At 71.3% G+C, this 56,606-nt stretch carries 51 protein-coding genes (2 of these 51 cut by a window edge); 28 read left to right on the plus strand and 23 right to left on the minus strand.

Going from position 1 to position 56,606, the window contains the following annotated elements; all coding sequences use genetic code 11:
- Both ACIREO_RS25795 and ACIREO_RS25800 read right to left on the minus strand, forming a co-directional pair.
- Window positions 1–112 carry the start of a bifunctional polysaccharide deacetylase/glycosyltransferase family 2 protein gene (locus ACIREO_RS25795; protein WP_404114258.1) on the minus strand. The gene continues 2,132 nt to the left of window position 1, outside the view, so only the first 112 of its 2,244 coding nucleotides appear in the window; the start codon lies at window positions 110–112; its stop codon lies beyond the left edge, outside the window.
- On the minus strand, window positions 112–540 hold the full coding sequence (locus ACIREO_RS25800) for a hypothetical protein (protein WP_404114260.1): 429 nt from the start codon (window positions 538–540) through the stop codon (window positions 112–114). The genes ACIREO_RS25795 and ACIREO_RS25800 overlap by 1 nt, the downstream gene beginning before the upstream one ends.
- Before the next feature lie 291 nt (window positions 541–831).
- Here ACIREO_RS25800 and ACIREO_RS25805 point away from each other — a divergent pair, with 291 nt between their 5' ends.
- Complete coding sequence (locus ACIREO_RS25805) at window positions 832–1,836, plus strand: chitinase (protein ID WP_404114262.1); 1,005 nt, start codon at window positions 832–834, stop codon at window positions 1,834–1,836.
- Between the two features lie 17 nt (window positions 1,837–1,853).
- Here ACIREO_RS25805 and ACIREO_RS25810 read toward each other — a convergent pair whose 3' ends face one another.
- Complete coding sequence (locus tag ACIREO_RS25810) at window positions 1,854–2,750, minus strand: LysR family transcriptional regulator (protein ID WP_404114264.1); 897 nt, start codon at window positions 2,748–2,750, stop codon at window positions 1,854–1,856.
- Window positions 2,751–2,874: 124 nt separating this feature from the next.
- Between ACIREO_RS25810 and ACIREO_RS25815 the strand changes: the two genes are divergently transcribed.
- The 7 genes from ACIREO_RS25815 (at window position 2,875) to ACIREO_RS25845 (ending at window position 11,475) form a co-directional block, all read left to right on the plus strand.
- On the plus strand, window positions 2,875–3,876 hold the full coding sequence (locus ACIREO_RS25815) for an aldo/keto reductase (protein WP_404114266.1): 1,002 nt from the start codon (window positions 2,875–2,877) through the stop codon (window positions 3,874–3,876).
- Between the two features lie 179 nt (window positions 3,877–4,055).
- Window positions 4,056–4,889 (plus strand): M55 family metallopeptidase, encoded by an 834-nt coding sequence (locus ACIREO_RS25820; RefSeq protein ID WP_404114268.1) that lies wholly within the window; start codon window positions 4,056–4,058, stop codon window positions 4,887–4,889.
- Entirely contained in the window at window positions 4,882–6,225 is a 1,344-nt protein-coding gene (locus ACIREO_RS25825) for a M20/M25/M40 family metallo-hydrolase (protein ID WP_404114269.1), read from the plus strand. The genes ACIREO_RS25820 and ACIREO_RS25825 overlap by 8 nt, the downstream gene beginning before the upstream one ends.
- A 38-nt stretch (window positions 6,226–6,263) precedes the next feature.
- A complete protein-coding gene (locus tag ACIREO_RS25830; protein WP_404114270.1) occupies window positions 6,264–8,264 on the plus strand; it encodes a prolyl oligopeptidase family serine peptidase in 2,001 nt (666 codons plus the stop codon).
- A complete protein-coding gene (locus ACIREO_RS25835; RefSeq protein ID WP_404114272.1) occupies window positions 8,261–9,205 on the plus strand; it encodes an LD-carboxypeptidase in 945 nt (314 codons plus the stop codon). Before ACIREO_RS25830 ends, ACIREO_RS25835 begins: the two co-directional genes overlap by 4 nt.
- 130 nt (window positions 9,206–9,335) lie before the next feature.
- Window positions 9,336–11,129 carry a CocE/NonD family hydrolase gene (locus tag ACIREO_RS25840; RefSeq protein ID WP_404114273.1) on the plus strand — a complete coding sequence of 598 codons (1,794 nt, stop codon included), beginning with the start codon at window positions 9,336–9,338 and terminating at the stop codon, window positions 11,127–11,129.
- A gap of 112 nt (window positions 11,130–11,241) precedes the next feature.
- On the plus strand, window positions 11,242–11,475 hold the full coding sequence (locus ACIREO_RS25845; RefSeq protein WP_404114275.1) for a DUF1049 domain-containing protein: 234 nt from the start codon (window positions 11,242–11,244) through the stop codon (window positions 11,473–11,475).
- A gap of 128 nt (window positions 11,476–11,603) precedes the next feature.
- Here ACIREO_RS25845 and ACIREO_RS25850 read toward each other — a convergent pair whose 3' ends face one another.
- From ACIREO_RS25850 to ACIREO_RS25860, 3 genes are all read right to left on the minus strand, one after another.
- A complete protein-coding gene (locus ACIREO_RS25850) occupies window positions 11,604–11,957 on the minus strand; it encodes a VOC family protein (RefSeq protein ID WP_404114277.1) in 354 nt (117 codons plus the stop codon).
- Between the two features lie 68 nt (window positions 11,958–12,025).
- A complete protein-coding gene (locus ACIREO_RS25855; protein WP_404114279.1) occupies window positions 12,026–12,835 on the minus strand; it encodes a methyltransferase domain-containing protein in 810 nt (269 codons plus the stop codon).
- 97 nt (window positions 12,836–12,932) lie between these two features.
- The gene (locus tag ACIREO_RS25860) at window positions 12,933–14,429 is read right to left on the minus strand and encodes a bifunctional phosphatase PAP2/diacylglycerol kinase family protein (protein WP_404114281.1); all 1,497 of its coding nucleotides are present in this window, start codon (window positions 14,427–14,429) and stop codon (window positions 12,933–12,935) included.
- A 215-nt stretch (window positions 14,430–14,644) separates the two neighbouring features.
- On the opposite strand from ACIREO_RS25860, the gene ACIREO_RS25865 reads away from it, so the two are divergent.
- The 4 genes from ACIREO_RS25865 to ACIREO_RS25880 all read left to right on the plus strand — a co-directional run bounded on the left by ACIREO_RS25865 (window position 14,645) and on the right by ACIREO_RS25880 (window position 18,689).
- Window positions 14,645–15,418, plus strand: a complete 774-nt coding sequence (locus ACIREO_RS25865) for an IclR family transcriptional regulator (RefSeq protein ID WP_404114283.1) — start codon at window positions 14,645–14,647, stop codon at window positions 15,416–15,418.
- Window positions 15,415–16,263, plus strand: coding sequence for an SMP-30/gluconolactonase/LRE family protein (locus tag ACIREO_RS25870; protein WP_404114285.1), 849 nt, complete (start codon window positions 15,415–15,417; stop codon window positions 16,261–16,263). The genes ACIREO_RS25865 and ACIREO_RS25870 overlap by 4 nt, the downstream gene beginning before the upstream one ends.
- A gap of 151 nt (window positions 16,264–16,414) precedes the next feature.
- A complete protein-coding gene (locus ACIREO_RS25875) occupies window positions 16,415–17,653 on the plus strand; it encodes an aminotransferase class I/II-fold pyridoxal phosphate-dependent enzyme (protein WP_404114287.1) in 1,239 nt (412 codons plus the stop codon).
- 13 nt (window positions 17,654–17,666) lie between these two features.
- On the plus strand, window positions 17,667–18,689 hold the full coding sequence (locus tag ACIREO_RS25880) for an MBL fold metallo-hydrolase (RefSeq protein ID WP_404114289.1): 1,023 nt from the start codon (window positions 17,667–17,669) through the stop codon (window positions 18,687–18,689).
- Window positions 18,690–18,715: 26 nt separating this feature from the next.
- Here the strand turns inward: ACIREO_RS25880 and ACIREO_RS25885 are convergent, their stop codons facing one another.
- On the minus strand, window positions 18,716–19,342 hold the full coding sequence (locus tag ACIREO_RS25885) for a DedA family protein (RefSeq protein ID WP_404114290.1): 627 nt from the start codon (window positions 19,340–19,342) through the stop codon (window positions 18,716–18,718).
- A complete protein-coding gene (locus ACIREO_RS25890) occupies window positions 19,339–20,115 on the minus strand; it encodes an MBL fold metallo-hydrolase (protein WP_404114292.1) in 777 nt (258 codons plus the stop codon). The genes ACIREO_RS25885 and ACIREO_RS25890 overlap by 4 nt, the downstream gene beginning before the upstream one ends.
- Window positions 20,116–20,420: 305 nt before the next feature.
- Here ACIREO_RS25890 and ACIREO_RS25895 point away from each other — a divergent pair, with 305 nt between their 5' ends.
- The gene (locus ACIREO_RS25895; protein ID WP_404114294.1) at window positions 20,421–22,652 is read left to right on the plus strand and encodes a phage holin family protein; all 2,232 of its coding nucleotides are present in this window, start codon (window positions 20,421–20,423) and stop codon (window positions 22,650–22,652) included.
- 13 nt (window positions 22,653–22,665) lie between these two features.
- On the opposite strand, the gene ACIREO_RS25900 is transcribed toward ACIREO_RS25895, so the two are convergent.
- Window positions 22,666–23,721, minus strand: a complete 1,056-nt coding sequence (locus tag ACIREO_RS25900) for a LacI family DNA-binding transcriptional regulator (RefSeq protein ID WP_404114296.1) — start codon at window positions 23,719–23,721, stop codon at window positions 22,666–22,668.
- A gap of 295 nt (window positions 23,722–24,016) precedes the next feature.
- Between ACIREO_RS25900 and ligA the strand changes: the two genes are divergently transcribed.
- From ligA to ACIREO_RS25920, 4 genes are all read left to right on the plus strand, one after another.
- Window positions 24,017–26,113 (plus strand): NAD-dependent DNA ligase LigA, encoded by a 2,097-nt coding sequence (gene ligA, locus ACIREO_RS25905; protein ID WP_404114298.1) that lies wholly within the window; start codon window positions 24,017–24,019, stop codon window positions 26,111–26,113.
- Between the two features lie 145 nt (window positions 26,114–26,258).
- Window positions 26,259–27,104 carry a rod shape-determining protein gene (locus ACIREO_RS25910; RefSeq protein WP_404114300.1) on the plus strand — a complete coding sequence of 282 codons (846 nt, stop codon included), beginning with the start codon at window positions 26,259–26,261 and terminating at the stop codon, window positions 27,102–27,104.
- A gap of 686 nt (window positions 27,105–27,790) precedes the next feature.
- Window positions 27,791–30,094, plus strand: a complete 2,304-nt coding sequence (gene secD, locus ACIREO_RS25915) for a protein translocase subunit SecD (protein ID WP_404114302.1) — start codon at window positions 27,791–27,793, stop codon at window positions 30,092–30,094.
- A gap of 164 nt (window positions 30,095–30,258) precedes the next feature.
- Window positions 30,259–30,564: a 4a-hydroxytetrahydrobiopterin dehydratase gene (locus ACIREO_RS25920; RefSeq protein ID WP_404114563.1), complete on the plus strand. Its 306-nt coding sequence runs from the start codon at window positions 30,259–30,261 to the stop codon at window positions 30,562–30,564.
- Window positions 30,565–30,593: 29 nt separating this feature from the next.
- Here the strand turns inward: ACIREO_RS25920 and ACIREO_RS25925 are convergent, their stop codons facing one another.
- Both ACIREO_RS25925 and ACIREO_RS25930 read right to left on the minus strand, forming a co-directional pair.
- Entirely contained in the window at window positions 30,594–31,556 is a 963-nt protein-coding gene (locus ACIREO_RS25925; protein ID WP_404114304.1) for a LysR substrate-binding domain-containing protein, read from the minus strand.
- 96 nt (window positions 31,557–31,652) lie between these two features.
- A complete protein-coding gene (locus ACIREO_RS25930; RefSeq protein ID WP_404114306.1) occupies window positions 31,653–32,270 on the minus strand; it encodes a TetR/AcrR family transcriptional regulator in 618 nt (205 codons plus the stop codon).
- Window positions 32,271–32,353: 83 nt separating this feature from the next.
- On the opposite strand from ACIREO_RS25930, the gene ACIREO_RS25935 reads away from it, so the two are divergent.
- Entirely contained in the window at window positions 32,354–33,295 is a 942-nt protein-coding gene (locus tag ACIREO_RS25935; RefSeq protein WP_404114308.1) for an aldo/keto reductase, read from the plus strand.
- Window positions 33,296–33,357: 62 nt separating this feature from the next.
- Here the strand turns inward: ACIREO_RS25935 and ACIREO_RS25940 are convergent, their stop codons facing one another.
- Window positions 33,358–34,404 (minus strand): LacI family DNA-binding transcriptional regulator, encoded by a 1,047-nt coding sequence (locus ACIREO_RS25940; protein ID WP_404114565.1) that lies wholly within the window; start codon window positions 34,402–34,404, stop codon window positions 33,358–33,360.
- 414 nt (window positions 34,405–34,818) lie between these two features.
- On the opposite strand from ACIREO_RS25940, the gene ACIREO_RS25945 reads away from it, so the two are divergent.
- The 6 genes from ACIREO_RS25945 to ACIREO_RS25970 are packed head-to-tail and all read left to right on the plus strand — an operon-like array spanning window position 34,819 to window position 42,803.
- A complete protein-coding gene (locus ACIREO_RS25945) occupies window positions 34,819–36,105 on the plus strand; it encodes an ABC transporter substrate-binding protein (RefSeq protein WP_404114310.1) in 1,287 nt (428 codons plus the stop codon).
- Window positions 36,106–36,111: 6 nt separating this feature from the next.
- On the plus strand, window positions 36,112–37,104 hold the full coding sequence (locus ACIREO_RS25950; RefSeq protein WP_404114312.1) for a carbohydrate ABC transporter permease: 993 nt from the start codon (window positions 36,112–36,114) through the stop codon (window positions 37,102–37,104).
- Complete coding sequence (locus tag ACIREO_RS25955) at window positions 37,101–37,961, plus strand: carbohydrate ABC transporter permease (protein WP_404114314.1); 861 nt, start codon at window positions 37,101–37,103, stop codon at window positions 37,959–37,961. The genes ACIREO_RS25950 and ACIREO_RS25955 overlap by 4 nt, the downstream gene beginning before the upstream one ends.
- Before the next feature lie 41 nt (window positions 37,962–38,002).
- The gene (locus tag ACIREO_RS25960; RefSeq protein ID WP_404114316.1) at window positions 38,003–39,256 is read left to right on the plus strand and encodes a glycosyl hydrolase; all 1,254 of its coding nucleotides are present in this window, start codon (window positions 38,003–38,005) and stop codon (window positions 39,254–39,256) included.
- Between the two features lie 59 nt (window positions 39,257–39,315).
- On the plus strand, window positions 39,316–39,732 hold the full coding sequence (locus ACIREO_RS25965; RefSeq protein ID WP_404114318.1) for a hypothetical protein: 417 nt from the start codon (window positions 39,316–39,318) through the stop codon (window positions 39,730–39,732).
- Between the two features lie 41 nt (window positions 39,733–39,773).
- Entirely contained in the window at window positions 39,774–42,803 is a 3,030-nt protein-coding gene (locus ACIREO_RS25970) for an alpha-mannosidase (protein WP_404114320.1), read from the plus strand.
- 75 nt (window positions 42,804–42,878) lie between these two features.
- Here the strand turns inward: ACIREO_RS25970 and ACIREO_RS25975 are convergent, their stop codons facing one another.
- From ACIREO_RS25975 to ACIREO_RS25990, 4 genes are all read right to left on the minus strand, one after another.
- Window positions 42,879–43,238 (minus strand): DUF6204 family protein, encoded by a 360-nt coding sequence (locus ACIREO_RS25975; RefSeq protein WP_404114322.1) that lies wholly within the window; start codon window positions 43,236–43,238, stop codon window positions 42,879–42,881.
- 176 nt (window positions 43,239–43,414) lie between these two features.
- Complete coding sequence (locus ACIREO_RS25980; protein ID WP_404114323.1) at window positions 43,415–44,251, minus strand: aldo/keto reductase; 837 nt, start codon at window positions 44,249–44,251, stop codon at window positions 43,415–43,417.
- Between the two features lie 135 nt (window positions 44,252–44,386).
- On the minus strand, window positions 44,387–46,186 hold the full coding sequence (locus tag ACIREO_RS25985) for an AMP-dependent synthetase/ligase (protein ID WP_404114325.1): 1,800 nt from the start codon (window positions 46,184–46,186) through the stop codon (window positions 44,387–44,389).
- Window positions 46,187–46,412: 226 nt separating this feature from the next.
- Complete coding sequence (locus tag ACIREO_RS25990) at window positions 46,413–47,306, minus strand: LysR substrate-binding domain-containing protein (RefSeq protein WP_404114327.1); 894 nt, start codon at window positions 47,304–47,306, stop codon at window positions 46,413–46,415.
- A 115-nt stretch (window positions 47,307–47,421) separates the two neighbouring features.
- On the opposite strand from ACIREO_RS25990, the gene ACIREO_RS25995 reads away from it, so the two are divergent.
- On the plus strand, window positions 47,422–48,453 hold the full coding sequence (locus ACIREO_RS25995) for a bile acid:sodium symporter family protein (protein WP_404114329.1): 1,032 nt from the start codon (window positions 47,422–47,424) through the stop codon (window positions 48,451–48,453).
- 18 nt (window positions 48,454–48,471) lie between these two features.
- Here ACIREO_RS25995 and ACIREO_RS26000 read toward each other — a convergent pair whose 3' ends face one another.
- From ACIREO_RS26000 to ACIREO_RS26010, 3 genes are all read right to left on the minus strand, one after another.
- A complete protein-coding gene (locus ACIREO_RS26000) occupies window positions 48,472–49,779 on the minus strand; it encodes an MFS transporter (RefSeq protein WP_404114331.1) in 1,308 nt (435 codons plus the stop codon).
- Window positions 49,780–49,876: 97 nt separating this feature from the next.
- Window positions 49,877–50,083, minus strand: coding sequence for a hypothetical protein (locus tag ACIREO_RS26005; RefSeq protein ID WP_404114567.1), 207 nt, complete (start codon window positions 50,081–50,083; stop codon window positions 49,877–49,879).
- A 61-nt stretch (window positions 50,084–50,144) separates the two neighbouring features.
- Window positions 50,145–50,414: a hypothetical protein gene (locus ACIREO_RS26010; RefSeq protein WP_404114333.1), complete on the minus strand. Its 270-nt coding sequence runs from the start codon at window positions 50,412–50,414 to the stop codon at window positions 50,145–50,147.
- Between the two features lie 174 nt (window positions 50,415–50,588).
- On the opposite strand from ACIREO_RS26010, the gene ACIREO_RS26015 reads away from it, so the two are divergent.
- From ACIREO_RS26015 to ACIREO_RS26025, 3 genes are read left to right on the plus strand one after another with little or no spacing between them, the layout of a single operon-like run.
- Window positions 50,589–51,431: a helix-turn-helix domain-containing protein gene (locus ACIREO_RS26015; protein WP_404114335.1), complete on the plus strand. Its 843-nt coding sequence runs from the start codon at window positions 50,589–50,591 to the stop codon at window positions 51,429–51,431.
- A complete protein-coding gene (locus ACIREO_RS26020) occupies window positions 51,413–51,634 on the plus strand; it encodes a DUF397 domain-containing protein (RefSeq protein ID WP_404114337.1) in 222 nt (73 codons plus the stop codon). The genes ACIREO_RS26015 and ACIREO_RS26020 overlap by 19 nt, the downstream gene beginning before the upstream one ends.
- Window positions 51,631–52,134, plus strand: a complete 504-nt coding sequence (locus ACIREO_RS26025) for an NUDIX hydrolase (RefSeq protein WP_404114339.1) — start codon at window positions 51,631–51,633, stop codon at window positions 52,132–52,134. The genes ACIREO_RS26020 and ACIREO_RS26025 overlap by 4 nt, the downstream gene beginning before the upstream one ends.
- Before the next feature lie 77 nt (window positions 52,135–52,211).
- On the opposite strand, the gene fdhD is transcribed toward ACIREO_RS26025, so the two are convergent.
- The 4 genes in view from fdhD to ACIREO_RS26045 are tightly spaced (at most 5 nt apart) and all read right to left on the minus strand, a layout consistent with a single transcriptional unit that may run on beyond the window.
- Window positions 52,212–53,060, minus strand: a complete 849-nt coding sequence (fdhD, locus tag ACIREO_RS26030) for a formate dehydrogenase accessory sulfurtransferase FdhD (RefSeq protein ID WP_404114341.1) — start codon at window positions 53,058–53,060, stop codon at window positions 52,212–52,214.
- A 5-nt stretch (window positions 53,061–53,065) separates the two neighbouring features.
- Window positions 53,066–53,926, minus strand: a complete 861-nt coding sequence (locus tag ACIREO_RS26035) for a 2Fe-2S iron-sulfur cluster-binding protein (RefSeq protein WP_404114342.1) — start codon at window positions 53,924–53,926, stop codon at window positions 53,066–53,068.
- Complete coding sequence (locus tag ACIREO_RS26040; RefSeq protein ID WP_404114344.1) at window positions 53,923–55,887, minus strand: NAD(P)H-dependent oxidoreductase subunit E; 1,965 nt, start codon at window positions 55,885–55,887, stop codon at window positions 53,923–53,925. The genes ACIREO_RS26035 and ACIREO_RS26040 overlap by 4 nt, the downstream gene beginning before the upstream one ends.
- Window positions 55,878–56,606, minus strand: the end of a protein-coding gene (locus ACIREO_RS26045; protein WP_404114346.1) for a molybdopterin oxidoreductase family protein. Its footprint extends 1,227 nt past the window's final position; 729 of the gene's 1,956 nt are visible here — the last part of the coding sequence; the start codon falls outside the window, past its right edge — the gene reads right to left on this strand; the stop codon is at window positions 55,878–55,880. Before ACIREO_RS26045 ends, ACIREO_RS26040 begins: the two co-directional genes overlap by 10 nt.

Consider the following 56,606-nt stretch of genomic DNA (forward strand, 5'->3'; position numbering starts at 1 on the left):
TCGTGCAGACGAGCCCCAGCAACAGCAGCAGGGCCATGATCACACGGGGCCGGGGGACGGCCTGGCGCCGTATGCGGCTGATCCTGCCGGGCCGGCGTCGCGAAGCGGCCATCAGTTCTCCCCGGCCGATGCGGACGCGGAAGCCGTCGCCTGGCCGGACGGTGTCGCCTGGCCGGGTGCCGGCGGCACGCCGCTCGGGCGGGCGGCGCCGCCCGGCGGCATGCCGTATCCGGGTTGCGTCCCGCCCCCCGGTCCGGCGGCCGGGCCGCCGTTGAAGGGGAGCAGCTCGGAGGGGGTCATGGAGATTCCGCCCATGAAGGCGAGCCCCAGCACGGCGGCGTAACCGATGCAGACTGTGCCCAGGAGCATGCCGGCGCGGCGCAGCAGCGTGGACCGGCGCCCGGAGCTGTCCACGAAGACGGGCCCCTCCTGGGGTTTTGCCACCGCGCGGCGGCGCTCGGCCGAACGGGCCGGACCGGCGTGTGCCCGGCGTCGGCCGCGAGGCGCCGGGTCTTTCTCGATGACGAGATCGGATTGCATGTGCGCATGGTGACAAGACTCTTTGTGTGAAGTCTGGAGCTTTCCTTTCCGCACCCTGTGAAAGGGGCCTGAACCTGTCGGACCGCTGAGAGTGCGCCGACTGAGAGCCATCTGCTCCGTACCGCTCCAACCGGCCCCAGCAGGTAGTTGACCGCTTTTGACGGCCACTTCCGGTCCTTTCCCATGAGTTGACTGTGTCTTCGCGCCGCTCCTGGTGTGAGAGGTTCATGGTGTCCCGGCAGCACCGGCTGCCTTCCCCGGGCGACTTTCCGAGAGCAGGTGCACATACTCATGCAAAGGCGCACACGGGTTTCCTCAGTCGCTGCGGGGCTGATCGCGCTCGGTCTCGCCTGCACGGCTTGCTCGACGGGTGGCGTGGCGGATCAGGCGAAGGGGTCCGCGCCGCCTCCACCGGCGGCCACGCAGGCCGCCTACACCCCGTACGTGAGCGCCACGACCGCCGCCGACACCGACAGTGCGGGGTCCCCCGACACGTACAACCTCGCCTTCGTCACCTCCGACGCCTCAAGCTGCACCCCCTTCTGGGGCGGCAGCGCCGCAGTCGGCAGCGACGTGGTCGCGGCGCGCGCCGAGGCGCTCACGGAGACCGGGGCGGACATCCGGGTCTCCTTCGGCGGCGCGGCGGGTACCGAGGCGGCACTGGCCTGCGACAGCGCGGAGGAACTCGCCGACGCCTACGCGGAGGTGCTCGACGCGGTCGGCGCCACGAAGGCCGACTTCGACATCGAGGGCGACGCTCTCACCGACACGGCCTCCGTCACCCGCCGGAACGAGGCACTCGCCCTGCTTCAGGAGAAGCGCGACCTCGACGTCACCTACACACTGCCCGTCATGCCCGAAGGGCTCGAGGACACCGGGCTCGCGGTCCTCCAGGACGCGGTGGACCAGGACGTCGACGTCTCGGGGGTCGACATCATGGCGATGAACTACAGCACGTCCCACAGCGGCGACATGGGCGACTACGCGGAGCAGGCCGCCGCCGCGGCCCACGACCAGCTCGTGGACGCGCTCGGACTGTCGCAGGACGAGGCGTGGAAGGCGCTGCACATCACCGTGATGATCGGGGTCAACGACGTCGAGGGGGAGACGTTCACCCTCGACGACGCCGAGTCCCTGCGTGCCTTCGCCACCCGACAGGGGGTCGGCGCGCTCTCGCTGTGGGCGGCCTTCCGGGACCAGGAGTGCGCCTCGGACGAGGACACGACGGGGGCCTCGGACACCTGCAGCGGAGTCGACCAGGAAGCGGGCGCGTTCGCCGAAGCGCTGAGCGGCTGAGAGCCGGGCGGCCAGGGTCAGCGCAGCGGGGCCTCACGGACCAGCTTCATCAGCGCCTTCGCCCCCGGGGTCATCGCCCGGGCCGGCGGGAGGACCACGACGCTCTCGTAGAACGGCCGGTGCGCTCCGTCGAGCTCCACCGCGACCAGGCCACGGGCCTCCGGCTTACGGGAGAAGTGGTGCGGTACGACCGCGATCCCCAGGCCCTCGTGCACCAGCTCCAGCAGGCTGTGCACATCGTTGACCTCCAGCGCCACCGTGCGGCGGGCCCCCGCCGCCGCGAACGCCTCGTCCGCCGCGCGCCTGGGCCCCCAGTCCGGGTGGAAGTCGATGAACCACTCGCCGTGCAGCTCACTCCACGCCACCCGCCCACCCTCCTCCTGGGCGAGCCGGTGGCCGGGGGCGCACAGGACCACCATGGGCTCCCGAGCCAGCGGCACGAGCTCGCCCCGCCACTCCGGCGGGGACACGGTCGCGGCGAACGCGAGGTCCAGCCGCCCGCCGGCCACACCGTCCAGCAGGCTGGACGTACCCTCCTGCCGGAGCCTGATCTCCATGTGCGGATGCTCCCGGTGGAAGGCCGCGAGCAGCCGCGCCGTGCTGACCCCGGCCACGCACTGCTCCACCCCGAGCGTCAGAGTGCCCCGCAGCAGCCCTCGTACGGCGTCGACGGCGTCCCGCGCCGCCCTGGCGCCCGCCAGCGTGCGCTCCGCCTCCACCAGCAGGGCAGCCCCTGCCTCGGTGAGCCGGACCATGCGAGTCGTACGGCTGAACAGCGGCGTCCGCAACTCGTGCTCCAGCGCACGGACGGACGCGGACAGCCCGGACTGGGACACGGCCAGCCGCTCCGCCGCCCGGGTGAAGTGCTGCTCCTCGGCGACCGCGACGAAGTGCTCCAGCTGACGCAGTTCCATGATTGAGCAATCTAACCGATGAATCCCAGCGGAATCTCCTGTTGGACCGCTGGATCGATCTCCGCCAGTCTTGGGAACGCGCACCGGACCTGGGGCGCTACGCCATGCCCTGTGGAGTGCTCGTATGTATCTTCCGTCCGCCGACCGCTACACCGCCATGCCCTACAGGCGCACCGGACGCAGCGGCCTGCTGCTCCCCGCGCTGTCGCTAGGGCTCTGGCACAACTTCGGAGGCGACCGGACCCCCGAGCGCCAGGGCGAGATCCTGCGCCGGGCCTTCGACCTGGGCATCACCCACTTCGACCTCGCCAACAACTACGGCCCGCCGCCCGGCTCCGCCGAGACCGCCATGGGCCGCGCGCTGAAGACGGACTTCGCCGGGCTCCGGGACGAGATCGTCATCTCCACCAAGGCGGGCTACCACATGTGGGAGGGGCCGTACGGCGAGTGGGGGTCCCGCAAGAGCCTGCGCTCCTCGCTCGACCAGAGCCTGACCCGGCTCGGCCTCGACTACGTCGACATCTTCTACTCGCACCGCTTCGACCCCGACACCCCGCTCGAGGAGACGATGGGCGCCCTCGACACGGCGGTGCGCCAGGGCAAGGCGCTCTACGCCGGCGTCTCCAACTACTCCGCCGAGCAGACCCGCGAGGCCGCCCGCATCCTGAACGAGCTGGGGACCCCCCTCCTCATCCACCAGCCGCGCTACTCCATGCTCGACCGCTGGGTCGAGGACGGGCTGCTGGACGCCCTGGACGAGCTCGGCACCGGCTCCATCGCGTACTCCCCGCTGGAGCAGGGCATCCTCTCCGACCGCTATCTCCACGGCATCCCGGAGGGGTCACGCGCGGCGGGCAGCAGCCCCTTCCTGTCGGCCGAGGCCGTCACCCCGGACCTGGTGAGCAGGCTGGGCGCACTGAACGAACTGGCCCGGGAGCGCGGACAGTCCCTCGCCCAGATGGCGCTCGCCTGGGTGCTGCGCGGCGGCCGGGTCACCTCCGCCGTCGTCGGCGCGAGCAGTGTCGCCCAGCTGGAGAACAGCGTGGCGACGGTCGGCAACCTGGAGTTCGCCGAGGGGGAGCTCGCCCGGATCGGTGAGCTGGTCAAGGGCACCGGCCGCGTCTGATCCCCGAGCCGTCCGCCGTCCGGCACCCCGGCCGGCGGACGGTTTCACCGGACTGGACCAGTGACAGATCACGGAGGCTCTGGCCCGGTGCTGTCCCGGCGCGTACCGTGATGCGGCACGAAGATCCTCTTCCCGTGAACGGGCGGAGGAGCGACCGACGAGCGACAGGACCGCGCACCGTGAAGATCCTCGTCAGCGCCGACATGGAGGGCGCCACCGGAGTGACCTGGCCGGCGGATGTGCTGCCCGGCACCCCGCAGTGGGAGCGGTGCCGTTCGCTCTTCACCTCCGACGTGAACGCCGCGGCGCTCGGCTTCTACGACGGGGGCGCCGACGAGGTCCTCGTCAACGAGGCCCACTGGAGCATGCGCAACCTGCTCCTGGAGCACCTCGACGAGCGCGTCCAGATGCTCACCGGCAAGCACAAGTCCCTCTCCATGGTCGAGGGCATCCAGCACGGCGACGTCGACGCCGTTGCGTTCGTCGGCTACCACACGGGCGCCGGCACCGAGGGCGTGCTCGCCCACACCTATCTCGCCAACTCCGTCACCGGGGTCTGGCTGAACGGCGTCCGGGCCAGTGAGGGCCTGCTCAACGCCCATGTCGCGGCGGAGTACGGCGTCCCCGTGGTCCTGGTCACCGGCGACGACCTGACCTGCGAGGACGCCCGCGGCTACGCCCCCGGGGCGCGTACGGTCGCGGTGAAGGACTACGTCTCGCGCTACGCCGCCGTATGCCGTACCCCCACGCGTACCGCCGCCGACATCAGGGCGGCAGCCGCCGGCGCGACCGCGCTCGCCGGGCGCCACACACCCGTGACGAGCGGCTCCTACACCGTGGAGCTGGAGTTCGACGCCGAGCATCTGGCGGGTGCGGCGACCGTGGTTCCCGGCGTGGCGCCGAGCGGCGAGCGGCGCGTGGCCTATACCAGCGGGACGATGTACGAAGGTATTCGCACATTCAAGGCGGTGACGACGATCGTGTCGGCCGCTGTGGAGGAACAGTATGGCTGAGGCGGGCAATCCCACCGGACCGGTCGACGAGCGGGCGCTTGAGGAATCGGTGACGTTCACCTCCGAACTGATCCGCATCGACACCACCAACAACGGCGACGGCACCTGCCGGGAACGCCCGGCCGCCGAGTACGTCGCCGAGCGGCTGGCCGGCGCGGGGCTGGAGCCGGCCCTGCTGGAGCGCACGCCCGGACGGACGAACGTCGTCGCCCGGATCGAGGGCACCGACAGGTCGGCCGACGCCCTCCTCGTGCACGGTCACCTCGACGTGGTGCCCGCGATGGCGGAGGACTGGACCGTGCACCCCTTCTCCGGGGAGGTACGCGACGGCGTCGTGTGGGGGCGCGGGGCCATCGACATGAAGAACATGGACGCGATGGTCCTCGCGGTCGTCCGGGCCTGGGCACGTGCGGGTGTGCGCCCGCGCCGCGACATCGTCATCGCCTACACGGCCGACGAGGAGGCCAGCGCGCACGACGGGGCCGGCTTCCTCGCCGACCGGCACGCCGAGCTCTTCGAGGGCTGTACGGAGGGCATCAGCGAGTCCGGTGCCTTCACCTTCCACGCGGGGCCCGGCATGTCGCTCTACCCCGTCGCGGCGGGTGAACGCGGCACGGGATGGCTGAAGCTGACCGCCGAGGGCCGGACGGGCCACGGCTCCAAGGTCAACAGGGCCAACGCCGTCAGCAGGCTCGCCGCAGCCGTCGCCCGGATCGGCGCCCACGAGTGGCCGGTACGGCTGACCCCGACGGTACGGGCCGCGCTCACCGAGATCGCCGCACTCCACCACATCCCCTTCGACCCCGACGCCCCCGGGTTCGACGTGGACGAGCTCCTCGGAAAGCTCGGCCCGGCCGCCGCGCTGATCGAGCCGACCGTGCGCAACAGCACCAACCCGACGATGCTGGAAGCCGGTTACAAGGTCAACGTGATCCCGGGCCATGCCACCGCCCAGATCGACGGGCGCATGGTGCCCGGCGGCGAGGACGAGTTCCGCGAGACCATGGACCGGCTCATCGGGCCCGGCGTCGAGTGGGAGTTCCAGCACAGCGAGGTCGCCCTCGAAGCCCCGGTCGACTCACCGACGTACGCGAAGATGCGCTCGGCCATCGAGCTGTTCGACCCGGACGCGCATGTCGTCCCGTACTGCATGTCGGGCGGCACGGACGCCAAGCAGTTCTCGCGACTCGGCATCACCGGCTACGGCTACTCCCCGCTGAAGCTGCCCGTCGGCTTCGACTACCAGGCGCTGTTCCACGGCGTCGACGAGCGGGTCCCCGTCGACGCCCTGCACTTCGGTGTCCGGGTGCTGGACCACTTCCTGCGTACCGCCTGACGACCCGCACCGCCCGACCGAAGAGGGGGAAACCGACCATGGCGTCCACTGCGGCGTACGGCACATGGCCGTCGCCGATCGACGCGGCGCTGGCCGCCTCGCACGACGGGCGGCCGGAGTTCGTCGGCACCGTCGGCGACGAGGTGTGGTGGACGGAACCGCGCCCTGCCGAGGGCGGCCGCCGCGCCCTCGTACGCCGCAGGGCCGACGGCGGTACCCGGTCCGTGCTCCCCGAACCGTGGAACCCCCGCAGCCGCGTCATCGAGTACGGGGGAATGCCGTGGGCCGGTGCGCCGCGCGAGGAGGGCGGGCCGCTGCTCGTCTTCGTCCACTTCCCCGACCAGCGGCTGTACGCCTACGCGCCGGACGGCCCTGACGAACCATGGCCCCTCACCCCCGTGTCGGGACTCGGCGGCGGACTGCGCTGGGTGGACCCGCAGGTACACCTCGACCGTGGTGAGGTGTGGTGTGTGCTGGAGGAGTTCACCGGCGAGTCACCCACCGATGTGCGACGGGTCGTCGCCGCCGTGGCGCTGGACGGATCGGCCGCCGGGGACCGCGGCGCCGTACGCGAACTCACCGACGACCGGAACCGGTTCGTCACGGGTGCCAGGCTGTCGCACGACGGCCGCCGGGCCGCCTGGATCGCGTGGGACCACCCGCGGATGCCGTGGGACGGCACCGTCGTGCAGATGGCCGAGGTCACCGCGGAGGGAGACTTCACGGGAGTCCGGCCGCTGGTGGGCGGCGTCGACGAGTCGGTCGTCCAGGTGGAGTGGGACCGGGACGGATCGCTCCTCTTCGTGTCGGACATCGGAGGCTGGTGGGAGCTCCAGCGGATCAGGCCCGACACCGTCGCCGGCGCGGTCGTGCCCACCAGCAGGCTCTGCGGCGGCCGGAGCGAGGAGTTCGGCGGGCCGCTGTGGAAGATCGGCCTGCGCTGGTTCCATCTCCTGGACAGCGGGCTCATCGCCGTCATCCACGGCCGGGGCACCACCGCGCTCGGTGTGCTCGACCCCGAGACCGGTGAGCTCGTCGACGCGGCGGGCCCCTGGACCGCGTGGTCGGAGACCCTCGCCGTGCAGGACACCAGGGTCATCGGTATCGCCGCGAGCCCCCACACCTCGCACGAGGTGGTCGAGCTGGACACGGCGACGGGGCACACCCGGACCATCGGCGCCCCCCACCGGGACGCGGTCGATCCCGCGTTCCACCCGGAGCCGCGGATCCGCACCTTCACGGGACCGGCTGGCCGTGAGATCCACGCCCAGGTGTATCCGCCGCGCCATCCCGACCGCACCGGGCCCGCCGGCGAGCTGCCGCCCTACGTCATCTGGGCGCACGGCGGCCCCACCGGTCGCTCCGGCCTCGTACTCGACCTGGAGATCGCCTACTTCACCTCCCGGGGCATCGGTGTCGCCGAGGTCGACTACGGCGGCTCGACCGGCTACGGCCGCGCCTACCGCGAACGGCTCCGCGAACAATGGGGCGTCGTCGACGTGGAGGACTGCGCCGCCGTCGCTCTCGGGCTGGCCGAGGAGGGCTCCGCCGACCGGGACCGGCTGGCGATCCGGGGCGGAAGCGCCGGGGGCTGGACCGCCGCCGCCTCCCTCACGCGCACCGACGTGTACGCCTGCGGAGCGATCAGTTATCCGGTCCTCGACCTGGAGGGCTGGGCGACCGGGGAGACGCACGACTTTGAATCGGAGTACCTGGAATCGCTCGTAGGCCCGTACGCCGAAGTGCCCGAGCGCTACCAGGAGCGCTCGCCCGTCAACCACACGGACGGGCTCACCGCCCCGTTCGTGCTGCTCCAGGGCCTGGACGACCCGATCTGCCCGCCCGTCCAGTGCGAGCGCTTCCTCGCCGCGACGGAGGGACGCGGGATCCCGCACGCCTACCTCACCTTCGAGGGGGAGGGCCACGGCTTCCGCCGTGCCGACACCGTGAGGCGCGCACTGGAGGCTGAACTCTCCCTGTATGCGCAGACGTTCGGCATCGATCGCCCCGACGTGCCGCGGCTGGAGCTGAAGCGATGACGCTGGAGCCGCTCGCGCGCCCGGACCGGCTGCGGCCCGGGGCCAGGGTCGCGGTCGTCGCCCCCAGCGGCCCGGTGCCGCCCGAACGGCTGGAGCGCGGCCTCGACCTGCTGCGCGGCTGGGACCTCGACCCCGTGGCGGCCCCCCATGTGCTCGACACGCACCCGGAGCTGGGTCATCTCGCGGGTACGGACGAGGACCGTGCCAGGGACCTCCAGGAGGCCTGGTGCGACCCGTCCGTGGACGCCGTGCTGTGCGCCAGGGGAGGGTACGGCGCCCACCGCATGGTCGATCTCCTGGACTGGCCCGCGATGCGGGCGGCCGGGCCCAAGGTGTTCGTCGGCTACAGCGACATCACCGTGCTCCACGAGGCCTTCGCACTGCGGGCCGGGTTCTCCACCCTGCACGGTCCGATGGTCGCCACCGAGGTCTTCCTCAAGGACGACGGTACCCAACAGTCCTTGCGCTCCACCTTGTTCGAACCCGAGTCGGTGCAGACCCTGGGTCTGGGCACGGCGGCCGCGCTGGTGCCCGGCACGGCCCTGGGGGTCACCTACGGCGGCTGTGCGTCCCTCCTCGCCGCCGACGCCGGCACCCCGCGCGCCCGGACCTCGGCTCAGGGCGGGCTGCTGGTGCTGGAGGACACCGGCGAGGAGCCCTACCGTCTCGACGGCATCCTCACCCGGCTGCTGCGCACCGGCGCCCTCGACGGGATATCCGGGGTGGTGTGCGGCTCCTGGGAGGCCTGCGGGCCCTACGAAGGGGTGCGGGCCGTGCTCGCCGACCGCCTCGGAGGTCTCGGGATCCCGGTGGTCGAGGAGCTGGGATTCGGCCACGGCCCCACGGCGCTGACCGTCCCTCTCGGCGTACGGGCACTGCTGGAGGCACCGGCCGACGGTGGCCGGTGCACGCTCACCTCACAGGTCCCGGCGTTGGTCTGACGGCCCGGCAGAGCGGGAGGGGTCTCGGTCCATCCCGGGAAAACTCGCCTCCCATACGTTGACAGCGGTATGAGCTGTGTCACAACATGGGCCGGGCCCGGTACTTACCGGTCGGTAATGTGTCCTCGGTGTGGAGGTCCATGTGTCGCGTGCTGTGCCCAGATTCCGCCGTCCACGTCCACTCGCCCTGCTCGCCGGGGTGGCGCTTCTCGCCCCGCTCGCCCTGACCGGCGCCCCTCCGGCCGCCGCGGCCGAGCAGTACACCGTCACCCCACTGGAGTTCACCGTCCGGGCCGGCGACCGGTCCTGCACGGTGGACGCCGACCTCTACCGGCCCGCGGGTGTCGATGCCCAGCACCCGGCCCCGGCCGTCCTCGCGACCAACGGTTTCGGCGGCAGCAAGTCCGACGGCTCCACCGACGCCATCGGCAAGGCCTTCGCCGAACGCGGCTACGTCGGCCTCGTCTACTCGGGCCTGGGCTTCGGCAAGTCCGGCTGCCTCATCACGCTCGACGACCCCGCCATCGACGGCAAGGCCGCCTCCGGGCTCCTCGACTTCCTCGGCGGTACCCGGGCGGCCGACGACGGCACCAAGGCCGACTACGTCACCACGGACGCACCGGGAGACCCGGTGGTCGGCATGATCGGCGGCTCGTACGGCGGAGCCATCCAGCTGGCGACCGCCTCCGCCGACCAACGCGTGGACGCACTGGTCCCGCTGATCACCTGGAACGACCTGGCGTATTCGCTCGCCCCCAACGCCGCCGGAGCGTCGAGGGGCGTCTCCTCCGATACGCCCGGTGTCTTCAAGTGGCAGTGGACCAACGGGTTCTACCTGATGGGTGAGGGTCAGCCGCTGCTGGTCCCGAGCCTCGACCCCTCGCGCTTCGGCAGCCTCGGCTGCCTCCACTTCGCCCAGCAGGCATGCGACATAATCCGCCTACTGAACTCCGGCCGCTATCCGGCCGACGCGACGCAGAAGATGCTGACGTACGCACGGAGCGTCTCGCCGGCCTCCTACCTCTCCGGCGTCACCGCGCCCACGCTGCTCGTCCAGGGCCAGGCCGACAGTCTGTTCAACCTCAACGAGGCCACCGCCACCTACCGGGCACTCGAGGCCCAGGGCACCACGACGAAGATGATCTGGCAGGCCTGGGGCCACAGCGGCGGCTCGGTGCCCGGCGAACTCGACCTCGCCACGGGCAATCTGGAGACCAGCTACGTCGGGCAGCGCATCCTCGCCTGGTTCGACCGCTACCTCCACCACGACGAGGACTCCGCCACCGGGCCCGAGTTCGCCTACTACCGCGACTGGGAGAGCGGCTACGGCACCGCGGCCGCCGTCCCCGCCCTCTCCCGCACGATGTACCTCTCCGGCGACGGGTCCCTGGTGGACAGCCGCTCGAAGGTCACCCGCGGCAGCCGCCAGTACACCAACTGGCTCCTGCCGACCAGCCACTCCGAGAGCTCCCTCGCCGGACTCATCGGGCTGCCCGACCGCGCGCCGTACGACACCAAGGGCACCTACCTCGGCTGGACCAGTGCTCCGCTGACCACGCCGGTGGACGTCGTGGGCGCGCCGAAGGCCACGCTGAAGGTCGTTTCCCCGAAGACCGAACGGGTCCAGAACAGCGGCGACGCGGCGGACAAGCTGACCCTGTTCGCCAAGGTGTACGACGTGGCACCCGACGGGACCCAGAAGCTGGTGAACCGCCTGGTCGCCCCGGTGCGCGTCCCCGATGTCACCCGCCCCTTCACCGTGGAGCTGCCGGGCATCGTGCACCGGTACGAGGCCGGACACCGGCTGCGGTTCGTGATCGCCGCGAGCGACACGGCGTACTTCGGCAACCGGGGGGTCAAGCCGGTCACCGTGGTCAGCGCCCCGCAGGACACCGGCGTACTGGAGCTCCCCGTGATCGGCTGACCATCACCCGCACGGCCCTGCCCCACTGCTCCCCGGACACGGGAAGGAGTCATCCTGAGGTCCGGGGACCGCCGTTCCCGGCCCGGCACCAGGACCAGCGAAAGGGCAGCTCATGAGTCCCAAGGACGTATCCAGCGATTCCACGAGCCCCTTCGCGCCGGCCCGGATCGCGGTCATCGTGCTGGCCGTGCTGGCGATCGTCTTCATCTGTGTGAACACCGACGAGGTCACCATCCGCGTCATCATCCCCAAGGTCACGATGCCGCTCTGGGCCGCGCTGCTGGGCGTCTTCCTGGCGGGCGGGCTCTGCGGGGCCTATCTCTTCCGCAGGCGGGCCGCACGGTAGGGAGACCGCCCGTGGCCGTGTCCCGTCACGATCCACGACCCCGATCTGGACCCGGACGGTACCGCCGGCGCTCTGCTCACCGACCCGGTCGTCGACAGCTTCGCCGAGGAGCCGACCGGCTGAACACCTCAGGCTGGTGCGTTCCGGTCGGCGTACTCGAAGACCGAGCCGTCCGGGTGCAGCGCGATCAGGTTCCGGCCGGCGGGGGTGGGCACAGGGCCCGCGATGACCTTCGCGCCCACCCGCGTCAGAGTCGCGTGTGCCTCGTCGACGTCCTTGACCGCGATGGTCGCCGACACCTTGCGCAGCACCTCCAGTTGTGACTCCGGGCCGCTCATCAGCAGAAAGCAGCCGATCGCCGCCACCGAGACCCCGCCGCGCTCGAAGCGCTGTGCCGGAGTGCCGGTCAGGCCCTCGTAGAAGGCCACCGCGGCCTCCAGGTCGTCGACACAGATACGCAGCGTGGTTCCCAGGATTTCCATGACCACGAGGGTAGTTGCCGGCTCCACCGGATGTGATCGGTTCGCCGCACCGCCGCCCGCCGCCGGGGTCACGCCCGGCAGAGCACCTCGCCGTGGGGCACCATGAACCACGCGTCGGGCTCCCCGCCCCATGCGCGCCAGGCATCCGAGATCGCCGTCAGCTGACCCGAGCTCGCGTGGCCGCCGTCCACCGCGAGCTTCGCGTACACCGACGCGGTCGTGCGGTCCGCCCACAGGCCGCTCCACCAGGCGCGGTTCTCCGGGGTGGCGAAGCACCAGGCCGCAGCGGTCGGGGTGATGTCGGTGAAACCCGCCTGCTGCGCCCAGGACAGCAGCCGGCGTCCGGCGTCGGGCTCGCCGCCGTTGGCGCGGGCGACCCGGCCGTACAGCTCCTGCCACTCCGGCATCCCGGGAACTTCCGGATACCAGGTCATGGCCGCGTAGTCGCTGTCGCGGGCCGCGACGACGCCGCCGGGCCGGCAGACCCGTCGCATCTCGCGCAGCGCCTGCACCGGATCACCGACGTGCTGGAGCACCTGATGGGCGTGGACCACATCGAAGGAGTCGTCGGGGAAGTCCAGGGCGTGGACATCCGTGGTGGTGAACTCCACGTTGTCCACGCCGCGTTCGGCGGCCGCCTCCGCCGCGCGGTCCAGGACGTCGCGGCTCGTGTCCACCGCGGTCACCCGGCCGGGCGCCACCAGCGCGGCGATGTCCGCCGTGATGGTGCCCGGTCCGCAGCCCACGTCCAGGACCGTCCGGCCGGGGCGGAGTTCACCGATGAGATAGGCCGCCGAATTGGCGGCGGTCCGCCACTGGTGCGAGCGCAGTACGGACTCGTGGTGGCCGTGTGTGTAGACGGCGGTTTCCTTCGGCATGGCCGTACGTCCTCTCTCGGACCTCAGTCGCAGGCGATGAGATGACGGTACGCCGCGATGTCGGATATTGAGATAGGCGTCTCATTATGTGGCTGAGCTATATCGGCATCGGGCAGTACACCATCAGTGCCTCGGGCAGTTTGTCGATCATCAACTCCGTTCCGGAGTGCGCCACTTCGCCGTCGTAGGCGTACGGGGTCCCCGGCGTGAGCCCGGCGAGCCGCACCCTGCGGCGCCGTACCGCCGCGTGGACGGGTGACCGGCTCAGCGGCCCGGCCACCGCCGCGGCGAGCAGTCGGAGTCCGGGGGTGCGGCCACCGTGCACCACACGTACGTCCAGCAGTCCGTCCGCCAGGTTGTGGCGGCGGCCCGGAGCCGGCCCCACCCGCTGGAACAGCCCGTTGCCGACGAAGAGCAGCCACAACGGCCGCCGCCTCCCCTGGAGCTCCGCGGTCAGGGGGCGTGATCCGCGCAGAGCCTCGAAGGCCGCGACCACCCCGGCGGGCCAGCCGCCGATCCGGGGTGCCCAGTGCTCCCGCGTGCGCACGAGCTCCGGATACACGCCCAGGCTGAAGGCGTTGAGGAAGTAGCCGGGCGCCCCGCCGGGGCCCTGGGGGCCGGGCCGGAAGCGGCCCAGGTCGACCAGGACCGCGTCGCCCGAGGCGAGCGCCGCCGCCGTGTCCTGCACGGTCTCGATGCCGAGGTCGTACGCGAAGTGGTTGAGGGTCCCGCCGGGGAACACGGCCAGCGGCAGGCTGTGGGTCGCCGCGACGGACGCCGCCATGTTGACCGTGCCGTCACCCCCGCAGACACCCAGGGCCTTGCCCTGGCCTGCCGCCTTCTCCAGGCATCCCGGCAGGTCGGCCGGTGCGCACTCGATCGTCTCCGCGAGCGGCAGTGCGTCGCGGATCAGGGTCGCCGCAGCTGTCGCGGAGCCGGACTCCCGGTTGACGACCACCACCAGGTCCTGGCCCGCGGGCAGCGCGGGGGCCACGGCCGGCGGCCGCCCCGGGGCCGGGAGCTGTCCACGGGTCGGTACGACACCCCGCAGTGCGAACGCGGCCCCTACGCCGAGCGCCGCACCGGCCAGCACATCGCTCGGATAGTGGACCCCCGTGTAGACGCGGGAGGCCGCCACGGCCACCGCCACCGGGGCGACGACCGCGCCCCAGCCCTTCGACTCCAGGGCGACACCGGTCGCGAAGGCCGCCGCGGACGCCGCGTGCCCCGACGGGAAGGACGTGGTGAACGGCTGCCGCTTCAGCTGTCGTATGACCGGGACCAGATCCAGTATCGGGCGCTCCCTGCGCACCGCCCCCTTTCCGACGGTATTGATCGCGGCCGAGGCGACAGCCAGGGAGGCGACCCCGCGCAGCGCTGCCCTGCGGGACCGCGCGCTGGAGCCCAGCGCCGCCATGCCCGCGGCGGCCCCGAACCACAGCAGCCCATGGTTGGCGCTGCGGCTCAGCCGGGGCAGGACGGGCTCGGCGCCGGGCCAGTGTCTTTCGGCCACGCGCTGGAACGCGGCGAGATCGCGCTGGTGGAGCCAGGCCCGCCAGCGGCCGGGGGAGGGGAGACTGCTCGTTGTAGGCATGGCACAGCGAATACCCTGCGACCGGACGGCGAACCAGGAGGCGCGCGCGGCGGGTCCTGCCGAACTTCGGTGGAATCGGATGAGATGCGGGAGATTGCCCCTTTCCTGCCCGCTCCGTCTTGCCGAGGACGTTGCCCGGACAAGTTCCATGCCATTAGCCTGCGTTCGTGATTCCGGTCATTGGCCGGAGTGTCGAACGAGATTGGCGGGCGATCATGGGGCGACTCGTCCCTGCGGTGACCAGGGCGCTGGATGTTCTCGAGCTCTTCCTCCAGGGTGAGGGAACTCTCTCCGCTCCCGAGGTCACCCGCAAGCTCCAACTGCCGCGGACCACCGTGCACGAACTGCTCACCACGCTCGCCGCGCGGTCCTACCTGGTCACGGTCCCGGAGCAGCCGGGCCGCTACCGGCTGGGTGTGCGCACCTACCAGCTCGGCAGCCGCTACGCCGAGCAGCTCGACCTCGCCGCCGAGGGCCAGCAGGTGGCCCGTGAGGTCGCCGAGACCTGCGGCGAGACGGTCCACGTGGCGATCCTGGAGGGCACCGAGGTCATCTACATCGCGAAGGTGGACTCCACCCACGCCGTCCGCATGGTCTCCGCCGCGGGGAGGAAGCTGCCCGCCCACTGCACCTCCGTCGGCAAGCTGCTGCTCGCGGCGCTCCCGGAGCCGGAGCTCGACGCCCGCCTCGACGGCCGCGAGCTCATCGCCATGACCGACAACAGCGTCACCGACGCCACGGAGCTGCGGGAGGCGCTCGCCGTCGTCCGCAAGCGGGGCATAGCGGTGGAGCACCGGGAGTCCAACCCGGATGTGAGCTGTGTGGCCGCGCCCGTACGGGACCGCTCCGGACGTGTCGTCGCCGCGCTCTCCATCTCCGTGCCGATGATCCGCTGGACCGAGGAGCGCGAGGCGGAACTCGCCCAGCTCGCGGCGGGCGGTGCCGACGCGCTGTCCGGCCGGCTCGGACACCACAGGCCCCAGATATGAGGCCGGCGCCGGAAGTGGCCGTGCGTGAGCAGGCCGAGCTGGGAGAGGGCCCCACCTGGGACGCGGCGGCGGGGCGGCTGGTCTGGGTCGACATCCTCTCGGCCCGCGTCCACACGTACGACCCGTCGACCGGTCGTCGTACGGTCATGGCCACCGGCCAGCACGTCGGGGCGGCGAAGCCCCGCGCGGGCGGCGGGCTCGTGGTCGTCCTGCGGGACGGAGCGGGGCTGTACGACACCGGCGGTGCCTTCTCCTGGCTGGTCCACGACCCCGTCCCAGGGCGTCGGGGGAACGACGCGGCCGTGGCACCGGACGGCGCGCTCTGGGCGGGCACCATGCGCTACGACGAGGCGGAGGCCGGCGGCACACTGTCCAGGATCGCCCCGGACGGCACGGTGAGTCCCGTCCTGGACGCGGTGACCGTCAGCAACGGCACCGGATGGAGTCCGGACGGCCGGCTCATGTACTACATCGACACCCCCACACGGCGGATCGACGTCTTCGACGTGGACGGGGAGCGCGTCCTGAACCGGCGTCCCTTCGCCGTCGTCGAGGAGGGCTCCGGGTGGCCCGACGGGCTGACCGTGGACGCCGACGGCTGTGTGTGGGTCGCCTTCTGGGACGGCGCGGCGCTCCGGCGCTACACCCCCGACGGCCGGGTGGACCGGGTCGTCGACCTGCCGGTCCGGCGGCCCACGGCGTGCGCGTTCGGCGGGCCCGGACTCCGCGATCTGTATGTGTCCACCGCCCGGACGGGCCTGGACGCCCCCCACCCGCTGTCGGGCTCCCTGCTCGTGCTGCCGGACGCGGGGCAGGGCATGCCGGGTACGCCGTTCGCCGGGTGAGCGTGCCGGGGGCCGGGGTGCGTATTTCCGGCACCTTCCGGAGCCGGTGCGCGGGCGGGGCCCGCGGAACCTCCGTATAAAGGGCCAGAGGGTCTCCGCCTGATCCGGACGGGAGACCCTGGGGGCGACGCAGGCGGAGGGAGGCCCCGGGATGCAGTGGAGCGAGCGGAAGCAGCCCCGCCGGCCCGGGGAGGACCACGGCCCGGTCCGGTACGGGCCGCCCGCCCCCGATCCCGGCCTGCCCGTGCTGCCCGAGCTCGCCGGTGTGCTGGCCGCGTCGGCAGCCCGGACCCGCCCGGAGCCGCCCGGAGGCGGAACGATCCTGCGGGAGGCGGCCGGCACCTACTGGGAGCGGCGGGGACTGCACGGCGGGCCCGACGGCATCGCGGCGGCCCCGGGCGTCCAGCCACTCCTCCTCGCGCTGATCGCCGCGTACGGCGGCGACGTGCTCATGCCCCGGCCCTGCCCCGCCACATGGATGCCGCAGGCACGGCTGCTGGGCAGGCCCGCCTACCACGTGCCGACGCCCGCCGAGTGCGGCGGCATTCCCGACCCGTACGCCCTGCTGGAGACCGTACGCAGGGTGCGCGCCGAAGGCGGCAGGCCCCGGCTGCTCCTGATCTCCGTGGCCGACGACCCGACCGCGACCCTCGCCCCGCCGGAACTGGTCCGTGAGGCCTGCGAGGCCGCCGTGTCCGAGGGGCTGCACATCGTCAGCGACGAGACCTGGCGCGACACCCTGCACCGGCCCCAGGACACCGTCCTCCTCAGCCCCGCCGAGATGTGCCCCGACGACGTCACCGTCGTGTCCGACCTGGCCGGATCCCTCACCCCTTCCGCCTGGCCGGTCGCCGTCGCACGCTTCCCGGCCACCGCGCGCGCCGCCGCGCGCCGCGCGCGGGTCCTCGACATCCTCACAGCGCTCGGCGCCCTCGTCGCGGAGCCGGTCGCCGGTGCCGCGGCCCACGCGCTGGGCGAGCCCGAGGCCGTCAGGGAGAGGATCCGGCAGGCGGCGCACCTCCAGTCCCACGTCGCCTCCGCCGCGCACCGCGCCGTGCTCACGGTCGGCGCCCTGGCCAGGCCACCGCAGGCCGGCCGCCACCTCTACGCAGACCTCGGACCGCTGCGCACCCGGCTGGCCGCCCGTGGCGTCACGGACTCCATGGAGCTGGAGGAATACCTGACGGAACGCCTCGGTGCCCCCGCTCCCGGCGGGCACCGGTTCGGGGACGAACTGGGAGCGCTGCGGGTGCGACTCAGTACCGGACCGCTCCTCGGCTCAACCCCGGAGCAGCAGACGGAGTCCCTCACTGCGGTGGAGCCCTTGAAATTGCCGCATGTCGCCCGAGCACTGAGCATTTTCGCAGCAGCCCTCGATGAACTCCGATGACAGGAGCCTCTCGATGACGGAACAGACCGAGCGTCCGTTCGCCGGAGCCGGCCAGGCGCCCAGCCGTCCCGTCGACGCTCCGCGCCGCCTCGGCGAGCGCCGGACCTGGCCCCGCAGCTTCGCCGACCGGCTCACGGCGCCGCTCCCGGGTGTCAGGGGCATGACCCGTCTGGCCAGGGAGCGCGCCCTGCGGCCCAACGCCGAGGGACTCCGGGGCGTTCACCGGCTGCCGTACTCCCCCCAGCCGCTGCCGGTCACGGACACGCACACGACGGCGGTGACCTGGGCCGGACACGCCAGTTGGATCGTCCGCATCGGGGGGCTCACCGTCCTCACCGACCCCGTCTGGTCGCGGCGCATCCTGGGCACCCCCGCCAGGATCACCCCCGTCGGAGTCCCCTGGGAGGCGCTGCCGCCCGTCGACGCGGTCCTCATCAGTCACAACCACTACGACCACCTGGACGCCCCCACGCTCCGCAGGCTCCCCAGGGACACCCCGCTCCTCGTCCCGGCCGGCCTCGGCCGCTGGTGCCGGCGCCGTCGCTTCACCTGCGTCACCGAACTCGACTGGTGGGAATCGGTGGAACTGGGCGGAGTCCGCTTCGACTTCGTGCCCTCACACCACTGGTCCAAGCGCACCCTCCTGGACACCTGCCGGTCCCTGTGGGGCGGCTGGGTGCTCGGCGACGCGCAGGGACGGCGGCTCTACTTCGCGGGGGACACCGGCTACGGCCACTGGTTCAAGGAGATCGGCAGCCGCTATCCCGGCCTGGACCTCGCCATGCTGCCGATCGGGGCATACGAACCGCGCTGGTGGCTCTCGGACGTGCACACCGACCCCGAGGAGGCCGTGCAGGCGTACGAGGACCTCGGGGCCCGCGCCATGGCCCCCATGCACTGGGCGACGTTCCTGCTCTCCGCCGAACCGGTACTCGAACCGCTGACCCGGCTCCGCACGGCCTGGCTACGGGCAGGACACCCGCGCGCCGACCTCTGGGACCTGCCGGTCGGCGCCTCACACGTGCTGGAAGCCTGACCGTGCCCGGCCGGCGCACCGGATTCTCAGTCGGCCGTACGCGTACGCGTCCGCAGCCGCCGCCAGAGTGCCGGCGTCCCGCTGATCAGCAGCGTCAGCACGACCGCCGCGAGCACGCCCTCCCACGGCTCGGCGAACAGCGAACCGCCCAGGAGCCCGATCAGCTGATACGTCACCGCCCAGGCCAGACACGCGGGCACGTCACCACGGGCGAACTGCCGCAGCGGCATCTCGCCGAGCAGACAGGCCAGCATCACCGGTATACGCCCGGCCGGCACGAGCCGGGACAGGACCAGCACCATCGTGTCGTGCTCGTCCAGCTTCCGCTGCGCCTGCGCGAGCCGCTCCGGAGCGGCCCTGCTGGTGATCGCCTCCAGCCACTTCGAACCGTTTTTGGACCGCACCCCGCGCTGTCCGAGCCAGTACAGGCATATGTCCCCGAGGAACGCCGCGGCGGACGCCACGGCGAACACGATGAGCAGCGCGAACGGTGACGTCTGGTGCAACGTCACCACGGCCGCCGTACTCACCAGCGCTCCCGTCGGCACCACCGGCACCAGCGACCCCAACGCCACGAGCAGGAACAACGACGGGTAGCCGACGGCCTGCTGCGTCGACTCCGTCGGCAGCTGCCCCAGCACTTCTTCGATCACCTACGGGCCTCCGGCCTCACATGCTCGCCGTGCCCCAGCCGGTGCACCGCCACTTCCGGTGCGACCCGCGCCGCCTGCCGCACGAACTCGTCGCCCGGCGCATGGAACTCGTGCGGCTTGACCCCGTCCATCCCGATCGGCCAGTACGTGCCGTAATGCACCGGCACCGCGGACCTCGGCTCCAGCATGGTCAGCGCCTGCGCGGCCCGGGCGGCGTCCAGATGGTGGTGCCCCAGATTCGGCCCCCAGCCGCCGACCGGGAGCAGCGCCACATCCACCGGCCCCACGGCATCGGCCATGCCCTCGAAGAGCCCGGTGTCGCCCGCGAAATAGGTGCGGGCCTCTCCCTCGACGACGTATCCGAGAGCGGGCACCCGGCGAGGGCCGACCGGCAGCCGGCGCCCGTCGTGCAGAGCCGGAACCGCGCGGACCAGGATCTCGCCGACCCGCACCGCGTCCCCCGGGACGACCTCGGAGATCCGCAGCCCGCGCGCGCGGCGCAGCAGCCGGAGGCCAGGGACGGCCCCGACGGCGCCGCGCGGCACGATCAGCAGGCTGCCGGGGGCGAGGCGGGCCAGGGAGGGGAGATGCAGATGGTCGGAGTGCAGGTGGGAGATCAGGACCGCGTCGGCGACCGCGGCCTCCGGCGGCGGGAGCTCGCCCCGGCGCCGGCGCAGATGCGCGAAGCGCCGTGCGAACAGCGGGTCGGTCAGCACCCGGACACCGGTGTCCTCGATCGTGCAGGTGGCATGACCCCACCAGGTGACCTCCACCGCCCTGCCTCCTCGCGCCCGCCCCCGTCATGGTCGTACCCGTACGAGGGTATGCGGTCCGCGCCCTTCCCACGCCGGAGTGCGCCTTCACGCCTCTCCCGGCACGTTCGCAGACGGTTACGGAGGGCTACCGTACGGGTAGGTTCAGGGCCGGCATCCACCGCCGGCTGTCCTCGCCGACCGCAGGATACGACGGCTGCCGACCCCCGGAGAGGGCCCGGGGCCCGGGAGGACCCGGAAACGGCTATGACAGGCTTGATGCGGGCCCATCACGAACACCGGGCCCGGACGTGAGGTGGAACGGCGTGAGTGACGGGCGATGGCGTGAGGCGGGGGGAACCCTCCTGCGCGTGATCTCGGTGTGGGCCGTCTCCACACTCACCATGCTGGCGCTGGCGGGCATCCTGCCCGACTTCCAGCTCCAGGCCGACGACGGCGACACCGTCACGAGGACCGCCTTCACCGCGGCCTGGGGCGCGGGTGCGTTCGCACTCCTGTCCGCCCTGGTGTGGCCCGTGCTCGTCAGAGCGCTTCTCATCGTGCCCGCCTTGGTGCTGGGCGCCCTGGTCTTCTTCCTCAACGGCTCGCTGCTGCTGATCGCCCTGTGGCTCATCCCCGACGGGCGGGGGGACGCCGACCCGGAGACCGCCGTCGTCGTGGCGGCCGTCATGTCGGCCGTCGCGTCCGCGACCTCCACGGCCCTCGCGGTCCGTGACGACGACGCCTACCGGCGCAGACTCTCCCGCCTGGCCGACCGGCGCCGCAGACGCAGCGGTACGCGCATGGCGGACGGAGGCCGCGGCGTCCCGCCCGGGATCGTGTTCGTACAGCTCGACGGTGTGGGCCACGACGTACTCGAGCAGGCGGCGGCCGACGGCCTCATGCCGACCGTGGCCGGCCTGCTCTCCGACGAGGCGGGCCACCGGCTCACCCCGTGGACCACGGACTGGTCCAGCCAGACCGGCGCCAGCCAGCTCGGCATCCTGCACGGCAGCAACTTCGATGTGCCCGCCTTCCGCTGGTTCGAGAAGGAGACCGGCACCGTCATGGTCTCCAGCAGGCCCGCCAGCGCCCTCGAACTCCAGCGCAGGGCCATCGCCCGGACCCATGACGGCGGACTGCTGACCGTCGACGGTGCGAGCCGGGGCAACCTCTTCAGCGGAGGCGCGGACCAGCTCGCCCTGGTCCTGTCGATGGCAGCCAGGCTCGGCAAGGGACGCCGCTCGCGCGCCGGGTACTTCGCCTACTTCTCCGACCCGGCCAACGCGGTCCGTACAGCCCTGTCCTTCGTCGCCGAGGTGGGCCGTGAGATCGGGCAGTCCGTCCGGGCGCGGGTGCGGAAGGAGTCACCCCGGGTCAAGCGCGGCGGGCTGTACCCCTTCATCAGGGCCTTCGCGACCGTCGTGGAACGCGACGTGGTGGTCGCCGCGGTGATCGGCGACATGTTCGCGGGCCGCACCGCGGTCTACGCCGACCTGGTCGCCTACGACGAGGTGGCCCACCACTCCGGGCCGTTCAGCAGGGACGCGGAGAAGGTCCTGACACGGCTTGACCGCTCGCTGGGGCTCATCCTGAAGATCGCGGACCACACCCCGCGCGGCTACCGCGTCGTGCTGCTGTCCGACCACGGCCAGAGCCCGGGGGAGACCTTCGCGGGGCGGTACGGCCTCACACTCAAGGACCTAGTACGGGCCGCCTGCGGGCTGCCCGTGCCCCGCCGGGCGCAGCGCACCCGCAGCGCCTCGGAGGCCCGCGACGCCGTGCGCATCGCACTGCACAGACCCGTCGCCGGGGAGCAGGAGGCGGAGCACCCCGCCAAGCCGTCCGACCCGGTGGTGCTCGCCTCGGGAAATCTCGGGCTGCTCTCGTTCCCCGACATAGAGGGGCGGGCCACCCGCGAGCAGCTCGACCGGCGCTACCCCGCACTCCTCGGCACGCTCGCCGCCCATCCCGGGATCGGCTTCCTGCTCGTGCGGAGCCGGAAGCACGGGTCGGTGGTGCTCGGACCGGGCGGCGCGGAGGTCCCGGTGGCCGAGCTGACGGACGGGGAAGGGCCGATGGCCGTCTTCGGTCCCGGCGCCGCGGACGCGGTGCGGCGGACCGACGGCTTCCCGCATGTCGCGGATGTGATGGTCAACTCGATGTACGACCCCGCGACCGGTCGCGTACACGCCTTCGAGGAGCAGATCGGCTCGCACGGCGGGCTCGGCGGCGAACAGTCGCGGCCGTTCCTGCTGTGGCCGCGGACGCTGACGGATCCGCTGGACGCCGTGGCGGCGGAGGCCCCCCGCGGGGCGTCTCCGGCCGGTCCGGTGGGCATCCCGGCCGCCGGCCCGGTGGGGGCGGAGGCGGTGCACCGGGTGCTGGCACGCTGGCTGCGGGAGCTGTCCGGGCCCCAGGTGCCGCTGCGGCAGGAGGGCTTCACCGGGGCGGTGCGGTTGGACGAACCGTTCCCGGGCGGACCGGTCGCATCGGATGTCCCTGTCCGCGCCGATGTCCCGGACCCCGGCGACGCCGTACCGGGCGCACGTGGGTGAGGTGCCCCGCGTGTCAGGCTGACTCGCGCCGCACCAGTGCCGGATGGAAGACCACGGACGGTGCGGGACCGTCGGCCGGTGTGGCGATCTGCTTCAGAAGGAGCCGGGCCATCTCGGCGGCCATCTCCTCAACCGGCTGACGCACGGTCGTAAGCGGCGGATCGCACGCCACCGCCGCGTTGCTGTCGTCGAAACCCACCACCGCCACGTCGCCCGGCACATCCTTGCCGGCCCGCAGCAGCACGGGGAGGGCGCCCAGCGCCATCAGGTCGGAAGCGATGAACACCGCGTCCAGATCCGGCCGTTCACGCAGCAGCTGCCGCATCGCCGAGGCCCCGCCCGACTGGGTGAAGTCCCCCTCGGCGGTCACCACGTCCCCGATGCCGTGCTGCTCCAGCGCGTCCACGAAGCCGGTCAGACGCACCTGCCCCGCGGGCATGTCCTGCGGGCCCGCGACCGTCCCGATGCGCCGCCGGCCCAGGGCCGCCAGGTGGTCGGCCGCCATCTGGGCCCCCGCCCGCTGGTCCGCCTCGACGTAGGTGAGCGGGGTGGGCCGCCGGGGCCGGCCCGCCAGCACGGCGGGCAGCCGGGTGTCGTGGAGCAGTCCGGGCAGCGGGTCGTCGGCGTGCGAGGAGATCAGCACCACTCCGTCGACATGCCCCTGGCGCAGGTACGACAGCAGCTGATCGCGGGAGGCCTCGTCGTCGGAGAGCATCAGCACCATCTGGATCCCGGCGGGGCGCAGTACGTCCATCAGCCCGCCGACCACACGTCCGAAGTGCGGGTCGGAGAACATCCGGCCGATGAACGGCTCGGAGACCGGGCGCCGTTCACGCTCGGACACCACCAGGGCTATCGAGTCGGTCCGCCGGGTCACCAGCGAACGCGCCGCACGGTTGGGGACGTAGCCCGTGGTGGCCACGGCCTCCTCCACGACCCGCCGCAGTGCCGGGTCCACTGTGGTGGCTCCGTTGATCACACGGGACACGGTCGCCCGGGAGACGCCCGCCACCGCGGCCACGTCCTCCAGGGTGGCGGGGCGTACGGGCGGCGATACGTCGGCAGTCATGCAGTCTTTATACCGGGTGATCCGATGGGCACGCGAAGGGTTCCGGCACGTCAGCGGCCTTGCCCGCGCACAACGCCGCCATGTCGGCCAGCTGTTCCCCGCGCGCGGTGACGAGGGCCCGCGCCCGCGCGGTGGCCTCCGCCCGGCTTCCCGCCTTCGTCTCGGAGAGCGAGACCTGCTCCGACTGGGGTTCCTTCGGCCAGGTGTCCCGCCGAGGTGAGAGAGCGCTCTCTCGACAACGGGTCGTCACGGTGGCCGGAGGGCGTTGTCAGTGGTGGGCGGCAGGATGGTGGTCATGACGACGAACTCAGCTGCTGTGCTCGCCGACACCGCCGCCTACGCGGCCGCGGTGGAAGAGGCCAAGCGTGCCGCCGCCGCGTATTACGACGCTGGTGAGAGCACGCTCGACGACGACGCGTACGACCGGCTCGTGCGCGCGATCGCGGCTTACGAGGAGGAGCACCCGCAGGAGGTGCTGGACGCCTCGCCGACCGGGAAGGTCGCGGGCGGGGCAGCCTCGGGGGACGTGCCGCACACCGTCCCCATGCTCTCGCTGGACAACGTGTTCTCCGCCGAGCAGTTCGTCACCTGGACGGCATCCGTGGAGCGCCGGATAGGCAGACCCGTCGCCGCGTGGAGTGTGGAGCCCAAGCTCGACGGCCTGGCGGTCGCCGCGCGCTATCGGGAGGGCCGACTCGACCAGTTGATCACCCGTGGTGACGGCGCGGCGGGAGAGGACGTCTCGCACGCGATCGGTACGGTGCTCGGCCTGCCCGGGCGGCTGGCCACTCCCGCCACCCTGGAGGTGCGCGGCGAGATCCTCATGACCGACGAGCAGTTCGAGCAGGCGAACGCGGTCCGCACGGAGCACGGCGCCGCTCCCTTCGCCAATCCGCGCAACGGGGCGGCGGGCACCCTGCGGGCCAAGGACCGCCCGTACACCGTGGAGATGACCTTCTTCGCGTACGGCGCGCTCGCGCTCCCCGAGTCCGGCGAGCTGACAGCCACTCTGGCCGGCCTCCCGCACAGCGAGGTCCTGGAGTACGTCGCGGGACTCGGTGTGCACACGGCTGCTGACACCGCCGTCGCCCCGCTCACCGTCACCACGGTCGATGAGGTGCAGGCCGGGGTCGAGGACATCGCCGCCCTGCGCGCCTCGCTGCCGTTCGGGATCGACGGCATCGTGATCAAGGCGGATCTGGCGGCCGACCAGCGCGACGCGGGATCGGGGACGCGCGCACCGCGCTGGGCCATCGCCTACAAGCTCCCGGCCGTGGAGAAGGTCACCCGGCTCCTGGGCGTCGAGTGGAATGTCGGCCGGACCGGCATCATCGCGCCCCGCGCCGTGCTGGAGCCCGTCGAGATCGACGGATCCACCGTCAGCTACGCCACCCTGCACAATCCGGCCGACATCACGCGCCGCGATCTGCGCGTCGGCGACCATGTCATGGTCTACAAGGCGGGCGACATCATCCCCCGTATCGAGGCGCCGGTCGCGCATCTGCGGACGGGGGAGGAGCAGCCGGTCGCGTTCCCCGAGGTCTGTCCCCAGTGCGGGTCGGAGATCGACATGAGCGAGCAGCGCTGGCGCTGCGTCCGGGGCCGCGACTGCCGCCTGGTCGCCTCCGTGTCGTACGCCGCCGGCCGTGATCAGCTCGACATCGAAGGGCTCGGTGCCACCCGGGTCGTCCAGCTCGTCGACGCGGGCCTCGTCCAGGACTTCGCCGACCTCTTCACGCTGGAGCGGGAGCAGCTGCTCTCCCTGGAGCGGATGGGGGAGACCTCCACCGACAATCTGCTGGCGGCCATCGAGACGGCCAGGGCCCGGCCGTTGTCCCGAGTCTTCTGCGCTCTCGGCGTACGCGGCACGGGCCGCTCCATGTCCCGTAGGATCGCCCGCTACTTCGCCTCGATGGACCGGATCGTCGCCGCGGACGCGGAGTCGTTGCAGCGGGTCGACGGAATCGGCAAGGAGAAGGCGGCGGCGGTCGTCGCGGAGCTGGAGGAGCTGGCGCCGCTGATCGGCAAGCTGATGGCTTCGCATGTCAACATGACGGAGCCCGGTGCGACTCCGCCGCCGGAGCCGGGGACCGAGCCGGAGGACGGCGCCGAGGGCCAGGACCCGGCCGGCCTTCCGCTCGCCGGTATGACGGTCGTGGTCACCGGAGCCATGACCGGGGCCCTGGAGGAGCTCTCGCGCAATCAGATGAACGAGCTGATCGAGCGGGCCGGCGGGAAGTCCTCCTCCAGCGTCTCCAAGCGCACGAGCCTGCTCGTCGCCGGAGAGAAGGCCGGTTCCAAGCGGGCCAAAGCCGAGGACCTGGGCGTCCGGATAGCCGCGCCCGAGGAATTCGCGGAGCTGGTCGAGAGCTACCTGGCCTTGGAGGGGTGAAAGGCACACGCCGGGCCACGCCTTGGAATTGTCAAGGGAGTGGCGTTTCCAGTCCCTGTATTGCATAGTGAGGGCTCGACCATGCCTAGCTATCAGCGGTCGGCGAGTACGGCGGCTGTGGCGGCAGACCTGAGGGTGAGGGCCTATGCGTTCTTCGCGTGACGGACGGCGGCGCGGCCGGCCGGTCCTCCGGCAGCGGGAGGCGCGTGCGGGCCGGGCGCACCGTCCCGGTCCCGTCAGAGGGCTGGCCATCGACCTCGGAAGCTCCGGGACCCGCGCCTGGGTCCCGGAGCGGGGCCTCGTCGCAGGCGGGCCGGCGGGGTGGGAAGGCCGCTCCGGCCGTCCCGTCCGGCGGGGACGCATCGTCGACGCGGAGTCCTGCGCCGGAATGCTGGGCCGTCTCGCCGACACCGCGCTGGGCGACCACCGGCACGACAGCGTGATCGTGCTCAGCCACCCCGTCCTGGCCGGACCGGAACACCGCACCCTGGCGGGTGAACTCCTCGCCGCTCTGGGCGCGTCCGGTGTCGTGGTCCTCAACAGCGCCAGCGCGGCGGCCGCGTGCGCCGGACCGTCGGGCGGCGGGCCGGTCCTGGTCGTCGACATGGGTGCCGAGTTGACCGAAGTCGCCCTGCTCGTGGACGGGAAGGTCGTCGACGCCCGCCAGGCCGATGCGGGACTCAGCGATCTCGAACCCCTGTCACTCCCTGCCGACCTCGTGGGGAGCGTCCTCGATATGATCACGTCCATGTGGCGTGATGACCAGCACGGCTCGGTGCGCGGAGCGTTGCGCCGTGGGCCCGTGCTCACCGGCGGCGGAGCGCTCCGCCGCGACGTCACCGGCCTGATCGCGGGCCGCCTCGGTGTGCCGGTGCGCATCGCCCCCGACCCTTCGACCGCTGTCGTACGGGGCGCCGCGCTGATCCTGGACTCGGTCCTCGGTACCGCCGGTGCAGGCGTGGTGTCCCTCCGCCCGGTCCGGCTGAGGTGACCCCGCTCCCGGGGGCACCCCGGGGGAACGCGCCCCCGAGGGGGCCGCACGGCACACGACCGCACGGCACACGACCGGACGTCGCACGACCGGACCACGCACCGCCGCACGAGGAGCGGCACCTGCTTGCCTCGCTGCTCCTCGCCGTCCTGGCTCTCCTCGGCGGCGCGCCCGCGGCAGCCGGAGCGGCGCTTCCCGTGTCTGGCCCGGGTGCCGCGCAGACAGTCACCGACCCCGCGCACGCAGGCGACCCCGCGCACGCAGGCGACCCCGCGCACGCAGGCGACCCCGCGCACGCAGACGTACCCGCGCGCGCTGCCCACCCCGCGCTCGACGCCGGCTCAGCCGCGTACATCGCCGACCCCGTTGCGCACGTCTCCGGGCCGTGGCCGGGGCCGCGTGCGGGGGTGGGCCGCCCACACGCCCCGCACCACGTTCCGCCGCCAGGCCATGGCGCCCTCGCACCGCGCCCCCAGGGCCTTCCGCTGCCCAGGCGTGCCGCGTCGGGGGCGGTGGGCGCCTGCCCCTCCGTCGTCGTACGGGACCGGACGGAGCTTCCCGGTGTGCGGGGTCCTCCAGGGGCGGCGGCCGGTCAGCCGGCCCTTCGCCGGTCCCGTTCCACAGACCCGTCGCCCCGCCCACCCCTCTGAGGCCAGGGCGGACGACGCCCACTCAAGGGGATTCCCATGACTCGCGCCACCACGGTGCGAGCGGTTCTGGCTGCCGCCGTTCTGCTCGTCTCCGTGTTCATCACGCTGACCATGTCACCCAGACTCGGCCTCGACCTCCAGGGCGGGACCCGGATGGTGCTGCAGGCCAAGGACTCCGGCACCGCGAAGGCGGACCGGGAGAGCACCGACCGCACCCTGGAGGTACTGCGGCAGCGCATCGACTCCCTCGGCGTCGCCGAACCGGTCCTGACCCGCTCCGGCGAGGACCGCATCATCGTCGAACTGCCCGACGTCCAGGACCCGCGCCAGGCCGCCGAGGTCATCGGCAGGACCGCCCAGTTGAGCTTCCACGCCGTCCAGGGGCCCGGGACCGAGGCGGAGAAGGACGGGCCGACCGGGCCGGCCGGGGACGGACCGACACTCCCCGACGAACAGGGCGGACTCCTGGACCTCGGTCCGGCGCAGCTCTCGGGCGCCGGCGTCAAGGACGCCACCGCGAGCTTCGACGCCCAGCAGGGCACGGGCTGGAGCGTCTCGCTCGACTTCCACAAGGACGCGGGCAGGCAGTGGACCGATCTGACGGGGGATGTCGCGTGCAGCCCGGCCCAGGACGAACGGCGCCGCGTCGCGATCGTCCTCGACGAGAAGGTCATCTCCTCGCCGCAGGTCGACCCCTCGGTCGGCTGCAAGGTCGGACTGCCCTCCGGGTCCACTCAGATCACCGGCTCGTTCAGCGCCGACGAGGCGCGCGACCTCGCCCTGCTCATCAAGGGCGGCGCGCTCCCCGTCCCCGTGGAGATCGTCGAGCAGCGGACCGTCGGCCCCACACTCGGGGCGGCCGCCATCGACGCCAGTGCCCGGGCGGCCCTCATCGGCGCCGCGGCCACGGCACTCTTCATCACCTTCGTGTACCGGCTGTTCGGCGCGCTCGCCGCGCTCGCCCTCGCCGCCTACGGAGTGATCTCGTACGCGGCCCTCGTCGTCCTCGGTGTCACTCTGACCCTGCCGGGGCTCGCCGGTTTCGTCCTCGCCGTCGGCATGGCGGTCGATGCCAACGTCCTTGTCTTCGAACGGGCCCGCGAGGAGTACGCGGACCGGCGGAGCGGTTCGCTGCGCTCCGCGCTGAGCGCCGGATTCCGTAACGCCTGGAGCGCCGTCGCCGACTCCAACGTCACCACACTGATCGCCGCCGGCCTCCTCTTCTTCCTCGGCTCGGGGCCGGTGAAGGGTTTCGGGGTCACGCTCGCCATCGGTGTCCTGGTCTCGATGTTCTCCGCGCTCGTCATCGCCCGCGCGCTGACCGAGATCGCGTCTGGGTCCCGGTTCGTCGCCGACTACCGGGGCCTCAACGGGATCGCGCGGCCCGGCCGCGTCCGTACCTGGCTGAACGAACGCGACCCCCAGCTGTTCCGGTCGCCGCGCCGCTGGCTGATGACGTCGACGGCGCTCGTCCTCGTCGCGGTGAGCGGCATCCTCGTGCGCGGCGTCGACCTGGGGGTCGAGTTCACCGGCGGGCGGCTCGTGGAGTACTCCACCAGCCGGCCCGTGGACGTCGAGACCGCCCGCGACACGATCGCCGCCGCGGGCTTCACCGACGCAGAGGTCACCACCGCGGGCGAGCACGACCTCTCCGTACGCACCGGGAAGCTGGACAACGACGGGGAACACACCCTGCGGGCCGCACTGGCCGAGGAGGGCGGGGAGACCACCAAGGTGCGCGACGAGCTGATCGGCCCCAGCCTCGGGGACGAACTGCGGCGCAACGCCCTGATCGCCCTGGGCGTGGCCGTGCTGGTGCAACTCGCCTACCTCGCGGCCAGGTTCCGCTGGACGTTCGCCGTGGCCTCGGTCGGGGCGCTGGTCCACGACGTCATCGTCCTGGTCGGCGCCTTCGCCTGGCTCGGACGCCCCGTCGACGGGATCTTCCTCGCCGCCCTGCTCACGGTCATCGGCTACTCCGTCAACGACTCCGTGGTGGTGTTCGACCGGGTACGAGAGCTGTGGGCCAAGAACCGGCGCGCGCCGGTCGCCGATGTCGCCAACCGCGCCGTCCTGCAGACCGTCCCGCGCACCGTCAACACGGGGATGGGCGCCCTGTTCATCCTGGTCGCGCTCGCGGTGCTGGGCGGCGACTCGCTGGCGGACTTCGCGCTCGCCCTTCTCATCGGCATCTGTGTGGGGACGTACTCCTCGGTGATGACCGCCGTACCAGGAGCGCTCCTCCTGGAGAGGAGCAGCAAGGCCCCGCCGCCTGCCCAAAGCGGGCCGAGGGCGAAGAAGGCGCATCGCGATCCGGCCGACAACGGTGCACGCGTGTAGGGGCCCGCAGCAACACCTCCTGGCCCCGCCCGCTCACCACCTCCTGAGAGGGCGGGGCGGGGCCAGGTCCGCCGTGTCATGTGCGGCGGTCGTCGCACGGAGACCGTAACGTCACGGGCACCCTGGATCCGATGATCCGTACCGACTCCGCGAAGGAGCCCCGTATGCCCACCGAACCGCTCTCCGCAGACGACATCGAGGCCGGCCTGCGCGAGTTGCCCGGCTGGCAGCTGGAAGGGGACCGGATCACCCGTAGCTACCGGTTGCCCTCCCACTTCGCCGCCGCCGGGCTGACCGTCCACGTCGCCCAGATCCAGGAGGAGCTCAACCACCACTCGGACCTGACGCTGGGTTACAACACGGTGGCGCTCGCCGTGCACACCCATGACGCCGGTGGCGCCGTCACGCGCAAGGACCTCGCGCTGGCCGCCCGGGTGGCGGCGGTCGCCGCCGGACACGGCGCGACGTAGGGGCCGGCCCGCCCGGATCGGGCCGTGCCTCACGGGGCAGGGCCGAAGCGGGGATGTGCGGCGAGCCAGCGCGCGTAACTGTCGCTGCGCCGCACCGCCTCCGCGTACGCCGCGCGGGTGTGCCCGCTCACCGCGGCGGCCGCCGCGTTCGCCGCGGGGGACCGCGGATGCCGGCCCAGCAGATGACGCCAGCTCAGCGGCGAACCCGCGAGGGGCCGGGTCACCAGGCCAGGGGCCGGTGGGAACGTGGCCCGGCACAGGCCGATCGCCCGGCCCACCTGGACCAGATGGACGACGGAGGCCGTGTCCGTCTCGTACACCGACGCGGGGGTGAAGCCGGCCCGCGCGCACGCGGCGGTGAAGCAGTCGGCGAAGCACCCGTCGCCGGGCACATCGGCCCAGCACTCGTCCGCCAGCGCCGAGAGCTCGAGCTCCTGCCGGTCCGCCAGCGGGTGGCTCTCGGGCAGCATCACGAACACGGGGTCGACCCCGATCACCTGCCAGACCAGCCGGTCCGCCATCGGCGGCGGGCTCTCCCCGCAGGCGCCGATCAGGGCGAAGTCCAGCCTGCCGTCGATCAGCAGCGAGGCGATCTCCGCCACCGACCACGAGGTGTACGTGGACACCGGCGCCGCCGGATGCGCGGCGGCCAGCCGGTCGACCAGACCGCCGAGCAGCGGTCCGTGCGTGCCGCCGAGCCGAAAACGCTCCACGGTGGCCCAGGCGTTGGCGAAGCGCACCGCCTCCTCCTGGAGCCCGCTGACCGCGGGAAGCACCACCCGGGCCCGCTCCAGCACCAGCTCGCCGAGCAGGGTGGGCCGCGCACCCGTGTGGTCCCGTTCGAAGAGCGATCCGCCGAGCGCCTTCTCGATCCGCCGCAACTGGGCGCTGAGCGCGGGCTGCGCGAGCCCGAGAGCTGCCGCGGCCTTGGTGAGGCTGCCGGTGTCGGCTATGGCCCGTACGGTGCGCAGATGACGTAACTCCAGCTCCATGCGCGCACGTTATGGCCGCCGGCACCCACCGGCAATACATGGAGCGTGCTCCAGGGCCGTATTCATGAGCGATCGGCCTGACGACGCGCCGGTCCGCTACCCGTTCCGGCTCGCGGAGGGCCGGAGCGCGTCCACGACCAGGTCGAGGAGGGGAGCGGTCTTCTCCGGTGAGTCGGTGGCCGCCGTGGAGAGGAAAACCCCGAGAAGCATCATCGTGACGTCGTCCGGTGTGACGTCCGCGCGCAGCGAACCGTCCCGCGACCCGCCGGCCAGGATGATCCCGATGGCCGCCGTGATCCTCTCCCGCGTCGTGGGCGTGGCGATGCTGCCCGACGCCCAGCCCGCGCGCAGCGTGGCGGACATGCCGCGCTTGACCTCGAAGAACGCCGCGTACCTGTCCATCCAGGCGCGGAGTGCAGCTTCGGGCGGGAGCTCGGCGAGCAGTGCGGGCGCGCTGGAGACGACCTCGTCCAGCTCCGCGGAGTAGAGGGCCTCCACGAGCGCTTCCCGGGTCGGGAAGTGGCGGTAGAGGGTGCCGATGCCGACCCCGGCCTCGCGGGCGATCGCGTCGAGGGGAACCGTTTCGGTCGTCGAGCTGAACGCGGCACGGGCGACGGAGAGGATCCTGTCGCGGTTCCGCCGCGCGTCGGCGCGCACCGGCCGGCCGGGCGCCGCGGCGCTGGGGCCCGTGGCAGGGGAATCGGGCTCTGACAAAGCGGAGGACCTCCGTTTAGTGCTAGCTTGGGTTAAGCGGAGTTACTCCGCTTAACCCATCGTCTCACGAGAACGGGACCGTCATGGCCTCTCCCACCCGATCTCTCCAGCACACGGCCTCCGGCGCGCAGCGCGCCGGAGGGCCCGGGCAGCTCGCGGGCCGCACCGTCTCCCGCGTCGGCTTCGGCGCGATGCAGCTCGAACGCCTGGCGGGTGACCGCAAGGCCGCCGTGGCGCTCCTGCGCCGCGGCGTCGAGCTGGGAATCGACCACATCGACACCGCCCAGTTCTACGGCCACGGATTCGTCAACGACGTCATCCGCGAAGCCGTCCGCCCCGAGGACGACGTCATGGTGGTCAGCAAGGTCGGGGCCGATCCCGACCCCGACGGCCCCTTCCCCATGCGCCTCGCGCAGCGTCCCGAACAGCTGCGCGCCAGTGTGGAGGACAATCTGGCCGGCCTCGGCCTCGAAAGGATCCCTCTCGTCAATCTGCGCCGCGCGGACTCCGGCCCCGGACTGCGGGCCGATGCCGACCAGTCCGTCGACCTCGACGACCAGCTCGCCGTGATGACCGCACTGCGTGACGAAGGCAAGATCGGTGCGATCGGCCTCAGCAGCGTGACGCTCGACGGACTGCGCAGGGCCCTTCCCGCCGGGATCGTTTGTGTGCAGAACGCGTACAGCCTTCTCACGCGCGGCGACGAGGACATGCTCCGGCTCTGCCTCGCAGAGAACATCGCCTGGGTGCCGTACTTCCCGCTCGGCAGCGCCTTCGCCGGCATGCCGAAGGTGTCCGAGGAGCCCGCCGTGGCCACTGCCGCCCGTGAACTGGCGGTCACCCCCGCACAGGTCGGCCTCGCCTGGCTGCTCCACCACGCCCCGAACCTGCTGCTGATCCCCGGCACGGCCGACCCCGGTCACCTGAAGGCGAACGTCGACGCGGGGGCGGTCACGCTCGATGAGGCGACGGTCGCGGCGCTCGACGCCGTCCCGCCCCGCTCGGGCGACCTCACGTTCGACTGAGAGAAGAGCCCGCGGTCCCCCTGGGTGGGGCCCGGAGGGCACCTCCCGTACGGGGCCGGCGTTCACACCGCCGGCCCCCTGCCCGATTCGCCGCCGTCACGTGCCACCGCTGTGCTGCCCCGCTCGATCAGCCTGGGGAGGGGAACCCGCACGGTGCGGGCCGTGCCGCCGTCGAGCAGTACGGTCAGCTCCCGTGCGGCGAGGCGGCCGAACGCGACCGGGTCCCGGGACAGCGCCGTGAGCCACGGCGCGGTCAGCCGGCAGAGCGCGGAGTCCTCCCACGAAACGACCGATACGTCGTCCGGGACCACGAGACCGAGACTCGTGGTGACCGCTGAACCGGCGGCGGCCATCACGTCGTTGTCGTAGATCAGGGCCGTCGGCGGGACCGGCTGCTCCAGCACCTTCCTGGTGACGGCCGCCCCCTCGATGTCGGAGTAGTCCGTGGTCACCGAGTGCGCCTCGGCCAGGCCGCGCCGGTCGGCCTCGATCCGCAGGGACTCGATTCGGCGGTCGGTGTGGGCGAGAGTGGGAAGACCGGCGATGTGCACGATGCGCCGGTGCCCCAGCTCGTGCAGCCGTCCGACGACCGCCGCCATGGCGCCCGCGTCGTCCGCGCGGATCTGCGAGAGCCCCGGGTGCGGGCCCGTGTCGCCGTCGGGCAGTGTGCCGATCACGACGGCGTGCAGGCCCAGTTCGTCCAGCAGGTCCGCACGCGGATCGTCCGTACGCGGGTCGACCATCAGCACGCCGTCGACCCGGTGCTCGGCCCACCAGCGCCTGTAGGTGGCGCACTCGGCCGCCACGTCCTCCACCACCTGGAAGAGCAGGCCGAGTTGGCGCTCGGCGAGCACCTCCTGGATGCCGGAGATCAGCTGCAGGAAGAACGAGTCCACGCCCAGGTTGGCCGCCGGGCGCGCCACGACCAGCCCGACGGTCGCGGACCCCTCGCCGGACAGTGCCCGCGCGGCGGTGCTGGGCCGCCAGCCCAGCTGTTCGGCGACGCGCCGGATCCGGTCGCGGGTGATGTCCGAGACGCCCGGGCGGTCGTTGAGCGCGAACGAGACGGCGCTCTCCGAGACCCCCGCGCGCTGCGCGATGTCCTTCATGGTCGGCCGGCGTGCCGGTGTGCGTCTGGCCGGTGAGATGTCCTCGGCCGACGGCCCCTTCGGTGTCACCCGGTGCCTCTTTCCCGTTTCCCGCGTTCCCCGTGGTCCCCAAGTGAGGCCGACGCGCTCGTCCGGCCCCGGGGCAGTGTAAGCCTTCCGCGCCGCCGGGTCGAGAGAAGTCATTGCACGACTAATGCGCTTGAGTTTACAGGGTCTAATGCGCTTTAGTCAGGACGGCGACCGTGGTCGCCAGACGCCTCTGACCTGGGTATATGCCGAAATGTTGATGCAGATCTCGATGAATGTATTGACTTTCCTCCGGGTGCCTTGCAGTCTCAGCCGAGCGAAGGCGGCCGACGAGTTCACCACTCGCTTCCCTTCGCATGCCTGGTCCGAGCAAAGGAGCCGTTCACCGTGCGCATCTCCCGCAGAGCAGTCGCCGCTGCCGTCGTGCTCGCCACCGTCCTGCCGTTGAGCGCCTGCGGGGGCGGCTCCGGAGAGGGCTCCACCGACGCGTCGGGCAAGGTCGAAGGGAAGATCACCTTCCAGACCTGGAACCTGCAGGCGAACTTCAAGGACTACTTCAACGGTGTGATCGCCGACTTCGAGAAGAAGTACCCCGGCACCGAGGTGAAGTGGGTCGACCGTCCCGGTGAGGGATACGCGGACAAGATCAGCGCCGACGCGGCCGGCGGCACCCTTCCGGACGTCGTGAACGTCTCGCCCGACCTGGTGGCGCCGTTGGCCGAGGCGGGAATCGCTCTCGACCTCGACAAGGCGGCGCCGAAGTACCGCGAGGAGTACCTGCCGGAGGCCTGGGCGAGCCATCAGGTCCCGGGAGCCGAGGGCACGTTCGCCTTCCCCTGGTACCTCAACACCGGCCCGATGTTCTACAACAAGAGGCTGCTGGAGAAGGCCGGACTCGACCCGGCCAAGCCCCCGGCCACCTACGACGAGGTCTTCGACGCCGGGCTGAAGCTCGCCGGGGCGAGCGACGGGAAGGTCGCGGCCCTCGCGAACGTGCCCACCATCGAGGACTTCGGCCGTTACGGCGGCGGACTGATGAACGACGACGGCACCGGCTTCGCCTTCAACGACGCCAAGGGGATCGAACTCCTCACGAAATACAAGAAGTTGTACGACGCCAAGGCGCTCGACCCGCAGGCGCTGACCGCGACGCCCGAGTCCTCGGGGCACAAGTTCCTCACCGAGTCCGTGGCCATGAACCCGGGCAGCGCGCTCGACCTGGCCAACTTCAAGAAGCAGGCCCCGGGGCTCTACAAGAACATCGGCATCACCGACCAGGTCAGCAACACCGGCAAGGCCAACATGTACGTCATGGGCCTCATGGTGAACTCGCAGACGCAGCAGAAGCCCGCCTCCGTGGCCTTCGCCCACTACGTCACCGACGCCACCCGGCAGATGCAGTTCGCGAAGAAGGTCGCCATCTTCCCGAGCACCGCCGGGTCCCTCGACGACCCCTACTTCACCGAGGAGGACGGCACGGACGAGACCCGCGTCCGGGTCGCCGCCGCCAAGTCCCTGAAGACGGCGGTCAACTACACGCCGGTTCTGTTCAGCGAACAGATGAAGACCGAACTCCGCAACCAGATCGCCAGGGCGCTCCAGGGGAAGCAGAGCCCCAAGGAAGCTCTTGACAACGCTGTCAAAGCCTGTGACCGGCTCCTGCAGCAGAGCTGAGACCCGATGAAGACCCCTGTCACCCCCTCAACCGCCGCGCCGGCCAAGGCCGACGGCCTCCCCGGGCCCCGTACCGGCACGGCGGCGAGCGAGACCGCCGTCCCGGGCGGCGGTCGGCCGGCCCGACGGATCAGCCGCCATCTCCCGCTCAGCCCCTGGCTGTTCGCGGCCCCCGGGCTGCTGGTCGTCGGCGCCTTCAGCCTGTACCCGTTCTTCAGCACCCTGGTCAACGCCTTCACCGACCGCCGGACGCTGATCCCCGGCACGTTCGTCGGCCTGGACAACTTCCGGGAGCTGCTGCACGACGAGATGTTCTGGATCGGACTCCGCAACAGCGCGCTCTATGTCCTCGTCGTCGTCCCCGCGCTCGTGATCCTCCCCTTGCTGCTCGCGATGCTCGTCCAACGGCACATCCCCGGCATCACCTTCTTCCGCTCCGCCTTCTACACCCCTGTCGTGGCTTCCATCGTGGTCGTCGGTCTCATCTGGGTGTGGATGCTCGACGACAGAGGGCTGATCAACTCGCTGCTGGAGGCGGTCGGCATCGGGAAGGTCGGCTTCCTCAGCGACCAGTGGCTGCTGTTGCTGAGCGCGATGACGGTCACGGTCTGGAAGGGCCTCGGCTACTACATGATCATTTATCTGGCCGCCCTGGCCAACGTGCCACGGGAACTGCACGAGGCCGCTTCCGTGGACGGCGCCGGAGCGGTACGCCGCTTCTTCACCGTCACCGTTCCCGCCGTCCGCTCGACCATGGTGCTGGTCGCGGCCCTGGCCTCGGTCTCCGCCTTCAAGGTCTTCTCCGAGGTCTATCTGATGGCCGGTCCCTCCGGCGGCCCGGCCGGTGAGGACACCACCCTGGTGATGCTGGTCCAGCGGGTCGGCACCGGACTGACCGGACGCGTCGGGTACGCCTCCGCCATCTCGGTCGTCATCTTCGTCGTCACCGTCGGACTGATGCTTCTGGTGCTCCGCGCCGACCGCAAGGAGGACGTGTGAGCATCCTGAAGACCACCGATGCCGAGGGCCGCCGCATTCCGGCCTGGCAACTCGTCCTGCGGTACCTGCTGCTGCTCCTCGTGCTGGCCCTGACCGTCGGGCCGTTCCTCTGGCAGCTCTCGACGTCGCTCAAGGGCCCCGGAGAGGACATCTTCAGCTCCCCGCCGAAGTTCTTCCCCAGCGACCCGACCCTGGACAACTACACCCGGGTCGCCGACACCATCCCGGTCTGGGAGTACGCGTTCAACTCCCTCAAGGTCGCCTCCGCCAACGTGGTCACCAACTGTGTGGGTGCCGCGCTGGCCGGCTACGCGCTGGCCAGGCTGCGCTACCGGGGACGCAGGGCCGCGACCCTGGCCTTCATCCTCGCCATGCTGGTCCCGGTGGAGGGCATCATCATCGCCCAGTTCACCACGATGCGTGATCTCGGCCTCAACAACACCCTGCTCGGAGTGCTCCTGCCGGGATCCATCGGAGCGATGAACGTCCTGCTCATGCGCAACGCCTTCCTGAACCTCCCGCAGGAGGTGGAGGAAGCCGCGTTCGTCGACGGCGCCAACGTCTGGCAGCGCTTCCTGCGGATCGCGCTGCCCTCGGTCAAGGGCACCCTCGCCGTCGTCGCGATCTTCGCCTTCATGGGCGCCTGGGACGACTTCCTGTGGCCGCTGATCGTGCTCAGCGATCCGGAGAACTTCACCCTGACCATCGGGCTGAACTACCTGCACGGCACCTTCGCCAACGACGAACGGCTCGTCGCGGCCGGCACGATCATCGCCGTGGCCCCGCTCATCGCGCTCTTCGCCTGTCTGCAGCGCTTCTTCTTCCGTGGAGTCGGCGAAGGCGCCGTCAAGGGCTGACCGTCCGCCACCCCCACCACAGAACCAGGATCACCCCCTTCATGAGCTCCGCCGCGCCGCGCTTCGGCGCCAACTACACGCCCAGCCAGGGCTGGTTCCACCACTGGCTGGACTTCGACCTCGACGCCGTGCGCGCCGACCTGGACTCGATAGCCGGTCTCGGCCTCGACCACATCCGCGTCTTCCCGCTCTGGCCGCTCTTCCAGCCCAACCGCACGCTGATCCGTCCGCGCGCCGTCGAGCAGCTCGTCGAGCTGGCCGACGCGGCGGCCGAACGCGGCCTCGACGTCAACGTGGACGGGCTTCAGGGACACCTGTCGAGCTTCGACTTCCTGCCCGCCTGGACGCGGACCTGGCACCGCCGCAACCTGTTCACCGATCCGGACGTCGTGGCCGGCCAGGCCGCCTACCTGCGTACCCTCGCCGCCGCCCTCGCCGACCGGCCCAACTTCATCGGCATGACCCTGGGCAACGAGATCAACCAGTTCTCCGGAAGCCCGCACCCCGACCCCGACCGCATCACCCCCGAACAGGCCGGCGACTGGTTGCGGACCCTGATCGACGCGTGCGAGGAGGGAGCCCCCGGGAAGCTCCATCTGCACGCGGAGTACGACGCGTCCTGGTACCAGGACGACCACGCCTTCACCCCGGCGCACGCGGCCCGGATCGGCGCGGTCACCGCCGTCCACTCCTGGGTCTTCAACGGAACCGCCCAGCGTCACGGACGTGACGGCACGGCCACCGAGCACCACGCGGCGTACCTGATCGAACTCTCCAAGGCGTGGGCACAGGACCCGCGCCGCCCGGTGTGGCTCCAGGAGGTGGGCGCCCCCGCGCCCCTGATCCCCGCCGGCCACGCCGCGTCGTTCACGGAGGCGACGGTCGCCAACGCCCTGGACTGCGAGGACGTGTGGGGCGTGACCTGGTGGTGCTCCCACGACGTCTCACGCTCACTGGCCGACTTCCCCGAACTGGAATACGGTCTTGGGCTGCTGACCAACGACGGGAAGGTCAAGCCCGCCGGCCAGTCCATGGCCCGGATCGTCGGGGAACAGCGCGCCGCCGCCCACCGCCCGGCGCCCCGGACCACCGCGCTCGTCGTCGACACCGGGGACGACGACACGGCGCCCCGCCGCTCGGTGTGCGCGCCCGGCGGTGCGGTCTTCGAGGCGTTCGCCCGGCTCACCGCGGACGGCGCCCGCCCCACCACGGTCCTCGCGAGCCACGCAGAGGACGGGAAGCATCTCGCCGGCCGCGGTATCACCGAGGTCGTCACGCCCGGCCAGGTCCTGTGACCCGCTGACCTGCCCCCCCACAGCACCGGAATCGCACCTCGCCCGATACGGAGCAGACCATGACCCAGCCTCAGCCGCACCCCGCCGCCCCCACCCGGCTGAGCGGCACCGTCCACGCCCTGGGAATACGGCTCACCGGTGCGGGCGCGGTGCGGTGGAGGCTCGGTGCGCTGGCCGTACGCGATACCGTCGGAAAGCCGCACGCGCCGACCGCACCGCGCATCACCGACGCAGCCGCCGACGGCTCGGAGCTGCGCCTGCGCTGGAACCGGGCACCCGGCCCGGTACGCCACTACGAGGTACACCAAATCCTCCCCGACGGCACCAGGCGCTTCCTCGGAGGCACCTGTGGCACCGCCTTCTTCCTGTCCGGTGTCCGCAGGGAGGCCGACGAGAGGTCCGCGCGCTTCCAGGTCAGGGCCGTGGACGAGCTCTACGGCGTGTCCGACGCCGCCGTCACCGCACACCGCTGGTAATCCGCCCCCACCCGCACCCACATCACAACGGAGTCACCCTCATGCACGACGACCGCAGCCTGGTGGAAGCCCGTCTGAAGCGTGTCCTGGACGAGCGCATCCGACCCGCCGTATATCCGGAGTCCGTACCGCTGGACGTCGCCGTCTGGAACGCCCCCGGCGAGCCCGTCCCGGTCGACGAGGGCCTGGCCGGCCCCGTCGGGCCCATCGCGGTCGGCGACCGGTGGGGAGCCCCGTGGAGCACCTGCTGGTTCCGCGTCTCAGGGACCGTCCCCGAGCACTGGGCGGGCCGGACCGTCGAGGCACTCCTCGACCTGGGCTTCGACGAGAACATGCCGGGCTTCCAGTGCGAGGGTCTGGTCTACCGGCCCGACGGCACCCCGGTGAAGGGCCTCAATCCGCGTAACCAGTGGGTGCGCGTAGGGGCTCCCGCCGAAGGCGGCGAAGAGGTCATGCTGCACATCGAGGCCGCGTCCAACCCCGTCATCCTCGACTACCACCCCTTCCTGCCGACCCGGCTCGGTGACAAGGAGACCGCCGGAAGCGAACTCCAGTACACCCTCGCCCGGATGGACCTCGCCGTCTTCGACGAGCATGTGTGGAACCTCGTCCAGGACCTGGAGGTGCTGGGGGAGCTGATGGCGGAGCTGCCCGTCGAGGGAGCGCGCCGCTGGGACATCCTGCGTGCGATCGGCCGGGCGCTCGACGCGGTCGATCTCCAGGACGTCAACGGCACGGCGGAAGCCGCCCGCGCGGAGCTGGCCGGGGTGCTCGCCGCGCCCGCACAGCCGTCCGCCCACCGCATCAGCGCGGTCGGGCACGCCCACATCGACTCCGCCTGGCTGTGGCCGCTGCGCGAGACGGTCCGCAAGGTCGCGCGGACCACGTCCAACATGACGGCCCTGCTGGAGGACGAGCCGGACTTCGTCTTCGCGATGTCCCAGGCACAGCAGTTCGCCTGGATCAAGGAACACCGTCCCGAGGTGTACGCCAAGGTCAAGAAGGCCGTGGCGGAAGGCAGGTTCGTGCCGTCCGGCGGCATGTGGGTCGAGTCCGACACCAACATGCCCGGCTCCGAGGCGATGGCCCGTCAGTTCGTGCACGGCAAGCGCTTCTTCCTCGACGAGTTCGGCATCGAGAACGACGAGGCCTGGCTGCCGGACACGTTCGGCTTCGCCGCCGGACTGCCGCAGATCATCAAGGCCGCCGGTTCCAAGTGGCTGCTCACCCAGAAGATCTCGTGGAGCCAGACCAACAAGTTCCCGCACCACACCTTCCGCTGGGAGGGCATCGACGGCACGCGGATCTTCACCCACTTCCCGCCCGTCGACACGTACAACTGCTCCATGAAGGGCAGCGAGATCGCCCACGCGGCGGACAACTTCAAGGACAAGGGGGTCGCCCGCCACTCGCTCGCGCCGACCGGCTGGGGCGACGGCGGCGGCGGTACGACCCGCGAGATGATCGCGAAGGCCGGCCGGATGCGCAGCCTGGAGGGCTCGGCCACCGTCGAGTGGGAGAAGCCCGCCGACTTCTTCACCAAGGCCGAGGCCGAATACCCGGACGCGCCGGTGTGGGTCGGCGAGCTGTACCTGGAGCTCCACCGCGCCACTCTCACCAGCCAGGCGAAGACCAAGCAGGGCAACCGCCGGAGCGAGCACCTGCTGCGGGAAGCCGAGCTGTGGGCCGCGACCGCCGCCGTGCGCGTCGAGTTCGCCTACCCGTACGAGCAGTTGGACCGGATCTGGAAGACGGTTCTGCTCCACCAGTTCCACGACATCCTGCCGGGGTCGTCGATCGCCTGGGTGCACCGTGAGGCCGAGAGGACCTATGCGGCGGTGGCCGAGGAACTGAACGGCATCGTGGGCGCCGCACAGCGCGCCCTGGCCGGCGCCCCCTCCGGAGGGCATGAGCTCGTCTTCAACTCCGCCCCGCATGCCCGTGCCGGGGTCCCGGCGGGGGCGGCCGGTACCGCACACGCCGGCAGCGAGGGGCAGCTGGTCGCACGCGAGGGCGGCGGCTTCGTGCTCGACAACGGGCTCCTCCAGGTGGAGATCGACGCGAGGGGCCTGGTCGTCTCGGCGTACGACATCGGCGCCGAGCGCGAGACCGTCGCACCGGGCCAGGCGGCCAACCTCCTCCAGATCCACCCCGACTTCCCGAACATGTGGGACGCCTGGGACGTCGACGCGTTCTACCGGAACACCGTCACCGACCTGACCGGCGTCGACGAGCTCACCCCCGTCGAGGACGAAGGCGCGGTCGGCGTCCGGATCGTACGGAGCTTCGGTGATTCGAAGGTCACCCAGCTGCTGACCCTCACCTCCGGCGCCAAGCGCCTCGACATCGACACCGAGGTCGACTGGCACGAGACGGAGAAGTTCCTCAAGGCCTCGTTCCCGCTGGACGTGCACGCCGAGCGCTACGCCTCGGAGACCCAGTTCGGGCACTTCTACCGGGCCACGCACACCAACACCAGCTGGGAGGCCGCCAAGTTCGAGGCGTGCAACCACCGGTTCGTCCATCTTGAGGAGCCGGGCTGGGGTGTGGCGCTCGTCAACGACTCCACGTACGGGCACGATGTGACCCGCACGGTCCGCGAGTCCGACTCCGGTACGACCACCACCGTGCGCCTGTCGCTCCTGCGCGCCCCCCGGTTCCCCGACCCGGAGACCGACCAGGGCGTGCACCGCTTCCGGCACGCCCTCGCGCCGGGCGCGGCGATCGGCGACGCGGTCCGTGAGGGCTTCCGCATCAACCTGCCCGAGCGCCGTGTCACCGGTGAGCGGGAGGTCGCACCGCTGGTGACCGTCGACGACGACGCTGTCGTCGTCAGCGCGGTCAAGCTGGCCGACGACGCGAGCGGTGACCTCGTCGTCCGGCTCTACGAGTCCACCGGCGGCCGGGCCAGGGTCCGAGTGGGCACCGGCTTCGAGGCCGCCGGCGTCGCGGTGACCGACCTGCTGGAGCGGCCGCTGGACGACGTGACGGCCCCGGAACTCACCGAGGAGGGGCTGAGCCTGTCACTGCGCCCCTTCGAGCTGGTCACACTGCGGCTGGTCCGCCGCTGACGCGGCGCGTGGGGGGCCGGGCGGTGTCGGGCCCCCCACGCCGTCCGAGCCCGACGTGGGAGCACCGGGGCAGGATCAGGCGTCCTTCCCGGCCGCGGCACGGCGCTGCCTCTTGCCGAGGGGCGCCTGGGAGAGGTCCTCGGCGCTGCTCCTGAGGTTCTTGTAGCCGTAGCCGCGTTCGTCCAGCCACGTCCTCGCCCCGTTCTCAGCGCGTTCGGTCGCCTCCAGGATGTGCTCTTCCTCGTCACCCGCGTCCTGGAAGCGGAAGGTGAAGGCCGAGCGTGCGGCCAGGTCGTAGCTGAGGTGCCCCTCGGGGGTGAAGGCCGCACGCAGGACGTCATGCTCCGCAGCACGGGCCAGCAGCTCGGCCCGCTGAGCGGTGCTGAGCCCGTCGAAGACGCCGCGGACCGTGATACGGAAGGTTCGAGTGCTCATCCGGTGACCTTAACCAGCACGGTCGGCGCACTTCCACCGTGTTTCCCGCGCACCCTTGCCCGGCCGGCCGGCCGCACGCACGCACCGGCGGCCCTACCGCTCGCCCGCCGCGCGGACACACACCGGCGCCCCCACCGCGCGTACAGCGGTGGGGGCCGCCGGGGGACATGCGGGCGTCAGGCGCCGGCGTTCATCTCGGCGGGGTGGGACCCGGTGCGCTTGCCCTCGTCGAGCGCGGTGAACGCGGCCAGGTCGTCGGCGTCCAGCTCGAAGTCGAACACGTCGATGTTCTCCGCGATCCGCGACGGCGTCACGGACTTGGGGATCACCACATGGCCGGTCTGCAGGTGCCAGCGGAGCACCGCCTGTGCGGGGCTCCGGCCGTGCTTGTGCGCGACGGCGACCACCGTCGGGACCTCCAGGAGCCCCTTGCCCGAGCCCAGCGGCGACCAGGCCTCGGTGACGATGCCGTGCGCGGCGTGGGCGGCACGGGACTCGGCCTGCTGGAGCTGCGGGTGCAGCTCGATCTGGTTGACCGCGGGGACGACGGACGTCTCGCCCAGCAGGCGCTCCAGATGCTCCGGGAGGAAGTTGGAGACGCCGATCGCCTTCGCGCGGCCGTCGGCGAGGATCCGCTCGAAGGCCTTGTACGTGTCGACGTAGGCGTCCTTGGCCGGCACCGGCCAGTGGATGAGATAGAGGTCGACGTAATCCAGGCCCAGCTTGTCCAGCGACACGTCGAACGCACGCAGCGTCGAGTCGAAGCCCTGCTCGGCGTTCCACAGCTTGGTGGTGACGAACAGCTCCTCACGGGGCACACCCGCGCCGGCGAGGGCCTTCCCGGTGCCCGCCTCGTTCCCGTAGACCGCGGCGGTGTCGATGCTCCGGTACCCGGCCTCCAGTGCCGTGGTCACGGCCGTCGTGGCCTCGTCGTCAGGCACCTGCCAGACACCGAAGCCGAGCTGCGGCATCTCGAGGCCGTTGTTGAGGGTGATGGTGGGGACCTGGCTCACGAGCAGTCGATCCTTACGTTGTGGGTGGGTACTCCCAGAGGGAACGATCGGAAAAGCCTGAGCATTCCCCGTCGCCCTGATCCGGCGAACCGGAGAAAAGGTACACGCTGACGAGGTGCCAGGTGCTGCCCGGGATCAGCGGTAGAGGGCGTCGACCTCGGCCGAGTACGCCGTCTCGATCGCATTGCGCTTCAGCTTCAGCGACGGGGTCAGCAGCCCGTGCTCCTCGGTGAACTGGTGCGCCAGGATACGGAAGGTGCGGATGGACTCGGCCTGGGACACCGCCGTGTTCGCGGCCACCACCGCCCGGCGCACCTCCATCTCCAGGTCGGGGTCGCGCACCAGGTCCGCCGGGCGCATCGGCGTACGCCCCTGCATGGCGAGCCAGTGTTCGACCGACTCGTGGTCCACCGTGACCAGCGCCGCGATGTAGGGCCGGTCGTTCCCGACGACGATGCACTGCGCGACCAGCGGATGGGCGCGCACCCGCTCCTCCAGGCCGGACGGGGCGACGCTCTTGCCCCCGGAGGTCACCAGGATCTCCTTCTTGCGTCCGGTGATGGTCAGATAGCCGTCCTCGTCGAGCGCGCCGAGGTCGCCGGTGGCCAGCCACCCGTCGTGCAGCACGGAGTCCGTGGCCTTGGGGTCGCCCAGATAGCCGGAGAACACGTTGGCGCCGTACACCCAGATCTCGCCGTCCCGGGCGATGCGCACCGTGGACCCGGGGATGGGCTGGCCGACGGTGCCGTAGCGGGTGCGCTCGGGCGGATTGGCAGTGGCCGCGGCGGTCGTCTCGGTGAGTCCGTAGCCCTCGTACACCATGACGCCCGCTCCCGCGAAGAACAGCCCGAGCTGCCGGTCCATGCCGGACCCGCCGGACATGGCGTGCCGTACCCGGCCGCCCATCGCGTCGCGGACCTTGCGGTAGACGACCTTGTCGAAGAACTGGTGCTGCATCCGAAGACCGGCGGACGGCCCCGGGCCCGTGCCGAAGGCCCGCTCCTCCATGGCCTCGGCGTACTTCACCGCGACGTCGACGGCCTTGTCGAACGCCCCGGCGCGGCCCTCCGACTCGGCCTTGCGCCGTGCGCCGTTGTAGACCTTCTCGAAGATGTACGGCACCGCCAGGATGAAGCTGGGCCGGAAGGCCACGAGGTCCGGCATCAGAGCCTTCGCGGACAGCTCCGGCTGGTGCGCCAGCTTCACCCGGCCACGCAGCGCGGCTATCTCCACCATGCGCCCGAAGACATGGGCGAGCGGCAGGAAGAGCAGCGTCGCCGCCTCCTCACCGGGCTTGGAGAGGAACACCGGATGCCAGCGGCTGACCATGGTGTCGGCCTCGAACATGAACTGGGCGTGCGTGATCACACAGCCCTTGGGGCGCCCCGTCGTGCCGGAGGTGTAGATGACCGTCGCCACCGACTCGGGAGTCAGCGCACGGCGGTGCCGGTGCACGACCTCGTCGTCGATCAGCGCCCCGGCGTCCATGAGCTCGGTCACCACGTCGGCGTCCAGCTGCCAGAGCCGGTGCAGATTCGGCAGCCGGTCGATCACCGAACCGATCGTCATCGCGTGGTCCTCGTGCTCGACCATGACGGCCGCGACCTCGGCGTCGTGCAGCATCCACAGGACCTGCTCGGCCGACGACGTCGGATAGATCGGCACGGACTGGGCGCCCACCGTCCAGAGGGCGTAGTCGAAGAGTGTCCACTCGTAGCGCGTACGCGACATCAGGGCGACCCGGTCGCCGAACCGGACGCCGTGTGCGATCAGCCCCTTGGCGAGAGCGAGCACCTCGTCGCGGAAGGTGGCCGCCGACACGTCGTGCCACTGCCCCTCCTCGTCCTTGCGTCCGAGGGCGATCCGGTGGGGGTCCTCCTCGGCAAAGTCGAAGACGGTATCGGCAAGGCCGCCGACTTGAGGGGCAGCGGCCATGGGTGGGACAGTGAACTCACGCAATGACCTGCTCCTTGTGGCTCCGCACGGCGCCGCGACGCTACCTCACCGTGCGAGGCTGCGGGAGGGTCCGAAGTCTCCTGAAAACGTGGCATCTGGCCAGTCCGACCGTAGAAATCGGGCCAGATGGGCAAGGCTCGGGCGGACTTCTGACCACGGAGTAAGTGGCTCGGGCGGGAATCTCCACCGAATCTGTACGCAGCACTTACGTCGATTCCGGGTGCGAAGGCACGACCGGGCCGCGGTGGAGACGGTCGCCGCCCGCCAGGATCGCCGCCGCGAGGGCGTCCGCCGCCTCCTGGGCGGTGTCCCTGCGACGCCCGTGCAGCAACACGAAGTCCACATCTCCGAGCTCCGGCAGGCCTGCCCGGGACGGCACCGGCACGAGCCCGGGCGGGATGAGCCCACGGGTGTGCGCCATCACCCCCAGACCGGCGCGGGCCGCCGCCACGAGTGCGCTCAGGCTCGCACTCGTACACGCGAAGCGCCAGGACCTGCCGTGCTCCTCCAGCACCTCCAGGGCGCGCGCCCTGGTGATGCCGGGAGGCGGGAAGGCGATCAGCGGGAGGGGGCGCTCGGGATCGATCCGCAGCTGCGGGGCGCCGATCCAGGTAAGGGTGTCGTGCCAGACCAGCTCCCCGTGGGTGTCCCCGGCGCGGCGCTTTGCCAGCACCAGGTCGAGCCGGCCCGCCGCGAGCTGCCGGTGCAGCGCACCGGACAGCTCCACCGTGAGCTCCAGCTCGACCTCCGGATGCTCCCGGCGGAAGGACTCGAGGATCTCCGGGAGACGGGTGAGGACGAAGTCCTCGGACGCGCCGAAGCGCAGCCGCCCGCGCAGCCGGGTGCCCGTGAAGAACGCCGCCGCGCGCTCGTTGGCCTGAAGGATCGTCCGGGCGAAGCCCAGCATGGCCTCACCGTCCTCGGTGAGGTCGACCCGGTGCGTGTCCCGGCTGAACAGCTGCCGGCCGGCCTCGGACTCCAGCCGGCGGACGTGCTGGCTGACCGTGGACTGCCGGACGCCGAGCCGGCGTGCCGCCTGGGTGAAGCTCAGGGTCTGGGCGACTGCCAGGAAGGTGCGGAGCTGGACGGGGTCGTACATGGGACGAGGCTATCGCGATTCGTGATGACAGTCAGTTCGGTGTACGGGATTCCCGATCGCAGTGATCAGGAGCACGATAGGGAGGGCACGACCCCACCGAGAGAGCACGGAGCACATGAGCCGCCGCACCAGCCGCCGTATCCCCGCACTGCCGTCATGGCTGCCGGTCGACCCCTACATCCTGGCGCTGATCGGCACGGTGGTATTCGCGGCGCTGCTCCCCGCGTCCGGGACGGGCGCCGAGGTGGCGGGCGGCGCGTCGACCGGAGCGGTGGCCCTGCTCTTCTTCCTCTACGGGGCGCGTCTCTCGACCGCCGAGGCACTCGACGGCCTGAAGCACTGGCGGCTCCACCTCACCGTCCTGGCCTGCACCTTCCTGGTGTTCCCGCTGTTCGGGCTCGCCAGCGGCGGCCTGGTTCCGTACGTGCTGACCCCACAGCTCCAGGACGGCTTCCTCTTCCTGTGCCTGGTCCCCTCCACCATCCAGTCGTCGATCGCCTTCACCTCGATCGCGCGCGGCAACGTGCCCGCCGCCATCTGCGCCGGCTCCTTCTCCAGCATCGCCGGGATCCTGCTGACACCGCTGCTGGCAGCCGTGCTGCTCGGCAGCAGCGGGGGAGGGTTCTCCGCGGGCTCCCTGGTGAAGATCGTGCTTCAGCTGCTGGTGCCCTTTCTTGCCGGTCAGCTGCTGCGCCGCTTGGTCGGAGGATTCATCGGCCGCCACCGCAAGGCGCTGAGCTACGTCGACCGCGGCTCGATCCTGCTCGTCGTCTACACGGCCTTCAGCGAGGGCATGGTGGCCGGAATCTGGCACCAGGTCACCCCGCTCCGGCTGGGCGCGCTCCTCGGCGCCGAGGCCGTGCTGCTGGCCCTCATGCTCGCGGTGAGCTGGTACGGCGCCAAGCGGCTGGGCTTCGGACGGGAGGACCGGATCGCCATCCAGTTCGCCGGTTCGAAGAAGAGCCTGGCGGCCGGGCTGCCGATGGCCAGCGTCCTGTTCGGCGCGCACGCGAGTCTCGCGGTGCTGCCGCTGATGCTCTTCCACCAGATGCAGCTGATGGTCTGCGCGGTGATCGCCAAGCGCCGCTCCCGCGACCCGCTGCCGGGCCGCGATCCCGCCACCCGAGCGGTCACTTCGACCGCCTGAACCGCCGCCAGGGCCGCGTCAGCCCTTCAGCGGTTTCTTCGCGGTCTCGGGCAGGACCAGGTAGAAGCAGGCGGAGACGAGGCACAGGCCCGCCACGTACCAGGCAAACCCTCCGGCGTGACCGGCTTCCTTGAACCAGGTGCCGACATAGGGAGCGGTGCCGCCGAACAGCGCCACAGTCAGCGAGTAGGGAAAGCCGATCCCCGCGGCCCGTACGCGTGCGGGAAAGATCTCGGCGTTCACGGCCGCTGCCACGGAGGTGTAGCCGGTGAGCAGGACCATGCCCGCGCACTGCACCAGAAGCAGGGAGACGAAGGTGTCGGTGACCGAGTCGAGCAGGGGAACGACGAGCGCCGCGAAGCCGATCGCGAAGAAGAGCAGGAGCGGCTTACGGCCGATCCGGTCGGACAGCATGCCGCCCAGGGGCTGGAGCAGCGCGAAGAAGGCGAGGGAGATGGTGCTGACGACAAGCGCGTCCCCCTTGTCGAAGCCCGCGTTCACCTGGGCGAAGGTGGGCAGGTAGGTCGTCCACGTGTAGTAGGCGATGGTGCCGCCCGCAGTGATGCCGCAGATCAGAAGAGATTCGCGGGGGTGGCGTCGCAGGGCCTCGAAGAGACCGGGCCTGGCGCCGGCCCGCTGTTCCGCGGGGCGGGTCTCGTGGGCTCCCCGGCGGATCCAGAGGCCGACGAGGCTGAAGAGTGCGCCGATCAGGAAGGGAATGCGCCAGCCCCAGTCGTTCATCCGGTCATTGGTGAGGAGAAGCACGAGAAGAGCGGCGACGCCGGAGGCGATGAGCTGGCCGATGGTGGTGGAAATGTACTGGAAGCTGGAGAAGAGTCCGCGCCTGCCAGGACCGGCCGATTCGACGAGAAAGGTCGTCGAGGCGGCGAACTCGCCGCCCACCGACAGCCCTTGGACCAACCGCGCGATGACGAGAACGACGGGAGCGAGGACGCCGACGGCGTGGTACGTGGGGGTCAGGGCGACGAGAAGGCTGCCGGCGCCCATCAGCAGAATAGTCACGGTGAGGGCAGCGCGCCGGCCGTGGCGGTCGGCGACGGCTCCCATGAGCAGGCCGCCGATGGGCCGCATGAAGAAGCCGACGGCGAAGACGGCGAAGGTGGAAAGCAGAGGGACCAGGGAGTTGCTCGCGCTTTTGGGAAAGACCTGGTCAGCGATGTAGACGGCGAGGAACGAGTACGCGTACCAGTCGTACCATTCGACCGCGTTGCCGATGGAGGCAGCGGCCAGCTGACGGGCCGACGAGCCTGGTGCCGTCCCTGGGGGCTTGTTGTGATCGTTCGCGACATGATCGGTACTCGTCATGATCCGCTACTCCCCCGACGCAGCGGTCCACTAACCCGATACGTCGCGGACGACACGAAGCCGAAGCATTCTTGCCATGGGCTTCGCTGTGCCGTCATCAGGTGTCGTACTCGGCCCGGTCGGTGTGCGGGGAGCCCCGTATGTCGCCGAGAACGAGGCCGGTGCGGCTGCGGGCGTTGGCCTCGGCGACGCGGGCGCTCAGCAACTCGGTGGGGCCGAGCGGTCGTAGGCGGGCCGGGTCCGCGTCCCACTCGCGGCCACCGCCGAGCGGGCGGAGCTGGAGGTAGGGGCCCTCGTGGCCCATCACCAGTCCCACCCGGCCGCTGTCGCAGTCGTGCACGGCCGCCCCGACGCGGAGAGTGCCGTCATCGGCCACCCGCCGCTCCGTTCCTGATCACCACGGCGAGGGCGTGCGCCACGGGGGCGGAACAGACGCCGAGGTGGACGAGGGCGTAATGGGCCGGCCGTGCGGTGTCGCCGTCCTCGGTCTCCGGCCACGGGGTACGCACGTCCATCGCGGGCAGTTGGATGCCGGCGCTGCTCAGCGCGGTGGCGAGGGCGTCCCGTGCACCGACGGCCTCCTGGATCTTGGCCGTCCTGCGGGGGAGGGGCGGCTTCTGCGACGGCGGAGTCATGGGTGTCTTCCTTCGGTTGTTCTTGCGCGGAATCCTCTGTCTGGCCTCACACGCCGGACTACGGTGCGTGAGGGGCTCATTACGAGAATGGCCTGGTCGGGGGTGTGACACACGGTGGGCGGCGCGTGCTTCCCCGGCGGTGAGTCACGTTCCACACGTTCCACGGAGGATGCGATGCCGACGAGGCGGGCGGTCACGGGCCGCAGCAGGGAACCACGCGCACGGTTCGCGGAGGAGCTACGGCGCCTACGCACCGAGCGTCACGAGAGTCTGCGACAGCTCGGCGAACGGATGGGCTGGGACTGGTCGTTGTTCGGAAAGATGGAGAAGGGCGAGACGGTCGGCGGGCCCGAGGTCGTGCAGGCGCTGGACCAGTACTACGGGACACCGGGGCTGCTGCTGGCCATGTGGGAGCTGGCGATCAGCGACCAGTCGCAGTTCAAGGAGCGGTACCAGCGGTACATGGCGTTGGAGGCGGAGGCGACGAGCTTGTGGCACTTCGCGGTGGGGGTGCTGCCGGGAGTGTTGCAGACGGAGGGGTACGCACGGGAAGTGCTCGCGGCTGGACGGCTCAACGGCCAAGAACTTGATGAGCAGGTGAAGGCTCGACTGACGCGGCGCGATCTACTGGAGGGCGAGGGAGCACCGCACTTCCGCTCGATCCTCTCCGAGACGGTGCTCTGCACGCCGCTCCGGGAGGCGAGCGCTTGGCGGGAGCAGCTGAAACATCTTCTGGAGATGGCCGACAGGGCGCAGACGGTTGTGCAAGTCCTGCCACACAGTGCCGGTGCGCACAGCTTGTCGAGTACCGATGTGATGTTCCTGCGTGTGGCCGAGGGGCGTACGGTGGCGTACGTGGAGAGCGCCAGCCACGGCAACCTGCTTGAGGCATCTCGGCAAGTTGAGGAGCTTCAGCAAATGTACGATTCCGTACGCGACTTGGCGCTGTCCCCGGGTGAGTCGCGTAAGCACATCTCGCGCTTGTTGGAGGAAGTTCCGTGCGATCCATCGACCTGAGTGCTACTGCTTGGCGTAAGAGCAGTTACAGCAACTCGGATGGCGGTCAATGCCTAGAGGTCTCCGACGCCTTCACTGATGTCGTCCCGGTTCGCGACAGCAAGAACCCGCACGGCCCCGCGCTCACATTCGCGGCGGACGGCTGGTCGTCGTTCGTGTCCGCAGTGAAGGACGGAGCGGTGGACGCCCGCGCCACAGCATGACCGCAGAGGAATCGAAGGCCCCGAAACCCCGGGTGCAGCTGGTCATCGGCATCATCCGCCGAGGCAACGAGGTGCTGCTCGTGCGAGAGAGCCTCGGCGCCGCCGGTGAGATCCTCTGGTCGCTGCCCGGTGGCGGGGTCGAGGACGGCGAGCTCATGCATGAAGCCCTCCGGCGTGAGCTGCGGGAGGAGACCGGGCTGCTCGTGGGCGATCCGGTGCGGACCGCGTTCCTCATGCACATCGACTCGGAGCGTCACCCTTCGGCCGTGGCCGTCGCCTTCGAGATCGACGAGTGGTCGGGAGAGATCGCGCCACAGGACGACGACATCGAACAGGCCGCCTTCTTCCCCCTGCCCGACGCCCTGAAGCTGCTGGGCGAGCTGGACAGCGCGACGCAGCGGGACCCCATCGTCGGCTACCTGAGCGGGGACGTCGCTCCCGGGGCCACCTGGCTGTACCGCAACCGAGGCGGAGAAGAGACGTTAGTCGCCCGCTGGTGACCCACGGGAGGGCCCGGCCGGCGCAGGGGGCGCTCCCCGCCGGCCGGACCCCTGCCCCGTGCAGCGGGCGGGCCGGCTCAGCCCTGGCCCACCGTCGCCCCGAGGGCGATGCGGTGGTCACCCGCGTACACGTTCATGGACTGGCCCCGCAGGAAGCCGACGAGGGTCAGTCCGCTCTCGGCCGCCAGATCCACGGCCAGCGACGACGGCGCCGAGACGGCCGCGAGCATCGGGATGCCCGCCATCACCGCCTTCTGCGCCAGTTCGAACGATGCCCGCCCCGACACCAGCAGAATCGCCTGCGAGAGCGGCAGCCGGTCGTCGGTGAGGGCGCGCCCCACGAGCTTGTCGACCGCGTTGTGGCGGCCGACGTCCTCCCTGATGTCCAGCAGCTCGCCCTCCGGGGAGAACAGCGCCGCCGCGTGCAGGCCCCCGGTCCGGTCGAACACCCGCTGGGCCTCGCGCAGCCGGTCGGGGAGGGCGGAGAGCAGTGCGGGTGTCACCCGGACCGGGGGAGTGTCGGCGACGGGGTGGCGGGTCGTGGTGCGGACCGCGTCGAGGCTCGCCTTGCCGCAGAGCCCGCAGGAGGAGGTGGTGTAGACGTTCCGTTCCAGTGTGATGTCGGGGACCACGACGCCGGGCGCGAGCTTCACGTCCACCACGTTGTACGTGTTCACACCGTCGGCCGTCGCCCCGGCGCAGTACACGATCGACTGGACCTCGGGCCCCTCACCGATCACGCCCTCGCTCACCAGGAAGCCCGCCGCGAGGGCGAAGTCGTCGCCCGGGGTCCGCATGGTGATGGCGAGCGGCTTGCCGTTCAGCCGGATCTCCAGGGGCTCCTCCGCGACGAGGGTGTCGGGGCGGGTCGTGACCGCCCCGTCCCGGATGCGGATGGTGCGGCGACGCTCGGTGACCCGTCCCATAGCCGTTAAACCCGATTCTGTACGTGTTGGTAGCCGAAACGGCCCTTGATACAGAGGTTGCCATGGGTCACCGGGTTGTCGTGCGGCGAGGTGACCTTGACGATCTCGTTCTCCTGCACGTGGAGGGTCACGTTGCAGCCCACGCCGCAGTAGGCGCAGACGGTCGTCGTCTGCGTCTGCGCGGGCTCGTCCCACGTCCCCGCCGCCCGCATGCCGAACTCCGTGCTGAACGAGAGCGCGCCGGTCGGGCACACCTCGATGCAGTTCCCGCAGAAGACACAGGCCGAGTCGGGGAGCGCGGCGTCGTGCTCGGTGGAGATACGGGCGTCGAAACCGCGTCCTGAGACGGCGATGGCGAAGGTGTTCTGCCACTGCTCGCCGCAGGCGTCGACGCACTTGTAGCAGAGGATGCACTTGTCGTACTCGCGGACGAACAGTTCGTTGTCGATCTTCGGCTGTTCGTTCATTCGGGCGGCGTCCGCGCCGAAGCGGTCCGGCTTCGCCTCGTACTCCTTGATCCACTCCTCGGCCCGTGGGGTCGTCGACAGGTCCGTCGACGAGGCCAGGAGTTCCAGGACCACCTTCCGGCTGTGCCTGGCCCGCTCGGTGTCCGTGCGGACCTCCATACCCGCCTCGGCGCGCCGGGAGCAGGCCGGGGCGAGCGTGCGGGAACCCTCCACCTCGACGACGCACACACGGCAGGCGTTCTTCGGGGTGAGCGTGTCCCCCTGGCACAGGGTCGGGATGTCCTTGCCCGCCGTCCGGCAGGCATCCAGGATGGTGGATCCCTCCGGGACCCGGGTCTCCTCGCCGTCCAGCGTGAACGAGACGAGACGGCGCGGCGGCTGAAGCGGAACAGTGGTCACTTGTAGACCCCCAGGCGGTCGATGGCTGACTCCACTGCATTCCACGCGGTCTGGCCCAGACCGCAGATCGAGGCGTCCCGCATGGCCTGTCCCACCTCTCTCATGAGCGCGATGTCCTCGGCGGCTCCGGCGCCCGTACGGTCCACGATCCGGTGCAGGGCCTCCTCCTGGCGGACGGTGCCCACCCGGCAGGGGACGCACTGGCCGCACGACTCGTCGCGGAAGAACTCCGCGATGCGCAGCAGCACCCGCGGGAGTTCCACCGAGTCGTCCAGGACCAGGACCACTCCGGAGCCGAGCGTCGTCCCCGCGGCGCGGGTGCCCTCGAAGGTCAGCGGGATGTCGAGCTCGTCGGGGCGTACGAAGCCGCCGGCGGCGCCGCCGAGGAGCACGGCCCGCAGTCCCTCGGGCGGACCCGCGAGGTCGAGCAGTTCCCGGAGGTTCGCGCCGAAGGGAAGTTCGTAGATGCCGGGGCGGGCCACCTGCCCGGAGACGCAGAAGAGCTTGGTGCCGGTGGAGGTCTCCGTGCCGGTCGCGGCGTACGCGGCGGCGCCGTGCTCCAGGATCGGCAGCACGTTGACGAGCGTCTCGACGTTGTTGACCGCGGTCGGCTTGCCGAAGAGACCCTTCTCCACCGGGAACGGCGGTTTGGAGCGTGGCTCGCCGCGCTGCCCCTCGATCGAGTTGAAGATCGCGGTCTCCTCGCCGCAGATGTAGGCACCCGCGCCGCGCCGGATCTCGATGTCGAAGGCGTACCCCTGCCCGAGTACGTCGGGGCCGAGCAGTCCGCGGGTGCGGGCGCCGGCCAGGGCGTGGTCGAGCCGTTCGTACGCGCGGGGGTACTCGCCGCGCAGATAGATGTAGCCCTGGTGGGCGCCGATGGCGTACCCGGCGATCGTCATGGCCTCGACCAGGGCGTACGGGTCACCCTCCATCAGCACCCGGTCCTTGAAGGTGCCGGGCTCGCTCTCGTCCGCGTTGCACACCAGGTAGTGCGGTCCGTCGGCCTGCTGAGCGGTGGCCTGCCACTTGCGTCCGGTGGGGAAGGCGGCGCCGCCCCGGCCGACCAGGCCGGCGTCCAGCACCTCGCGGATCACCCCGGTGGGGCCGAGCGCGAAGGCGCGGCGCAGGGCGGTGTAGCCGCCGGTGGAGCGGTAGTCGTCGAGGGAGGTGGGGTCCACGGTGCCGATGCGTTTGAGGAGTACGAGGGTGGGGTCGCCGGACTGGGGGACGGCCGCGCCCGCCGGGGGCTCCTCCGGGGCGTCCAGGGGTGCGCGGATAGCGGTGACCAGCGCGTGTGCGGTGGCGGGGGCGACCACGGTGGAGCAGCGGACGGCGCCTGCGGCGGGCTCTTCGGGGGCTCCGCCCCCGGACCCCCGCTCCTCAATCTCCCCCAGACTTCGTCCGGGGGGACCCCCAAGGGGCTGAAATTGCCTGAAGCTCCGGAGGTCTGGATCCGTCCCGGCGCGCAGCAGCAGTGCCGCCGGGGCACGTTCGCACAGGCCCAGGCAGGGGCTCTCCTGCCAGACCGTGCCCTCGGCCGGGGTGCCCGGAGCACCCAGGCGTTCGGTGAGGTCCGCGCATACGGCTGCCGAGCCGCGGGCCGCGCAGGCCAGGTCCGTACAGACGTGGAGCACCTTCGCCGGGCGGGGGCGTACCGAGAACATGGCGTAGAAGGTCGCGACCCCGTACGCCTCGGCGGGTGCCACCGTGAGCCGCCGGCAGATGTAGTCCAGCGCGCCCTCGCTGATCCAGCCCACCCGGTCGTTCACCGCGTGCAGTGCGGGAAGCAGTTGGTCGCGGCGGTCCTTGGCCGCCGCCGTGCCGCCCTTCGCCCACCGCAGATCCTCTTCCGTGCGCTCGGTGGCACCCTCCCAGCCGGACGGCGGGGCGCCAAGCAGGGCGTCCACCGCCTCCCGTTCGGCGTGGGACGGGGCCGCGTCGGTGTACCTCAGGTCCATGCGGGCACCAGCTTCTCTATCCGTATGGCGGAGGCCTTGAATTCGGCGGTGCCGGCGATCGGGCAGTTCGCCTCGATGGTCAGCTGGTTGGTGTCGACCTCGTCCGGGAAGTGCATCGTCATGAACGCCAGACCCGGCCGGAGCCCGCTGTCGATCCAGACGGGCGCGGTGACACTGCCGCGCCGGGACGAGACCCGCACCTCCTCGCCGACAGCGACGCCGTAGGACTCCGCGTCCTCCGGGCAGAGCTCGATGTACTCGCCCCGGCGCAGGGGCGACGCGTAACTAGCGCTCTGCACACCGGTGTTGTACGAGTCCAGGCGTCGTCCTGTCGTCAGTCGCAGCGGGTAGGACTCATCGGTGAGGTCCACCGGCGGGTCGTGCTGCACCAGCCCGAAGGGGGCCGCGGGGCCGCGCCGTAGCGGATCGGTCTCCCAGAGCCGGGCGTGCAGGAAGCTGGAGGGCAGCTTCTCCGTGTCGGGGCACGGCCACTGCAGTCCCTGGTGCTCGGCGAGCCGTTCGTATGTCATCCCGAAGTGGTCGGGGGACAGGGAGCGCAGCTCGTTCCAGACGGCTTCGGAGTCCTCGAACTTCCAGTCGTGGCCCAGCTGTTCCGCCAGGGCGCAGATGATGTCGATGTCCTCGCGGGCCTCGCCCGGCGGTACGAGCGCGGCACGGACCCGCTGCACGCGCCGTTCGCTGTTGGTCGTGGTGCCGTC

The sequence above is a fragment of the Streptomyces sp. NPDC102441 genome, assembly GCF_044765585.1.
Lineage (GTDB): Bacteria > Actinomycetota > Actinomycetes > Streptomycetales > Streptomycetaceae > Streptomyces.

Bases quoted from the DNA above. Each gene is read 5' to 3' on its own strand.
- ACIREO_RS25935 (WP_404114308.1), top strand. From the start codon at position 32,354: ATGGCCTCTCCCACCCGATCTCTCCAGCACACGGCCTCCGGCGCGCAG.
- ACIREO_RS25960 (WP_404114316.1), top strand. From the start codon at position 38,003: ATGAGCTCCGCCGCGCCGCGCTTCGGCGCCAACTACACGCCCAGCCAG.
- ACIREO_RS26040 (WP_404114344.1), bottom strand. From the start codon at position 55,887: ATGGACCTGAGGTACACCGACGCGGCCCCGTCCCACGCCGAACGGGAG.
- ACIREO_RS26025 (WP_404114339.1), top strand. From the start codon at position 51,631: ATGACCGCAGAGGAATCGAAGGCCCCGAAACCCCGGGTGCAGCTGGTC.
- ACIREO_RS25995 (WP_404114329.1), top strand. From the start codon at position 47,422: ATGAGCCGCCGCACCAGCCGCCGTATCCCCGCACTGCCGTCATGGCTG.
- ACIREO_RS25940 (WP_404114565.1), bottom strand. From the start codon at position 34,404: ATGAAGGACATCGCGCAGCGCGCGGGGGTCTCGGAGAGCGCCGTCTCG.
- ACIREO_RS25950 (WP_404114312.1), top strand. From the start codon at position 36,112: ATGAAGACCCCTGTCACCCCCTCAACCGCCGCGCCGGCCAAGGCCGAC.
- ACIREO_RS25810 (WP_404114264.1), bottom strand. From the start codon at position 2,750: ATGGAACTGCGTCAGCTGGAGCACTTCGTCGCGGTCGCCGAGGAGCAG.
- ACIREO_RS25865 (WP_404114283.1), top strand. From the start codon at position 14,645: ATGGGGCGACTCGTCCCTGCGGTGACCAGGGCGCTGGATGTTCTCGAG.
- ligA (WP_404114298.1), top strand. From the start codon at position 24,017: ATGACGACGAACTCAGCTGCTGTGCTCGCCGACACCGCCGCCTACGCG.
- ACIREO_RS25825 (WP_404114269.1), top strand. From the start codon at position 4,882: ATGGCTGAGGCGGGCAATCCCACCGGACCGGTCGACGAGCGGGCGCTT.
- ACIREO_RS25860 (WP_404114281.1), bottom strand. From the start codon at position 14,429: ATGCCTACAACGAGCAGTCTCCCCTCCCCCGGCCGCTGGCGGGCCTGG.
- ACIREO_RS25965 (WP_404114318.1), top strand. From the start codon at position 39,316: ATGACCCAGCCTCAGCCGCACCCCGCCGCCCCCACCCGGCTGAGCGGC.
- ACIREO_RS25880 (WP_404114289.1), top strand. From the start codon at position 17,667: ATGACGGAACAGACCGAGCGTCCGTTCGCCGGAGCCGGCCAGGCGCCC.
- ACIREO_RS26005 (WP_404114567.1), bottom strand. From the start codon at position 50,083: ATGGGCCACGAGGGCCCCTACCTCCAGCTCCGCCCGCTCGGCGGTGGC.
- ACIREO_RS26010 (WP_404114333.1), bottom strand. From the start codon at position 50,414: ATGACTCCGCCGTCGCAGAAGCCGCCCCTCCCCCGCAGGACGGCCAAG.
- secD (WP_404114302.1), top strand. From the start codon at position 27,791: ATGACTCGCGCCACCACGGTGCGAGCGGTTCTGGCTGCCGCCGTTCTG.
- ACIREO_RS25970 (WP_404114320.1), top strand. From the start codon at position 39,774: ATGCACGACGACCGCAGCCTGGTGGAAGCCCGTCTGAAGCGTGTCCTG.
- ACIREO_RS25920 (WP_404114563.1), top strand. From the start codon at position 30,259: ATGCCCACCGAACCGCTCTCCGCAGACGACATCGAGGCCGGCCTGCGC.
- ACIREO_RS25875 (WP_404114287.1), top strand. From the start codon at position 16,415: ATGCAGTGGAGCGAGCGGAAGCAGCCCCGCCGGCCCGGGGAGGACCAC.
- ACIREO_RS26015 (WP_404114335.1), top strand. From the start codon at position 50,589: ATGCCGACGAGGCGGGCGGTCACGGGCCGCAGCAGGGAACCACGCGCA.
- ACIREO_RS25985 (WP_404114325.1), bottom strand. From the start codon at position 46,186: ATGGCCGCTGCCCCTCAAGTCGGCGGCCTTGCCGATACCGTCTTCGAC.
- ACIREO_RS25855 (WP_404114279.1), bottom strand. From the start codon at position 12,835: ATGCCGAAGGAAACCGCCGTCTACACACACGGCCACCACGAGTCCGTA.
- ACIREO_RS25800 (WP_404114260.1), bottom strand. From the start codon at position 540: ATGCAATCCGATCTCGTCATCGAGAAAGACCCGGCGCCTCGCGGCCGA.
- fdhD (WP_404114341.1), bottom strand. From the start codon at position 53,060: ATGGGACGGGTCACCGAGCGTCGCCGCACCATCCGCATCCGGGACGGG.
- ACIREO_RS25870 (WP_404114285.1), top strand. From the start codon at position 15,415: ATGAGGCCGGCGCCGGAAGTGGCCGTGCGTGAGCAGGCCGAGCTGGGA.
- ACIREO_RS25815 (WP_404114266.1), top strand. From the start codon at position 2,875: ATGTATCTTCCGTCCGCCGACCGCTACACCGCCATGCCCTACAGGCGC.
- ACIREO_RS25845 (WP_404114275.1), top strand. From the start codon at position 11,242: ATGAGTCCCAAGGACGTATCCAGCGATTCCACGAGCCCCTTCGCGCCG.
- ACIREO_RS25900 (WP_404114296.1), bottom strand. From the start codon at position 23,721: ATGACTGCCGACGTATCGCCGCCCGTACGCCCCGCCACCCTGGAGGAC.
- ACIREO_RS25805 (WP_404114262.1), top strand. From the start codon at position 832: ATGCAAAGGCGCACACGGGTTTCCTCAGTCGCTGCGGGGCTGATCGCG.
- ACIREO_RS25835 (WP_404114272.1), top strand. From the start codon at position 8,261: ATGACGCTGGAGCCGCTCGCGCGCCCGGACCGGCTGCGGCCCGGGGCC.
- ACIREO_RS25830 (WP_404114270.1), top strand. From the start codon at position 6,264: ATGGCGTCCACTGCGGCGTACGGCACATGGCCGTCGCCGATCGACGCG.
- ACIREO_RS25990 (WP_404114327.1), bottom strand. From the start codon at position 47,306: ATGTACGACCCCGTCCAGCTCCGCACCTTCCTGGCAGTCGCCCAGACC.
- ACIREO_RS25975 (WP_404114322.1), bottom strand. From the start codon at position 43,238: ATGAGCACTCGAACCTTCCGTATCACGGTCCGCGGCGTCTTCGACGGG.
- ACIREO_RS25850 (WP_404114277.1), bottom strand. From the start codon at position 11,957: ATGGAAATCCTGGGAACCACGCTGCGTATCTGTGTCGACGACCTGGAG.
- ACIREO_RS25910 (WP_404114300.1), top strand. From the start codon at position 26,259: ATGCGTTCTTCGCGTGACGGACGGCGGCGCGGCCGGCCGGTCCTCCGG.
- ACIREO_RS26000 (WP_404114331.1), bottom strand. From the start codon at position 49,779: ATGACGAGTACCGATCATGTCGCGAACGATCACAACAAGCCCCCAGGG.
- ACIREO_RS25925 (WP_404114304.1), bottom strand. From the start codon at position 31,556: ATGGAGCTGGAGTTACGTCATCTGCGCACCGTACGGGCCATAGCCGAC.